The organism is Microbacterium lacus, assembly GCF_044794305.1.
Lineage (GTDB): Bacteria > Actinomycetota > Actinomycetes > Actinomycetales > Microbacteriaceae > Microbacterium > Microbacterium lacus_B.
Genome location: NZ_CP084996.1, coordinates 2,125,306 through 2,182,976, shown reverse-complemented (window position 1 = coordinate 2,182,976; position 57,671 = coordinate 2,125,306). Strand labels below are relative to the sequence as shown.

At 65.7% G+C, this 57,671-nt stretch carries 50 protein-coding genes, 1 tRNA gene and 1 pseudogene (2 of these 52 only partly in view); 26 read left to right on the top strand and 26 right to left on the bottom strand.

The features are described from left to right. From kduD to LG299_RS10350, 7 genes and pseudogenes are all read right to left on the bottom strand, one after another. Positions 1 to 736, bottom strand: partial view of a 2-dehydro-3-deoxy-D-gluconate 5-dehydrogenase KduD gene (gene kduD / locus LG299_RS10380; protein WP_404429905.1) — the 5' portion only. The gene continues 29 nt to the left of window position 1, outside the view; 736 of the gene's 765 nt are visible here — the first part of the coding sequence; the start codon lies at positions 734 to 736; its stop codon lies off the left edge, out of view. Further along, on the bottom strand, positions 733 to 1,899 hold the full coding sequence (locus LG299_RS10375) for a glycoside hydrolase family 88 protein (protein ID WP_404429903.1): 1,167 nt from the start codon (positions 1,897 to 1,899) through the stop codon (positions 733 to 735). Before LG299_RS10375 ends, kduD begins: the two co-directional genes overlap by 4 nt. A 92-nt stretch (positions 1,900 to 1,991) precedes the next feature. Continuing rightward, positions 1,992 to 2,918, bottom strand: coding sequence for a carbohydrate ABC transporter permease (locus LG299_RS10370; protein WP_404429901.1), 927 nt, complete (start codon positions 2,916 to 2,918; stop codon positions 1,992 to 1,994). After that, the gene (locus LG299_RS10365) at positions 2,915 to 3,850 is read right to left on the bottom strand and encodes a carbohydrate ABC transporter permease (RefSeq protein WP_404429899.1); all 936 of its coding nucleotides are present in this window, start codon (positions 3,848 to 3,850) and stop codon (positions 2,915 to 2,917) included. The genes LG299_RS10370 and LG299_RS10365 overlap by 4 nt, the downstream gene beginning before the upstream one ends. A gap of 56 nt (positions 3,851 to 3,906) precedes the next feature. Then, positions 3,907 to 5,211, bottom strand: coding sequence for an ABC transporter substrate-binding protein (locus LG299_RS10360; protein ID WP_404429897.1), 1,305 nt, complete (start codon positions 5,209 to 5,211; stop codon positions 3,907 to 3,909). A gap of 97 nt (positions 5,212 to 5,308) precedes the next feature. Beyond that, complete coding sequence (locus LG299_RS10355; protein WP_404434858.1) at positions 5,309 to 6,148, bottom strand: LacI family DNA-binding transcriptional regulator; 840 nt, start codon at positions 6,146 to 6,148, stop codon at positions 5,309 to 5,311. A gap of 141 nt (positions 6,149 to 6,289) precedes the next feature. Next, a pseudogene (locus LG299_RS10350) lies at positions 6,290 to 6,406 on the bottom strand (DeoR family transcriptional regulator); the annotation flags it as partial. 820 nt (positions 6,407 to 7,226) lie between these two features. Between LG299_RS10350 and LG299_RS10345 the strand changes: the two are divergent. The 8 genes from LG299_RS10345 to LG299_RS10310 all read left to right on the top strand — a co-directional run bounded on the left by LG299_RS10345 (position 7,227) and on the right by LG299_RS10310 (position 19,437). Next, positions 7,227 to 9,866: a family 78 glycoside hydrolase catalytic domain gene (locus LG299_RS10345; RefSeq protein WP_404429895.1), complete on the top strand. Its 2,640-nt coding sequence runs from the start codon at positions 7,227 to 7,229 to the stop codon at positions 9,864 to 9,866. Between the two features lie 50 nt (positions 9,867 to 9,916). Next, a complete protein-coding gene (uxaC, locus tag LG299_RS10340; protein ID WP_404429893.1) occupies positions 9,917 to 11,314 on the top strand; it encodes a glucuronate isomerase in 1,398 nt (465 codons plus the stop codon). Continuing rightward, positions 11,311 to 12,648, top strand: a complete 1,338-nt coding sequence (locus tag LG299_RS10335) for a mannitol dehydrogenase family protein (RefSeq protein ID WP_404429891.1) — start codon at positions 11,311 to 11,313, stop codon at positions 12,646 to 12,648. The genes uxaC and LG299_RS10335 overlap by 4 nt, the downstream gene beginning before the upstream one ends. A 143-nt stretch (positions 12,649 to 12,791) precedes the next feature. Further along, complete coding sequence (locus LG299_RS10330; RefSeq protein ID WP_404429889.1) at positions 12,792 to 14,351, top strand: ABC transporter substrate-binding protein; 1,560 nt, start codon at positions 12,792 to 12,794, stop codon at positions 14,349 to 14,351. Between the two features lie 53 nt (positions 14,352 to 14,404). Beyond that, on the top strand, positions 14,405 to 15,346 hold the full coding sequence (locus LG299_RS10325) for an ABC transporter permease (RefSeq protein WP_404429887.1): 942 nt from the start codon (positions 14,405 to 14,407) through the stop codon (positions 15,344 to 15,346). A 29-nt stretch (positions 15,347 to 15,375) separates the two neighbouring features. Then, positions 15,376 to 17,160 carry an ATP-binding cassette domain-containing protein gene (locus LG299_RS10320; protein ID WP_404429885.1) on the top strand — a complete coding sequence of 595 codons (1,785 nt, stop codon included), beginning with the start codon at positions 15,376 to 15,378 and terminating at the stop codon, positions 17,158 to 17,160. Further along, entirely contained in the window at positions 17,157 to 17,978 is an 822-nt protein-coding gene (locus LG299_RS10315) for an ATP-binding cassette domain-containing protein (RefSeq protein ID WP_404429883.1), read from the top strand. The genes LG299_RS10320 and LG299_RS10315 overlap by 4 nt, the downstream gene beginning before the upstream one ends. Positions 17,979 to 17,985: 7 nt before the next feature. Beyond that, complete coding sequence (locus LG299_RS10310) at positions 17,986 to 19,437, top strand: glycoside hydrolase family 43 protein (RefSeq protein WP_404429881.1); 1,452 nt, start codon at positions 17,986 to 17,988, stop codon at positions 19,435 to 19,437. Here the strand turns inward: LG299_RS10310 and LG299_RS10305 are convergent. Beyond that, positions 19,410 to 19,949, bottom strand: a complete 540-nt coding sequence (locus tag LG299_RS10305; protein ID WP_404429879.1) for a TetR/AcrR family transcriptional regulator — start codon at positions 19,947 to 19,949, stop codon at positions 19,410 to 19,412. The genes LG299_RS10310 and LG299_RS10305 overlap by 28 nt on opposite strands. A 191-nt stretch (positions 19,950 to 20,140) precedes the next feature. Here LG299_RS10305 and LG299_RS10300 point away from each other — a divergent pair, with 191 nt between their 5' ends. The 7 genes from LG299_RS10300 to LG299_RS10270 all read left to right on the top strand — a co-directional run bounded on the left by LG299_RS10300 (position 20,141) and on the right by LG299_RS10270 (position 28,309). Next, positions 20,141 to 21,373 (top strand): glycoside hydrolase family 1 protein, encoded by a 1,233-nt coding sequence (locus tag LG299_RS10300; RefSeq protein ID WP_404429877.1) that lies wholly within the window; start codon positions 20,141 to 20,143, stop codon positions 21,371 to 21,373. A gap of 26 nt (positions 21,374 to 21,399) precedes the next feature. Beyond that, positions 21,400 to 22,761, top strand: a complete 1,362-nt coding sequence (locus LG299_RS10295) for an MFS transporter (protein ID WP_404429875.1) — start codon at positions 21,400 to 21,402, stop codon at positions 22,759 to 22,761. A gap of 23 nt (positions 22,762 to 22,784) precedes the next feature. Then, positions 22,785 to 23,603: an SDR family NAD(P)-dependent oxidoreductase gene (locus tag LG299_RS10290; protein WP_404429873.1), complete on the top strand. Its 819-nt coding sequence runs from the start codon at positions 22,785 to 22,787 to the stop codon at positions 23,601 to 23,603. Positions 23,604 to 23,681: 78 nt separating this feature from the next. Continuing rightward, a complete protein-coding gene (gene uidA / locus LG299_RS10285) occupies positions 23,682 to 25,475 on the top strand; it encodes a beta-glucuronidase (protein WP_404429871.1) in 1,794 nt (597 codons plus the stop codon). 18 nt (positions 25,476 to 25,493) lie between these two features. Next, on the top strand, positions 25,494 to 26,732 hold the full coding sequence (gene manD / locus LG299_RS10280; RefSeq protein ID WP_404429869.1) for a D-mannonate dehydratase ManD: 1,239 nt from the start codon (positions 25,494 to 25,496) through the stop codon (positions 26,730 to 26,732). A gap of 7 nt (positions 26,733 to 26,739) precedes the next feature. Next, positions 26,740 to 27,252, top strand: a complete 513-nt coding sequence (locus LG299_RS10275; RefSeq protein WP_404429867.1) for a gluconokinase — start codon at positions 26,740 to 26,742, stop codon at positions 27,250 to 27,252. Continuing rightward, complete coding sequence (locus LG299_RS10270) at positions 27,242 to 28,309, top strand: LacI family DNA-binding transcriptional regulator (RefSeq protein ID WP_404429865.1); 1,068 nt, start codon at positions 27,242 to 27,244, stop codon at positions 28,307 to 28,309. Before LG299_RS10275 ends, LG299_RS10270 begins: the two co-directional genes overlap by 11 nt. Before the next feature lie 67 nt (positions 28,310 to 28,376). Here the strand turns inward: LG299_RS10270 and LG299_RS10265 are convergent, their stop codons facing one another. Further along, positions 28,377 to 29,879, bottom strand: coding sequence for an MFS transporter (locus tag LG299_RS10265; RefSeq protein WP_404429863.1), 1,503 nt, complete (start codon positions 29,877 to 29,879; stop codon positions 28,377 to 28,379). A 137-nt stretch (positions 29,880 to 30,016) separates the two neighbouring features. Here LG299_RS10265 and LG299_RS10260 point away from each other — a divergent pair, with 137 nt between their 5' ends. Next, on the top strand, positions 30,017 to 31,009 hold the full coding sequence (locus LG299_RS10260; protein ID WP_404429861.1) for a Gfo/Idh/MocA family protein: 993 nt from the start codon (positions 30,017 to 30,019) through the stop codon (positions 31,007 to 31,009). A gap of 11 nt (positions 31,010 to 31,020) precedes the next feature. After that, on the top strand, positions 31,021 to 31,818 hold the full coding sequence (locus tag LG299_RS10255; RefSeq protein ID WP_404429859.1) for an SDR family NAD(P)-dependent oxidoreductase: 798 nt from the start codon (positions 31,021 to 31,023) through the stop codon (positions 31,816 to 31,818). Between the two features lie 26 nt (positions 31,819 to 31,844). Here the strand turns inward: LG299_RS10255 and LG299_RS10250 are convergent. Together LG299_RS10250 and LG299_RS10245 are read right to left on the bottom strand one after the other, a co-directional pair. Continuing rightward, positions 31,845 to 31,918, bottom strand: a tRNA-Gly gene (locus LG299_RS10250). A 51-nt stretch (positions 31,919 to 31,969) separates the two neighbouring features. After that, positions 31,970 to 33,199 carry a glycosyltransferase gene (locus LG299_RS10245; protein WP_404429857.1) on the bottom strand — a complete coding sequence of 410 codons (1,230 nt, stop codon included), beginning with the start codon at positions 33,197 to 33,199 and terminating at the stop codon, positions 31,970 to 31,972. A gap of 69 nt (positions 33,200 to 33,268) precedes the next feature. Here LG299_RS10245 and dcd point away from each other — a divergent pair, with 69 nt between their 5' ends. From dcd to LG299_RS10230, 3 genes are all read left to right on the top strand, one after another. After that, the gene (gene dcd / locus LG299_RS10240) at positions 33,269 to 33,874 is read left to right on the top strand and encodes a dCTP deaminase (protein ID WP_404429855.1); all 606 of its coding nucleotides are present in this window, start codon (positions 33,269 to 33,271) and stop codon (positions 33,872 to 33,874) included. A gap of 10 nt (positions 33,875 to 33,884) precedes the next feature. After that, the gene (locus tag LG299_RS10235; RefSeq protein ID WP_404429853.1) at positions 33,885 to 34,844 is read left to right on the top strand and encodes an alpha/beta hydrolase; all 960 of its coding nucleotides are present in this window, start codon (positions 33,885 to 33,887) and stop codon (positions 34,842 to 34,844) included. A gap of 124 nt (positions 34,845 to 34,968) precedes the next feature. Continuing rightward, the gene (locus LG299_RS10230) at positions 34,969 to 37,203 is read left to right on the top strand and encodes a cell wall-binding repeat-containing protein (RefSeq protein ID WP_404429851.1); all 2,235 of its coding nucleotides are present in this window, start codon (positions 34,969 to 34,971) and stop codon (positions 37,201 to 37,203) included. Positions 37,204 to 37,235: 32 nt separating this feature from the next. On the opposite strand, the gene LG299_RS10225 is transcribed toward LG299_RS10230, so the two are convergent. From LG299_RS10225 to LG299_RS10175, 11 genes are all read right to left on the bottom strand, one after another. Beyond that, complete coding sequence (locus tag LG299_RS10225) at positions 37,236 to 38,183, bottom strand: NAD(P)/FAD-dependent oxidoreductase (protein WP_404429849.1); 948 nt, start codon at positions 38,181 to 38,183, stop codon at positions 37,236 to 37,238. Beyond that, positions 38,180 to 39,562 carry an FAD-dependent oxidoreductase gene (locus LG299_RS10220; protein WP_404429847.1) on the bottom strand — a complete coding sequence of 461 codons (1,383 nt, stop codon included), beginning with the start codon at positions 39,560 to 39,562 and terminating at the stop codon, positions 38,180 to 38,182. The genes LG299_RS10225 and LG299_RS10220 overlap by 4 nt, the downstream gene beginning before the upstream one ends. 36 nt (positions 39,563 to 39,598) lie before the next feature. Continuing rightward, positions 39,599 to 40,393, bottom strand: a complete 795-nt coding sequence (cobA, locus tag LG299_RS10215) for a uroporphyrinogen-III C-methyltransferase (RefSeq protein WP_404429845.1) — start codon at positions 40,391 to 40,393, stop codon at positions 39,599 to 39,601. Beyond that, a complete protein-coding gene (locus LG299_RS10210; protein WP_404429843.1) occupies positions 40,390 to 41,295 on the bottom strand; it encodes an ABC transporter permease in 906 nt (301 codons plus the stop codon). The genes cobA and LG299_RS10210 overlap by 4 nt, the downstream gene beginning before the upstream one ends. Continuing rightward, positions 41,285 to 42,004, bottom strand: a complete 720-nt coding sequence (locus LG299_RS10205) for an ABC transporter ATP-binding protein (protein WP_404434857.1) — start codon at positions 42,002 to 42,004, stop codon at positions 41,285 to 41,287. Before LG299_RS10205 ends, LG299_RS10210 begins: the two co-directional genes overlap by 11 nt. Positions 42,005 to 42,129: 125 nt before the next feature. Then, positions 42,130 to 43,191, bottom strand: coding sequence for an ABC transporter substrate-binding protein (locus tag LG299_RS10200; protein WP_404429841.1), 1,062 nt, complete (start codon positions 43,189 to 43,191; stop codon positions 42,130 to 42,132). Between the two features lie 58 nt (positions 43,192 to 43,249). After that, positions 43,250 to 44,578: a sulfate adenylyltransferase subunit 1 gene (locus tag LG299_RS10195; RefSeq protein ID WP_404429839.1), complete on the bottom strand. Its 1,329-nt coding sequence runs from the start codon at positions 44,576 to 44,578 to the stop codon at positions 43,250 to 43,252. Continuing rightward, on the bottom strand, positions 44,578 to 45,495 hold the full coding sequence (cysD, locus tag LG299_RS10190; protein ID WP_404429837.1) for a sulfate adenylyltransferase subunit CysD: 918 nt from the start codon (positions 45,493 to 45,495) through the stop codon (positions 44,578 to 44,580). Before cysD ends, LG299_RS10195 begins: the two co-directional genes overlap by 1 nt. Next, positions 45,492 to 46,235 carry a phosphoadenylyl-sulfate reductase gene (locus LG299_RS10185; protein ID WP_404429835.1) on the bottom strand — a complete coding sequence of 248 codons (744 nt, stop codon included), beginning with the start codon at positions 46,233 to 46,235 and terminating at the stop codon, positions 45,492 to 45,494. The genes cysD and LG299_RS10185 overlap by 4 nt, the downstream gene beginning before the upstream one ends. Before the next feature lie 52 nt (positions 46,236 to 46,287). After that, a complete protein-coding gene (locus LG299_RS10180) occupies positions 46,288 to 47,988 on the bottom strand; it encodes a nitrite/sulfite reductase (RefSeq protein WP_404434855.1) in 1,701 nt (566 codons plus the stop codon). 177 nt (positions 47,989 to 48,165) lie between these two features. After that, on the bottom strand, positions 48,166 to 48,819 hold the full coding sequence (locus tag LG299_RS10175; RefSeq protein ID WP_404429833.1) for a MerR family transcriptional regulator: 654 nt from the start codon (positions 48,817 to 48,819) through the stop codon (positions 48,166 to 48,168). 67 nt (positions 48,820 to 48,886) lie between these two features. Here LG299_RS10175 and LG299_RS10170 point away from each other — a divergent pair, with 67 nt between their 5' ends. Then, positions 48,887 to 49,393: a DUF4188 domain-containing protein gene (locus LG299_RS10170; RefSeq protein WP_404429831.1), complete on the top strand. Its 507-nt coding sequence runs from the start codon at positions 48,887 to 48,889 to the stop codon at positions 49,391 to 49,393. Here LG299_RS10170 and LG299_RS10165 read toward each other — a convergent pair. Further along, positions 49,382 to 50,083: a sirohydrochlorin chelatase gene (locus LG299_RS10165; protein ID WP_404429829.1), complete on the bottom strand. Its 702-nt coding sequence runs from the start codon at positions 50,081 to 50,083 to the stop codon at positions 49,382 to 49,384. The genes LG299_RS10170 and LG299_RS10165 overlap by 12 nt on opposite strands. A gap of 209 nt (positions 50,084 to 50,292) precedes the next feature. Beyond that, complete coding sequence (locus tag LG299_RS10160; protein ID WP_404429827.1) at positions 50,293 to 51,006, bottom strand: MarR family winged helix-turn-helix transcriptional regulator; 714 nt, start codon at positions 51,004 to 51,006, stop codon at positions 50,293 to 50,295. A 141-nt stretch (positions 51,007 to 51,147) separates the two neighbouring features. Here LG299_RS10160 and LG299_RS10155 point away from each other — a divergent pair, with 141 nt between their 5' ends. Beyond that, the gene (locus LG299_RS10155; protein WP_404429825.1) at positions 51,148 to 51,717 is read left to right on the top strand and encodes a MarR family winged helix-turn-helix transcriptional regulator; all 570 of its coding nucleotides are present in this window, start codon (positions 51,148 to 51,150) and stop codon (positions 51,715 to 51,717) included. 7 nt (positions 51,718 to 51,724) lie between these two features. Here the strand turns inward: LG299_RS10155 and LG299_RS10150 are convergent, their stop codons facing one another. Then, complete coding sequence (locus LG299_RS10150; protein WP_404434854.1) at positions 51,725 to 53,179, bottom strand: MFS transporter; 1,455 nt, start codon at positions 53,177 to 53,179, stop codon at positions 51,725 to 51,727. Between the two features lie 148 nt (positions 53,180 to 53,327). Between LG299_RS10150 and LG299_RS10145 the strand changes: the two genes are divergently transcribed. Together LG299_RS10145 and LG299_RS10140 are read left to right on the top strand one after the other, a co-directional pair. Beyond that, positions 53,328 to 53,819 carry a cation:proton antiporter regulatory subunit gene (locus tag LG299_RS10145; protein WP_404429823.1) on the top strand — a complete coding sequence of 164 codons (492 nt, stop codon included), beginning with the start codon at positions 53,328 to 53,330 and terminating at the stop codon, positions 53,817 to 53,819. Position 53,820: 1 nt separating this feature from the next. Continuing rightward, entirely contained in the window at positions 53,821 to 55,020 is a 1,200-nt protein-coding gene (locus LG299_RS10140) for a cation:proton antiporter (RefSeq protein ID WP_404429821.1), read from the top strand. 3 nt (positions 55,021 to 55,023) lie between these two features. On the opposite strand, the gene LG299_RS10135 is transcribed toward LG299_RS10140, so the two are convergent. Beyond that, positions 55,024 to 55,590 (bottom strand): GNAT family N-acetyltransferase, encoded by a 567-nt coding sequence (locus LG299_RS10135; RefSeq protein WP_404429819.1) that lies wholly within the window; start codon positions 55,588 to 55,590, stop codon positions 55,024 to 55,026. 107 nt (positions 55,591 to 55,697) lie between these two features. Between LG299_RS10135 and LG299_RS10130 the strand changes: the two genes are divergently transcribed. Next, a complete protein-coding gene (locus LG299_RS10130) occupies positions 55,698 to 57,278 on the top strand; it encodes an MFS transporter (protein ID WP_404429817.1) in 1,581 nt (526 codons plus the stop codon). A gap of 130 nt (positions 57,279 to 57,408) precedes the next feature. Further along, positions 57,409 to 57,671, top strand: the 5' end (the start) of a protein-coding gene (gene dnaK, locus LG299_RS10125) for a molecular chaperone DnaK (protein ID WP_404429815.1). Its footprint extends 1,600 nt past the window's final position; the window shows 263 of its 1,863 coding nt (coding positions 1–263); it begins with the start codon at positions 57,409 to 57,411; its stop codon lies beyond the right edge, outside the window.

Below are 57,671 nucleotides of genomic sequence, written 5' to 3'. Positions count from 1 at the left end.
CCAGCAGGTGCCCGTGGACGTAGCTCGCAGCGGGCGACGCGAGGAAGACGACGGCGCCGGCGAGGTCGCCGGGGGAGCCCCACCGCCCGGCGGGGATTCGCTGGAGTATCGCCTCTGAGCGGTCGGGATCTTCGCGGAGTGGCGCGGTGTTGTCGGTCGCGAAATATCCCGGGACGATGGCGTTGACGTTGATGCCGTCGACTGCCCACTCGTTGGCCATGGCGCGTGTCAACCCCGCGATGGCGCTCTTGGACGCCGCATAGGAGGGTACGGTGACGCCCCCCTGGTAGCTGAGCAATGAGGCGATGTTGATAATGCGCCCGCCGTCGGTGGTTGTCATCCGTCGAGCGGCGGCCTGGGCAAGGAAGAATGCGGCCTTCTGGTTGATCTGGATGACGTCATCCCAGTCCTGCTCGGAAAACGTCAACGCGGGTGCGCGGCGGATGATGCCGGCGTTATTGACAAGGATGTCGAGGCGGCCGTGTGCTTTGACGGCGTGAGCCACGATGGATTCCAGGTCGGCGACGGTCGCCGTCGAGAGATCCGCCGAGATCGTGTGCGCCCGGCGCCCGAGCCGGTGAATCTGTTCGGCGGTCTCGGCGGAGGAGGTGCTGGCAACGAGGACGACGTCGGCGCCGGCTTCGGCCAAGGCGATCGCCATTGCCTGTCCGAGGCCGCGGCTGGCGCCGGTCACGAGAGCGGCGCGGCCATCGAGCCGGAACTGATCGAGGATCATGAGGCGACAGCGTCCTGGGGAGAGCGACGCCAGTACGACTTCCACTCGGGGTCGGCACGCCGGGCAAGTGCTTCGAGGTAGTAGTAGTCGCCCCAGAGGTTGCCCTCGTCCATTCCGATCTTGGCGTGCCAATGGTAGACACCCTGAAGCAGGAGGCAATCGGCAGGGTCGCCCGGTTCGGGGGTGTAGTCGGCGGCGAGGGCGTCGAGGATCTCCACGGCCGCCGTGCGGTAGCGCTCCTCGCCGGTCGCGCGAGCGAGTTCGTCGAACCCGCACACCGCGATCGCCGCCGCGGAGCTGTCCCTCAGGTGCCCGTCACCATCACCGAACCCGAGGTCCCAATACGGCACGTGATCGGACGGCAGGTGACTGAGAAAGTAGTCGGCGCATCGGCGTGCGGCGTCCAGGAACAGCGTGTCTCCGCTGGAGAGATAACTGAGTGTGAAGCCGTAGATTCCCCACGCCTGGCCGCGGGCCCAGCAGGAGTCGTCCGCGAACCCTTGATCGGTCCGCCCGTACAGCGGTTCCCCCGTGACGACATCCCAGTAGAAGGTGTGGAAGGTGGAGTCGTCGGCGCGCACGATGTGGGCGGCGAGCTGCGTTGCGTGCCGTAGCGCGGCGTCCGCGAAACGCGCGTCGCCGGTCGTGTCGGTTGCCCAGTACAGCAGCGGAAGGTTCATGAGCGAGTCGATGATGGTGCGACCCTGTTGCTCGGGATCGGAGAGGTCGCCCCACGCCTGGATGATTCCGGCGGGTTCCAGCACTCGGGCCATCAGGTGCTCGGCGGCGATCAGGGCCGCGCGGCGCGCGGCCTGGTCACGGTCCATCCGCCACGCTGTTGTGCACGACAGGGTGTAGAGGAATCCCATGTCGTGGTGATCCATGTCGATGTCGCGATCGGCGCGGTCCACGAACGATGCCACGTGCGAGGAAGCCGCCGAGTGGAACCGCTCGTCACCGCTGATGTCGTACGCGAGCCAGAGCATTCCCGGCCAGAACCCAGTGGTCCAGCTCGTGTTGCCGCCGAGTGGCTCGCCGTGCTCTGCCGACTTCAACGGATAGACGCCGTCGACGGTGTTGTGGTGTGGGTACGCGTGCCCGAACGACTCGATGTTCGCGGCGATTGTGACCAGTGCGTGGTCTGTGTGGGTGAAAGTGTTCATGCCGAAGAGAGCCTTCCTTCGAGGGGAGCGGCGAGAGGGTGGGTGGGTCGGACGGTGTCGTTCGGGTCAGCTCGTGCTGACGACGGATGGCGCTACTTCACGCTTCCCGCCGACAGACCGGACCGCCAGAAGCGCTGCAATGAAACGAACGCGATGACGAGCGGTATGACCGATATGAACGAGCCAGCGATCACGAGAGTGGCGAACTCCGGGTTCTGCTGCACCTGGCTCTGCCACAGCGCGATTCCCACGCTTGAGGGGAAGAGGTCCCGGTTCTGCAGCATGATCAGCGGGAGCATGAAGTTGTTCCAGATGGCCACGAACTGGAACAACGCGATCGTGACGAACCCCGGTGCGATCATCGGCAGCCCCACCTTCAGGAAGGTGCGCACGGTACCGGCGCCGTCGACGCGCGCCGCCTCAAGTGTTTCGTTCGGGATGTAGCCGGCGCTGAAGACACGAGCAAGGTAGACGCTGAACGGATTGCAGAGTGTCGGGATCAGCACTGCCCAGTAGGTGTTGGTCACGCCCATCCCTGCGGCGAGCAAGTACAGCGGGATCACGGTGGCCGTGTTGGGGATGAGGACGCCCACGAGCACGCTCGCGTAGAGCGGGCGCTTGCCCCGGAAGTCGAACTTGTCGAACGCGTAGCCAGCCATGACCGCGACGAAACCGCCGACGACCGCACCGATTCCGGCGTACAGGATGCTGTTGATCAGCCAGCGCACGAAGATACCGCCGTCCTGGGTGAACAGCTGCTCCATGTTGGCCAGGAGCGAGCCGCCGAGGCTGAAGACGTTGCCGGAGTAGAGGCCCTCGGCATCTTTGGTTGCGGCGAAAACCAGCCACAGCAGCGGCAGGATCATGTAGGCCGAACCGACCACCAGCAGACCGTTGACACTGATGGTCGCGAGCATGCCTCGTCGAGGTGCGCGCTGCGGGCGACCGCGATCGCGCCGCGCGCTGCGCGAGCCCGGGAGTGCGGCAGAGGAGCGGGGGGTTTCTAGCAGAGCGCTCATCGGGTGGGCTCCTTCGAGGTGAAGCGGGTGACGACCCACGACAGCAGGCCTGCGAGAGCGGCAAGCACGATGGATGCCGCGGCCGCTTCCGGCAGGTTGTTGCGGTTGAACGCCGCGTCATAGGCCCACATATTGGGAACCCACGTACTGGTGACCGCGGTCGTCACTGATGAGAGAATCTTCGGCTCGGTGAACAGCTGCAGTGAGCCGATCACCGTGAACAGCAATGCGACACCGAGAGCGGGCCAAATGAGCGGTGTCTTAATCGACAGCGCCGTGCGGATCTCGCCTGCGCCGTCGACCCGTGCGGCTTCGAGCACCTCGCGTGGCACGGTCTGCAGCGCCGTGAACAGGATGATCACGTTGTACCCCGCCCATTCCCACACTGCAATGTTCACCATGGACGGCAGCACCATCTGTACCGAAAGGAAGTCGATCTCGATGTTGCCGGCCGCGAGCGCACGCACGATGGGGCTGACCCCTGGGGTGTACAGGTACGCCCAAATCAGTGCGGCGATCACGCCCGGAACGGCGTGCGGCAAGAACAGGAGCAGCTGGAAGGTACGTCGCGCGAAGGTTACTGCCGCATCCAGTAGCAGGGCGAGCGCCAGTGCGACGATCAGCAGCGTCGGCACATACAACAGGCAGTAGATCGCCAGCCGTCCAAAGCCAGCCAGGAAGGTCTCGTTCGACAGAACAGCCAGGTAGTTGCCCACTCCCACGAACTCCGTCGTGGAGCCGCCGAAACCGAGGCCGCTGCGCCGTTCGGCGAACAGGCTGAGACCGATCGCGTAGACCACCGGAGCGATCATCGTGAGCAGGAACAGGGCGAAGAAGGGGATCAGGAAGACGCTCGCTGCACGTCCGCCGGTGCCGGGTAGCGATCGGCGACGACCGGTGCGCCGTGATGTGGCTGTCGTGGTGATGGCCATGAGTTTCTCGCTTCTTCAGGAGAGGGGCCGGGCGTAGGGTGCGCCCGGCCCATCGGTCATTCTGCGATGTCGAGTCCGAGGGCGGTGAGCCCTTCGACGGTTGCGACCTGGGTCTTGGTCAACGCGTCACCGAGTGTCGGCTCGGAGGTGACGGCATCCTTCAGCGCAGTGCTGGTGATGTCGTAGCTGGGGCCCCATGCCCACGAGCCGAGGTTTTCGGATGCGTCATCGAACACCGAGTAGATGTCGTTGGCGTAGTAGTCCACCGGTGCGACGGCGGCTGCTGTCTCGTTCAGACCGGGGTATGCGAGGTAAGCTGTGCCGACGGCGCCGCGCGCGGCGACGGAGTCGGTGGTCGTCGTGAGCCACTCCAGGAACACGGCCGCGGCAGCGGAGTTCTTCGTGTTCTGGGTAATCGCGAAGCTCGTACCGCCGCTGAGGGCGCCCGACGGCTCACCGTCCCATGACGGCGGAGCCGCCGCGATCCACTTGCCCGCCTGGCCCGCACCCTCGGTGCGTGTCTTCAGGCCCGATGCGCTCCAGGACCCGCCGACCCAACCGGCGATGACCCCGGAGTTGAGATCGGCCGTCCACTCATCACTGAAGCCGAGAATGGGCTTCACCAAGTCTTGGTCGATCAGGCTCTGCCAGTAGTCGGCTACTTCGGTCGACTCGTCGCCGTTGATGTCGACCTTCCACTGGTCGTCTTCGACGCTGAACCACTCTGCGCCTGCTTGCCACGACAGCGGCGCGAGCTGTGGCTCGTTGGTGAAGAAGCCGGTGATGTAAGAACTCGGGTTTGCGGCCTTGACCGCGCGTGCTGCTTCTTCGAACTCGTCCCAGGTGGTTGGGACCTGCGCGCCAGCGGCATCCAGGAGGTCCTGCCGGTACCACATGACCAGTGGCGGGGCGTCGTAGGGAAGGGCGTAGGGGGCATCGCCGAATGTCACGAGCTCGCGCACCTGTGGGTCGTAGTCGTCGAACAGTTCCGCTCCGATCAGGTCGTTGATCGGGGTCAGCTGGTCGTTCGCGACGAAACCTGGCAGGCGGTCGTATTCGATGCCGGCGACATCCGGGCCGGTGCCTGCCTCGATCGCCGCGGCCAGCTTGGTGTATCCACCATTGGCGCCGTTCGGGATCTCCTCGAAGTTGACGGTGATGTCGTCCTGGCTTGCGTTGAACGCAGCAGCGACATCCGCCATCCCGCTCAGCGACGACCAAAAAGTGAGGGTGCCAGTGGGTGCCGTCGAGGGCGTCACCAGCGTGGATTCTTCCGGCGTGCTTCCGGCGGCGCAGCCGGCCAGAAGCGCGCCGACTGTCGTCAGGGCCGCGGCGGTGACGATGATTCGTCGTGAGGACATGTTCAGCTTCTCCTTCGAAACGTTCGGGTGAACCGATCATGCTCCCTTAGCCGAATCAAGAACAGCAGATTGGGGCCATATGAACATTTTCAAACATTCACGATGCGCGAACGGTCGAGTCGCGCACAACGAGCGCGGGCAGCAAGATCATTCGCACGATTGTGTGGGGTGCATCCGCGGCCTGCGCGAGCCGATCGAAGCACAATCTCAGGGCGGCGTGACCGAGCTCCCGCTTCGGCGGCGCGATCGCTGTCAAAGGCACCGCGGCGAACGCAGAGACTTCATCGTCGTAGGCGATCACAGCGAAATCCTCGGGGATCCGCAGGCCGCGTTCGATTGCTCTATCTGTGAGAGCCATTGAGTCCGTATCGCCGAGGATGATCGCCGCAGTTATGCCTTGATCGATGCACTCATCAAGCAGCGCGTCGATGTCGCCGAGGGTGACGTTGTCACCGGCGCCAGGCATGGCCAAGTTCCGGAAGAGCCCATGCCCGGCCGCGCCGAGACGCCCAACCGCTCGCTCGAATCCTTCCTGCAGACTGCCGACCGTTGCGGCGGGGCGAGCAGCTAGAGCGATGCGGTGGTGGCCTTGCTCGCTCAGGTGGCGGACGGCGATCTCGGCACCGTGCACGTGGTCTGAGCGCACCCACTCAAGGCGCCCGGCCCGGCTCTCCTCTACTCCACGCTCTACCAGAACCACGGGAACGCGAGAAGACTCGAGGAAGTCGCGCAACTCCGAGACGTCGGTGGACATGTCGTGTGGGGTGATCATCAGCGCATCCACGCCCGCGCCTACGAGGCGGCGCGCCTGGCGCAACTCTTCGTCGGCCGAGTAGTTCGTCGCGCCGACGACGAGTCGGCAGTTGAGCTCGCGGGCCGCCTGGCTGGCGCCGCGGATCACCTCAGGGAAGTAGTAGTTGGTCGTGGGGACGATCATCCCGATCGTCGCGATCGGGCGAGCGGGTACTCGACGGTCGCCCCGTGCGTCATCTTGGCGAGTCTGCTCCTGTGCGACGGCAAGCGAAATCGCCCCCCCATGCACGCGGACAAGAAGTCCTCGACGTTCAAGGTCGACAATGTCGCGACGCGCTGTCATCCCGGTGACGCCCATCCGATTCGCGAAGGCCTCCGTGCTTAGGGAGCCGCGGAGCTCCAGCTCGCGCAAGATCGCGTCCTGTCGTGCCGCTGCCACCATGTCAGACCACTCATTCGAATATGTTCATCTAAACAAAGCTTGACTCTAGCGTGCATCGCCACGTTCGAGTACCGAGTCGGCACGATCACGTATGACGCCCCGTCGAGATCGCTGCACCCGTCGGAAAGCGTGCTCGCGAACCGCGTCGATTCCGGGGCGCAACAATTGCCGCGCGACCACAGCGCGGTCTGATCGCGTGATCAGCGAGCGCTGCCGTCGGCTACCTGCGCACTCGCGGCGAAGCCTGGCCCCGTCGCTAGCCTTGCCGGCGAGACATTCCCCTCGCTCGGATCGACGATGCCATCGGACGCGCCGCTACCGGCGCTACCTTCGGATCGGGATCGAGCCCTGAGTGGGCACCGACTCACGGCATCGGAACGCCCACCCATGCCTTCTAGTGCACACATCCGGGTGGCGCCATATCGCGCCACATCGCGCCATGTGGAGGGACTGACGGGAATCGAACCCGCGCTATCTGCTTGGGAAGCTGGGGGCTTGGGTCTTCGAAGGGCTGAGGAACCGCGGAAATGCGCGGGTTATTGGGGTGCGAGCGGGCTAGGTTTACACGTTGGTGTACACATAGCGATTCAGCTTCCTCAGGTGTACGCGGTGGCAACGCCAGAGAGACGAACGCTGGAGGCCGGCAGAGCCGTTCGAGCCTTCGCGGCTCCACGTGATGCGCTGATATCTGTGGGCGAGGCCGCACCTGCGGAACCAAGGTCCATGTGCATTGCGACTTCGGTCCTGACCCTGTAGATTTAGGCAATCGGTTGCCAAATGTGAGAACCACGTCGCCGATGACCGCTGAGAAAGTACAACGATGACTTCACCATTCGACCTGTCGATCGACAGTGGCGGCGACCAGTTCCCTGTCTCTGGCGTAGCGCCGAGGCTCTCCTGGAAGAACCCCTCGGCGCCTTCTGCGGATGGTTACGAGCTGGAAGCACGCATCGGCGACGATGCGACGGCGACCGCCTTCACCTCGGGTGACGGGCACCTCTGGATCGCCTGGCCCTGGAGGCAACTCCGCAGCGGGGAACGCGTCACGTGGCGTGTGCGCGAGCGCGAACAGGAATGGTCGCCGTGGCATGAGTTCGAAGCTGGCTTGCTCGACGAGGATTGGACCGCGCGCTGGGTCAGCCCTGTCGAAGCACCCCTGGAGCCCGGGAAACCGCGCGGCGCCCACACGCTCTCCGTCGAGTTCGCCACGGAGGTGCCCGTCTCTTCCGCACGTCTGTACTCCACGGCGGTCGGCCTTTACGAAGCCTTCGTCAACGGTGACCGTGCCGGCGGCGCTCAGCTCTCGCCTGGGAACACGTCCTACGACCGCACGATCTATGCGCAGGCCTCTGACGTCACTGCGAGCGTGAAGGTAGGCGCCAACACACTGGAGATCGTGCTTTCGGACGGCTGGTATCGCGGCTACGTCGGCGCATTTCGCGTGCCTGCCGTGTGGGGCGACCAGCTCGGCGCACGCGCGGAGTTGCACCTCTCGTTTGCGGACGGAAGTCAGCGCGTCGTCGTGACGAACGAGACCTGGACGAGCGCTCCTTCGATCATCACCCGCGCCGATCTCATGGACGGTCAGACGACCGACTTCACTGCACCTGTCACCCCACGGAGCCCCGTGCTCGTCGACGCGGTGTCACCGCCCGCCATCCAGTGGTCGCCTGCCCCGCCGGTGCGTGTAGTCGAGACCCGTAGCCCGGTGAGCACGCATCTCGTGACTGACGGTGTGTGGGTTGTGGACTTCGGCCGGAACGCCTCGGGTTGGGTCAGGCTGAGCGATCTTGGCCCTGCGGGCACGCGAACGATCCTCGAGTACGGCGAGTTTCAGGATGCCGCTGGAGATCTGTCGACGTCACACCTCGATTCGGTCCGGCCCGGTGAGCCTACTCAAACGTTCGTACAGAGGGATGAGGTCGTCTCGGCCGGTGACGACGCGGTCTTCGAGCCCCGTCATACGGTGCACGGCTTTCAGTACGTACGTGTGACACGTGAGGGCGCTCCCTTCGACACCGATCGCCTCGAGATGCAGATCGTCCACACGGATTTCGATGCAACGGGCTCGTTCGAGTGCAGTGACGCCGATCTCAACGCTCTGCACGGGCTCGCCGAGTGGAGCTTTCGCGGGAACGCGGTTGACATCCCGACCGATTGCCCCACACGGGAACGATTGGGCTGGACCGGCGATTACCAGGTGTTCGCACCGACGGCCACGCGCCTTTTCGATGTCAGCGGATTCACGAGAAAGTGGCTGCAGTCGGTTCGCGACGATCAACTCGACGACGGTCGCATCGCCAACTTCTCGCCCGATGGCCGGCGGGTCAAGCACAACACCCAGAGCCAGTTCGCGATGATGACCGGCTCCGCAGGCTGGGGCGACGCTATTGTCGCGGTGCCGTGGGAGATGTACACGTCGTACGGCGACCCAACGTTCCTGTCCGAGAACTGGGACGCGATGGTGCGCTGGGTCGAGTGGGCACTCTCGACCGCGAAGAGCGCACGGCATCCTTCTCGCGTCGAACGATCAGCCGATCCGCTCGAACACGAGCAGTTCATCTGGGACGGCTCCTTCCACTGGGGCGAGTGGATCGAGCCGAAGCGCAAACGCACCGACGGCAGTCTGATCGACCCTGTGCAGGACAACCCGATGGCCTGGTTCTCGGCCGACAAGGGAGAGGTCGGCACGGCCTTCCTGTTCCGGTCGACATCGACACTCGCCGCCGCGGCCATTGTGCTCGGGCGTTTCGAAGACGCATCAGCGCTACGAAAGCTAGCCGCACGAATCCGAGATGCCTGGCGCACCGAGTTCCTGGACGAGAACGGACGCACCGTCACCGACACTCAGGCCGCTTACGTGCGCGCGCTGAGTTTCGGGCTCATTCCCGAGGAGCTTCGCGAGGCCGCGGCAGCTCGGCTCGTTGAGCTCATCCACGAGGCAGATGGACACCTGGCCACGGGCTTCCTTTCAACGGGCGATCTCCTGCCGGTGCTCGCCGACCACGGACATGCCGATGTCGCCTACGACGTGCTCTTGCAGCGCAGCTCGCCATCGTGGCTCAACATGATCGACAAGGGCGCGACGACGATCTGGGAAGACTGGGACGGCATCGACGACCGCGGAGCCGCGCACGAGTCGCTGAACCACTACAGCAAGGGAGCGGTCGTACGCTTCCTGCACACCCACGTGCTCGGACTCCGACAGGCCGAGGGCTCTATTGCGTGGCAGTCCGTCGTCATCCAGCCTGTACCTGGTCCGAGCGTGTCGTGGGCTCGCGGTTCTCACGATTCTCCGCAGGGACTGATCCAGGTGGACTGGCGGGTCGACGGTGGCGAGTTCTCGATCGACGTCGATCTTCCCGCGGGTACCCGCGGCATCCTCATGCTTCCCGATAGCACCTCCGTACCGATCGCACCCGGGCGCACCTCGTCCCGCGTCTCGCTGGTCGCGCCATGACGAGCCCTGCCCTCTTGAGCCCTTCTTCCACCCCGTCCCGAATGGATGCCATGACCACGCCGCACCGGCGAGATCCCGATCGACTCCTTCCTGCTGACCCGCGAACGCGCGCGGTGGCGCGAGCACTCTACGAACGTGTAGCGGGCGCGCCCATCGTCTCGCCGCACGGCCATGTGCCGATCGAGTGGCTTGCCGAGGATCGGCCGTTCGCGGATGCCGCAGGCCTCCTCGTCTCGAACGATCACTACGTCACTCGGCTTCTTCACGCGTCCGGTGTCGACCTCGCCGACCTCGGCGTCGGCGGCGCGTCGGCTGACCCGCGCGAGGCTTGGCGCATCTTCGCGTCGAACTGGCACATCTTCGCGGGGACCGCCTCGGGATATTGGATCGAGGACGAACTCGCAGGCGTGCTGGGAGTGTCCGACCCGCCCTCTGCGGCACACGCCGACTCTCTCTTCGACCAGATCGGCGAGAAGCTCGCGACACCGGAGTTCCGTCCGCGCGCGCTCTTCGAGAGGTTCGGCATCGAGGTGCTCGCGACCACCGATGATCCACTCGAGGACCTGGCCAAGCATGACGTCGTCGCCGGCTCAGGCCTGCGGGGGCGCGTGCTGCCGACCTTCCGCCCCGACCGATACCTGGATCCGGCGGCGCCGATGTTCGCGTCTGATGTCCGACGCTTACTCGATCTAACGGGCGAGCCCGCGACGTTCTCGGGCTACCTGTCCGCGCTCGAGAGTCGTCGAGAGCACTTCATCCGGCACGGTGCAGTCTCGGCCGATCACGGCGTCGAAGACCCGGCGACCTTCGATATCGATGATGCGGAGGCGGAGTTGCTCTTCCAGGCAAGCTTGGCGGGGACAGCGGATGCTTCGCAGCAACGCGTCTTCCGTGGTCACATGCTCCTCCAGATGGCGAGGATGAGCGTCGAGGATGGCCTTGTCATGACGGTGCACGCGGGAGTCGTGCGCAATCACAGCTCGCACACGCATCGGCAGTTCGGTGCAGACACCGGCCACGACATTCCACGCCGAACAGATTTCGTCGGCGGTTTGCGTCCCCTCCTGGAGCGCTTCGGTTTGGAGAAGCAATTCCATCTGGTGCTTTTCGCCGTCGATGAGACGGTGTACTCCCGCGAGATCGCACCGCTCGCCGGCTTCTACCCGAGCGTCTTCATCGGCGCTCCGTGGTGGTTCCTCGATGCTCCGGATGCGATGGCGCGGTTCCGGTCGGCCGTGACCGAAACCGCGGGGTTCTCGCGCGGTTCGGGCTTCATCGACGACACACGCGCTTTCCTCTCCATCCCCGCGCGCCACGACACATCGCGTCGCGCGGATGCGTCGTTCCTCGCACGGTTGGTGGTGGAGGGCCGGTTGACCGAGAACGTCGCCGGCGCGATCATCGACGACATCGTGGGTCCGCAGCCGAAGCGGGTGTTCAAGCTGTGACCGAGTCCATTGGCGGACACCTTCGTCGCACAGAACTCGCGCCTCCGGTCCGAATCGTGCACCTCGGTCTCGGCGCCTTCAGCAGGTCCCACTCCGCGTGGTACACCGAGCATGCCTCTGACGCTCACGAGTGGGGGATCGCGGCTTACACCGGATCCAGCGTGGAACTCGCCCAGGCGCTCGAAGCGCAGGACGGCCTGTACACGCTCGTCACCCGCTCGGTGAGCGGCGACGAAGCAGAAGTGATCGGCAGCATCGTCCGCGCCGAACCCGGCGGCAATCTTCCGGCGCTGCTAACCGACCTCGCAGCTCCCGGGACGGCGATCGTCACGCTCACGATCACCGAGGCCGGCTACCGAGCGGATCGACACGGCGAGCTGGACCTGAGCGATCCACTTGTGGCTGCCGACAGAGAGACCCTGTCAGCGGTTTCCCTGAACTCCGCACTCGGCGCCACAACCATGCGAACGGCGCTCGGACGCCTGGTCCTCGGACTCGAAGCACGCCGCCGTGCCGGCGGTGGACCGATCGCGATCGTCTCATGCGACAACCTGCCCGACAACGGAGGGCTGCTCCGTGCATGCGTGCTCGGGTTTGCCGCAGCGAACTTCGAGACCCATGAGTGGTGCGAGGCAAACGTCTCGTTCGTGTCGAGTTCCGTCGACCGGATCACTCCAGCCATCAGTTCGGACGAACTCGCGGCATTCCGCGACCGATTCCACGACCGCGCTCCAGTGGTCACCGAGCCGTTCGCGGACTGGGTGCTCTCGGGTGCCTTCCCCGCAGGAAGGCCCCGGTGGGAGACTGCGGGTGCGCGGTTCACTGATGAGCTCGAACCGTGGGAGGCACGCAAGCTATGGATGCTGAACGGCGCCCACACGATTCTGGCGAGTCTTGGCCCGTTCTATGGACACGCCGACGTTGCGCAAGCGATCGCCGACCCGGTCTGCCGCGAGGCAGTCGAGGCGTTTTGGGATGAGGCTGGACGGCACCTGCCGGAAGACCTCGATCTCCCCCAGTACCGAACAAGCCTCTTGGAGAGATTCAGCAATCCGCGAATCGTCCACTTGCTTTCTCAGATCTCGCTCGACGCGACAACGAAGGTCAGATTGAGAATCGCGCCGGTCGCCACACTCGAACGATCCGCTTACAGATCAGCCGAAGCATCCGCATTGGCCATCGCCGCCTGGCTCGCCACCGAACCGCCCGAACAGGGCTCAGTTGCGCTACGGGATCGTGTGCACCGGGTGTCTGCCGCTCTGGCGTCTGACGACCCATTCCTCGAGCTCGTCGAGGGTGCGCTGAACGGACTGCTCGCCGTCGCCTCTGTGTAACATTCGCATCACTTTCTGGCAACCGGTTGTCAAATCAGAAGATTACTGATTTACTAAGCAATAGCCCGGCCAAACGCTTCTGTATCGACGCATCTGTCAAGCGGTTGCGGAACGCACGGTTTCATCCAAAGGAGTTTGAACACATGTCGTCTTCCCGTACCGGCCGCAAGGTGAGCAGACTGGCGCTTCCCGCGATGGCTCTCGCTGCAGTGCTGGCTCTCGCCGGCTGCTCGACCTCGTCGGAGCCCGCCACAACCGAATCCGCCGCTCCTGTTGAGGAGCGCGACCTCGCCGTTGCCGCCGTATCCGCACCCAACTCGCTCGACCCCGCCCAGCTCGTCGATGGCCAGCAGATGTTCGTCTGGTCGTCTATCCTCGACACTCTCCTGCGCAAGGACCCCCAGACCGGCGAGGTTCTTCCCGGTGCCGCCGAGGCGTGGGAGTACAACGAGGACGGCACCGAACTCACGCTGACGCTTCGTGAAGGAATGACGTTCTCAACGGGCGATCCCGTCAACGCCGAAGCAGTCGCTGCGACATTGCTGCGTTCGAAGGAGACCCCGGGCAACGTCCAAAGCCGTCTTGCATCTGTCGAGGACGTCGTTGCGACGGACGACCTCACTGTCACCGTCACGTTCACGTCGTTCGACCCCCAGTTCGTCGACAACCTCTCGGCCGGACCCGGAGCCATCGGCGACCCGGCAACGATCGGCGAAGCGCGCACCACCACCGATCCTGTCGGATCAGGTCCGTTCACACTTGACGTTGCGAAGACAGTCCCCGGCAGCAGCTACGTGCTCGTCAAGCGCGACGATTACTGGGACGCCGAGAACGTTCCCTTTAAGACGCTCACCGTGAAGGTCATCCAGGACCCCACCGCGAGCTTCAACGCGCTGCAGTCCGGCGAGCTCAACGCCGCCACCGTCCAGACCCAGATGGCAGGTCAGCTAAATACCGACGACTGGAACCTCACTGTCAACGAGGCCACCGCTGTCGCGTACCTCAACATCCTCGACCGCGGTGGGGAGAAGTGGCCGGCGCTCGGCGACAAGCGTGTGCGCCAGGCGCTCAACATGGCCATCGACCGCGAGGGCATCCTCAAGGGTCTGTTCTCCGGTGTGGGAAGCGTGACCGAGCAGATCGTCAGCCCCTTCGGCGCGATCTTCGATGAGTCGCTCAACGGCACCTACGAGTATGACCCCGAGGCGGCGAAGGAGCTTATCGAAGAAGCCGGCTACGCAGGCGAGACCTTCCAGATCCCGAGCACCTTCCTCACGACGACGATCGAGCCGATTCTGACTCAGTCGTTCGCCGACATCGGGCTGACCCTGGAGTGGGTCACGGTTCCGCCGCAGCAGGCACAGGGCGCGGCGCGGTCGGGTGACTTCGGTCTCTACTACCAGATCGTCGGCTTCAACTCGGACACGGCCGACCTGGCAACGGTGTTCGCAGCGGAGGGCACGGCGAACCCGCGCGGATTCACTGACCCGACGCTCGACAAGCTCTTCGAGGAGGTCAACACGACCGTCAACTTCGACGAGGCGCTGCCCGCCTATCAGGAGCTGAACGAGTACGTCGTCGACGAAGCCTTCATTGTGCCCGTGATCTACGTGGGCTCGACCTGGGCGACCGGCGACGGAATCACCTACGTGGGCAAGGCGAACACCCTTTCCACGGTCCGTCTGTTCACCGTCACTGAGTAATCGATGCGGGGGTGCGCCCATCGGGCGCACCCCCGCAGTCTCCGGAGCCGCTCATGATCGCATACATCGCGCGTCGCTTGGCCGCAGGCATCGTCCTCGCGCTGCTTGTGACCTTCATCACCTTCCTGCTGCTGAGCACGTCGTTCGAGGACGTCGCTCTCACGATTCTCGGACCCGCTGCAACGCCGGAAGTGACCGCGGACCTCATCGCCGAACGCGGGTGGGACCGTCCGGTGATCGTTCAGTACTTCGACTGGCTCTTCAACGCTTTACAGGGTGACTTCGGCGTCTCGGTCTACACCTCACTGCCTGTCGCCCCCACTGTGCTCCAGCGGCTTGTCGTGACGCTCTCGATCATCATCCCCGCCCTCATCCTGACCGTGATCATCTCCACGGTTCTGGGTGTCTGGTCAGCCTCACGCGGTGGAGTCGTCGACCGAATCTCACAGGGGATCTCGCTGATCGGCTACATCGTTCCCGGACTGCTGCTGGCGATCGGTCTTGTCGTGATCTTCGCCGTGCAACTCAAGTGGCTGCCGGCAACCGGCTTCACTCCGTTCACGGAGGACCCCGCCGCCTGGGCGAGGAGCATCACCATCCCTGTCATCGTGTTGACGATCGGCGGCGTCGCGAACATGACAGCGCAGGTTCGCGGCCGCATGATCGACGAACTCCGTCAGGACTACGTTCGTACGCTGCGCACGCGTGGCATTTCGAGCAACGCGATCGTGACCCGGCACGCGCTGCGTAACGCTGCTAGCCCGGCATTGACCGTGATGTCGCTCGAGTTCATCCAGATGTTCGGTGGAGCGCTCATCATCGAGAACGTCTTCGCGCTCCCCGGATATGGAAGCTTCGCGTTCAACGCTTCACTGCAGGGCGACATCCCCGTCATTCTCGGCATCGCGGCTTTCGGCGTCATTCTCGTCACTGTCGTGAACCTCCTCACCGACCTGGCCAACGGTTGGCTGAACCCGAAAGCGAGAGTCCATTGAGCGACGAACGAGGACCCATCATGGAGGCGATGACGACTCCGAGCACCGAGCTCATCGTCGCCCTTGAAGAAACCGCAGCCGCGTCCCGCATCCCCACCTGGAAGCGACTCCTCCGCGACCCACAGTTCGTCGTGACGGCGGGCTTGCTCGCCCTGATCTTCACTCTCGGCATCCTCACCCCACTCCTCACCCAGCACGGGCCGAACGAGGCCGACCTTGCGATGATCAACGCGCCCGTGGGTACCCCTGGGTACCCGTTGGGTGGCGATGAAACCGGTCGTGACATCTGGACGCGCTTGCTCCACTCCATCAACACGGCAGCCATCTCCGCCATCATCGGCGCGGGTGTCGCGCTGGTGGTCGGTGTCACCGCGGGCCTGATCGGCGGGTACTTCGGCACTGTGACGCGGGCCAGCACAGAGTGGCTGTTCAACCTGATCATGACGTTCCCCGGCATCCTGCTGCTGATCATCCTGATGCCCGTCACCGGCGGTGACTATCGAGCAACAATGCTCATCTTCGGTGTGCTGCTCTCGCCGGGCATCTACCGCATCGTTCGCAACCTTGTCGTAGCTGTGAAGAACGAGCTGTACGTGGATGCTGCGCGCGTCGCCGGTCTCGGAAACCTCCGCATCCTCAGCCGGCACGTACTCTTCGTCGTTCGCGGACCCATCATCATCGCTGCGGCGTTCATGGCAGGCTCTGCCATCGCGGTGCAGTCAGGCCTTGCCTTCCTCGGTGTCGGTTCGATCCAGATCCCGAGCTTCGGCGCAATGATCGCATCGGGCTTCCGCAACCTCTACATCGCCCCCGCCCAGTTCCTGTGGCCGAGCCTCATGCTCGGAGTGATCACGGCGTCGCTCGTTCTCATGGGGAACGCGCTGCGCGACACGCTGGAAGGATCCAAGCCCAAGCCGATGAAGATCGGAGCGGGCCAGCGGGTCGGTGCCGACGTCGACCGCAGTGGGCGTGCCGAGGGCGGAATTCTCGACATCGTGGACCTGGGCATCGCGTACCGGGGGCCGAGCGGAAACGCCCGCGAAGTCGTCAAGGGCGTTTCCTTCTCGATTGCTCGCGGACAGGTCGTGGGTCTCGTGGGGGAGTCGGGTTCCGGTAAGACTCAGACGGCGTTCGCTACGCTCGGCGTGCTCCCGGCCGAGGCGCTCATCACGCGCGGATCGATCCTCTTCGACGGCGAAGAACTCGTCGGTCGCACGGACGCGCAGATGCGACCCCTCCGCGGCAAAGCGATCGCCTACATCCCGCAGGAGCCGATGTCGAACCTCGACCCCTCCTACCGGGTCGGCGCTCAGCTCGTCGAAGGAGTCCGTTCCGCGCTTCGCATCTCGAAGAAGGAAGCCACGCAGCGCGTGCTGGCGCTGTTGGAGCGGTGCGGCATCGTTGATCCGCAGCGAACCTTCGACTCCTACCCGCACCAGATCTCGGGCGGAATGGCGCAACGTGTTCTGATCGCCGGAGCGGTGGCCAGTCGACCGCGTCTTCTTATCGCCGACGAGCCCACGACCGCGCTCGACGTCACCGTCCAGGCCGAGATCCTCGATCTGCTCCGCGATCTGCAGTCAGAACTCGATATGGCCATCCTCCTGGTCACGCACAACTTCGGGGTCGTCGCTGACATCTGCGACAGCATTGTCGTCATGGAACACGGCACGGTTGTGGAGTCAGGCAGAACCGCTGACGTCTTCCGGAACCCGCAGAACGACTACACGAAGAAGCTCCTCGCCGCGATTCTCGACGAGTCGGTGGTTCGCGACGATCCTCCCGTCGTGAAGAAGGAAGGAAAGACGCTGTGACCCTGCTCGAGATATCCGACCTGCGCGTGAGCTTTCCCGGACGTGGATGGCGCGCAAAGCCCACCGAAGTCCTGCACGGAGTCTCGCTCGATGTGGGGGAGGGCGAAACGCTCGGCCTCGTCGGCGAGTCCGGATCGGGTAAAACTACGATCGGGCGTGCGGTACTCGGCCTCGTGAAGCCATCAGGCGGCGACATCCTGTTTCAGGGCGAGAACATCACGCACGTCGGCGTACGCGAGCGTCGACGACTGTCAAAAGACATCCAGGTGGTATTCCAGGACCCGTACACGTCGCTGAACCCGTCTCTCACGATCGGTGACATCCTGGCGGAACCGCTCGTCGTGCAAGGCGCCACTTCCCGAGACGCCCGCGCACGCGTCCAGACGCTGCTTGACCAAGTCGGTCTCCCGTCCGACGCTGCCGAGCGCCTTCCGCGGGAGTTCTCGGGCGGCCAGCGACAACGCGTCGCCATCGCTCGAGCACTTGCACCGGGACCGAAGCTGATCGTCTGCGATGAGCCCGTCAGCGCACTCGATCTCTCCACCCAGGAGCGCGTCTTGAAACTGTTCGTCGAGATTCAACGAGCGACCGGTGTCGCCTACCTCTTCATCTCACACGATCTGTCGGTTGTGCGGCACATCAGCCATCGCGTCGCCGTGCTCTATCGGGGCGATCTCGTAGAGACCGGGTCGGCAGCGAAGGTCACCGCAGATCCTGATCACGCGTACACAAAGCGACTCCTTCTCGCGGCACCGGTGGCAGATCCGGCGCGTCAACTCGAGCGCCGGGAAGCACGAAAGAATCTGAAAGTCGCGTGACGTCCGTATGAGCGCCATCATTCCCGGGTTTCATCCCGATCCATCCATCTGCAGGGTGGGCGATCAGTTCTACCTCGCAAACTCGAGCTTCGAGTACTTTCCCGGTGTTCCGATCTATACCTCCAACGACCTCACGACATGGGAACAGGTGGGCAATGCGCTCGATCGGCCGGCGCAACTTCACGTCCGCCCCGGCATCGAGGGAGCAAGTGGGGGAATTTACGCTCCGACGTTGCGACATCACGACGGTCGATTCTGGCTGACCACGACCAATATCCACGATGTGGGTCGGGGCCATCTGATCGTGCATGCCGACGATCCCGCTGGGCCCTGGAGCGACCCCGTCTATACGGCCGGGCTGATCGGAATCGACCCGGACATCGCCTGGGACGCCGACGGTACGTGCCTTCTGACGTGGAGCGACGTCGTCCGCGGAGGGATATCCCAAGCGACAATCGACCCGCTCACCGGTGACGTGCTCAGCGAGCCACGGTCACTCTGGCACGGAACCGGCGGGGCACACGCCGAGGGGCCCCATCTCATCCGCCGGAACGACTGGTGGTACCTGCTGGTGGCCGAAGGAGGTACGGGACCTGGCCACATGGTGACCGTAGCTCGATCGCCTCACCCGTCCGGTCCCTTCGAGTCGAACCCGGCCAATCCGATCCTGACCCACCGCAGTACCTCCGCAGTCGTGCAGAGCACCGGTCATTCAGACCTTGTCGAACTTCAGGACGGATCGTGGGCACTCGTCTTTCTAGGCACGCGTCCACGCGGGTCCTTCCCCCGGTGGCACACGAACGGCCGCGAGACGTTCCTCGCCGGGGTGCAGTGGGTGGATGACTGGCCTGTCATCGACGAAACCACCTTTACCCACGATGCCCTCCTCGTTCCGTTCGTCGACGATTTCCGCGCCGAGCGGCTCGACGCTCGGTGGATCTCCCCGGGAATCGAACCGAGCACGTTCGCGGCATCCGGAGCAGACGGCTTGCACCTGACCGCGCCAGGCGGGTCCGAAGGCGCGGGACTCCTCGCCGTTCGGGCCGATGCGAACACCTGGAGCGCACGCGCCGAAGGACACGGGGACTTCGCGCTCGAAGTGCGGATGGATGCCAGACACCGCGGTGTGCTCGAAAGGCGCGGAGATGAGGTTGCGGCTCGTGTCGTGATCGGCCCCGTTGATCAGATCGTGGCGACCCGCCGCGCTACGACCGCGACGTCGCTGGAGATACGCGCCGTCGAGCCCGACGTTCCCCGCGGAGCGGCCAAAGGTCCCGACGTTATCGTGCTCGGCATCCTCGATGAGGACAGGTTCGTCGAGATCGCACGTTTCGACGGCCGGTACCTTTCAACCGAAGTCGCCGGAGGCTTCACTGGACGTGTCATCGGGGTGTCCGCGCTCAAGGGACAGGCAGTGATCTCTGCCTTCTCCTACACGCCAACAGCCGCGGCTGACTGACCTGAGCCCGGAAGTTCTGGGACGAGAGTGGCGAGAAACTGCTGCACCATCACGTCGACATCGACGGCTTCGCGCTCGAAGAGCCACTGAGTGTGCAGGCCGTCCATCGTTGCGATGACGAGCGATGCCAGGGTTTCGGCGGGAAGGTCAGACGATAGTCGCCCCTCCTCGCCGAGCCGCGAGAAGATTCTCGTCAAGAAGCGACGGATGTTGCGATATCGCTCCGCGAAGTACGCGTGTGCAGGATGCCCCGCCGCAGTAGCTTCACCAGACAGCACCGCACTGAGCTCGACCAACCCTGGCTGTCGGTCACGGTCGATTAGCGTCGCCGCCATCCCCCGCAGCATGTCGAGCGGATCCGCATCGGCGGCGAGTGCGGAGTGCGTTGCGAGGTACTGCGCGCTGTGCTGGTCCTGCAGATCGAGCACCGCAGTGAGCAGTGACTCCTTGCGGGGGAAGTGATGCAAGAGGCCGGTGTGGCTGATGCCGGCCCGGCGCGCGATCTCCGCCATCGATGCGCCGTGAAAGCCGGATTCACCGAACGCGGACAGGCATGCTTCGACGATTCCCCGCCGAACCTCCGCTGACTTCGCATATTGCGCCATGCATCCTCAAATCAAATTAGTGAGCTCTTGCTAATTCTATGCTAGCCTTTTGGCAATCGGTTGCTGCGATCGCAACTCGTAAAGCAAAAGGATGTGCAATGACGAACTTTCCTGATGGCTTCCTCTGGGGCGCGGCTACCGCAGGACACCAGATCGAAGGCAACAACGTCAACAGCGATTGGTGGGCCCGTGAGCAGCAGATGCCGGGCATGGAACCCTCGGGCGATGCGTGCGATAGCTACCACCGCTACCGCGAAGACATCGACCTGCTCGCCGACGCTGGCCTCACGTCCTACCGCTTCAGCCTCGAGTGGTCGCGCATCGAGCCGCTCCCGGGTCGCTTCTCGCGGGCGGAGCTTGCGCACTACCGTCGCGTCATCGAGTACTGCTTCGCCAAGAACGTGACTCCCGTCGTCACGCTGCAGCACTTCACGACTCCGCAATGGTTCGCAAGTGCCGGTGGCTGGACGGCGCCCGACGCTCTGGAGCGCTTCGTCCGCTTCGCGGAGGAGGCCACCACGATTCTGGATGGCGTCGAGTGGGTCGTCACCATGAACGAACCCAACATGCAGGCGGCGATCATGACGGCCATGAAGCGCATGGCGCAGTCCAGCGACGGACAGTGGCAGAGCCCGACCATCGAACCCACCGACGGCGAAGAGACAGGTGAGAAGAAGAACACGCACAGCGACTTCCTCACCTACGCCGATCCCGAGATCGGGCGACGGTTCGTCGAGATTCACCACGCCGCCCGCGAAGTCCTCCGGGCGCGCACCACAGCCAAGGTCGGCTGGACGATCGCCGCGGGCGCGCTGACAGCGGCGCCGGGCGGCGAGGAGAAACTCAAAGAGATCCGCTACGGCAAAGAAGACATCTATTGGGAGGGCTCGCGAGGCGACGACTTCGTCGGCGTGCAGGCATACTCCAGCCAGCAGGTCGATGCCAACGGACTCGTGCCGCATCCGGCGAGCCCCGACAACACCCTGGTTGGCACGGCCTATCGGCCCGACTCTCTCGCCACGGCTGTCCGCCACGCATGGGAGGTCTCGGAGGGAACGACCATTGTCGTCACCGAGAACGGCATCGCCACCGCCGACGACACACAGCGCATCCGGTACACCGATGAAGCGCTGCAGGGCCTCCTCGGCACCATCGCGGACGGTATCGACGTTCGCGGCTACCTTCATTGGAGCCTGCTCGACAACTACGAGTGGGGCCATTGGGGGCCGACTTTCGGCCTCATCGCCGTCGACCGTGAGACCTTCATTCGCACCCCGAAGCCGAGCCTGGGTTGGCTGGGCGGGGTCGCGCAGCGCAACGGGCTGTCCTGACAGTTCAGGGCGACGAGAACAAGCGGATGCTCAAGGACCCGGAGGACCGTCATGAGTCGGCGTTTGAACTAGCCGAAGAGAGGGTGCCGACCGGCAATGTCGCCCTCCCTCAGTCGCCGGTCGGACCGCCCGTCCCTTCCTATGTCGACGCGGATGACTTCCCCGTCGTCCCGCGTTGGCAGGTCGTCCTCCTTGTCGCTGCGACGTTCGGTGGCGGCATGGCGATGATCGTCCCAATGGCCTACTCGCTGGCCGTGCGGCTCGATCAACTCGCTCCCGGGCGAACCGACGTGCTCGGCTACATACTCGGCATCGGCTCCGCAGCGACGCTCATTGTTGCGCCGCTCACCGGAATTTTGAGCGATCGCACACGTACGAGATGGGGTCGCCGTCGCCCCTTCACGGTGCTGGGCATGGCGATCGGAGTCGCCTCCGTGCCGGTCATGGCGCTATCCCCGAATCTGATCTGGCTCGGAGTCGGCTGGGTGCTCTGCACGGTCGGCTGGGGAACGGCAGCCGGATCGGTGGGCAACTGGCAGGCCGACCGCCTTCCCGCGAGCCAGCGGGGGAGCGTTTCGGGCATCACCGGACTCACGATGCAGATCGCCCCCGTCATCGGCATCATCGCGGTAGGACCTCTGCGTGACAGCATCCTCCTCGTCTTCGCCCTGCCTGCCGTCGTTGCCGTGGTGCTCATCGGCCTGTTTGTCGCCTTCGCCCCCGAACCCGACACGCGAGGCTTCGTCGCGACGACCAAGCTCACGGTGACCGGGCTCCTGAGGAGCTACCTCTTCCGGCCCCGCGATGTTCCCGACTTCGCGTGGAACTGGCTAGGACGGTTCGTCTTCTTCCTCGGGCTCACGCTGACCACGAGCTTCACCGTCTTCTTCATCGCTCAGCGACTGGAGATGCCCGTCGCAGATGTCGCCGGCGTGCAGGCGCTGACGTCGGCCCTCAGCATCGGCACTGCGATGCTCGGCGCGATCGGCGGCGGGTGGCTGAGCGACCGGCTGGGGCGTCGAAAGCCGCTCATCCTTGCTGGGTCAATTCTGTTTGCCGCCGGCGGTGCGGTCTCGGCATTCGCCTACGACCTCGTGGCCATCGTGATCGGCGTGCTGATCTCCTCGCTCGGCATTGCCCTCTTCTCGGCCGTGGCGCAAGCGCTGGTGTTGGACGTCCTCCCCGAGCGCGAAACGCAGGCCGGCCGCTACATGGCCATCACGATGTTCGCTCAGAAGATCCCCGGTGTCCTCGCGCCGATCGCGGCACCCCTGCTGCTCATGATCGGCGACGGCGACCAGAACTTCACTGTGCTCTACCTTGCGTCCGCAGTTCTCGCGGTTGCGGGCGGATCCATCATCGCCGCCAAAGTACGCGGTATCCGTTGACACCCCACCGATTGGACCACGCAATGCCTTTTCCCTTCGCCGACGTTTCGTCGAGCTCGCTTCCTGACCTCCTCTCACTTCGCGGTCGCCGTGCCGTTGTTACCGGGGCCGCCCAGGGACTGGGCAGAGCCATCGCCGTCCGCCTTGCGGAGGCCGGCGCGTCCGTCGCCATCGCCGACCTCGACGAATCTCGCGCTGCCGCCGTCGCCCGCGAACTCACTGAGCGGTTCGGTGTGCCTGCCGTCGGTGTGGGCATGGATGTCACGGACGCAGCATCCATCACCGCGGCCACCGATATCGCGGTGAGTGCTCTCGGCGGCGTCGACGTCTGGGTCAACAACGCAGGGATCTTCCCGAGCGCGCCGCTCCTTGACATGAGTGACGACGCGTGGGACCAGGTCTTCGCCGTCAACACCGGTGGCGTGCGCAATGGTGCGCGCGAGGCCGTGGGACGGATGCTGGACGGCGGAGTGATCATCAACATCGCTTCCACCGCAGGATTCCGGGGCACTGCCCCGGGGCTGTCTGCCTATGTCTCGTCCAAGCATGCGGTCCGCGGACTCACCAAGCAGTTGGCGCTCGAGCTTGCTCCACGCGGAATTCGGGTGCTCGGCGTTGCCCCCAGTTATGTGCCGACCGAGGGCAACATGGCGATGGCCGCGGCGGCCATGGAGGCCGCTGGCCTGGATCCCTCGAACATGCCCTCGGCAATGACGCAGTCGCTGATCGGGCGAACCGGTGTGCCCGATGACATCGCGCGGGTCGTGCTCTTCTGCGCGAGCGACCTCGCGATCATCATGACCGGCAGCACTCTTCTCGCTGACGCCGGTGAAACCATCTAGTGGCAATCGGTTGCCAAATCTGTCTACATCTGGTTCACTGGAACCTGAACATCGCAGCGACGCGCAGGAAGGCCATCGATGCTGAAGCCCACACCCACCCCCACCCGTGAACTGGTCAACCTTGACGGCGTCTGGCGATTCGGCATCGACGCGCGCCTCGGTGATCAGCCGTGGACGACTCGACTCGACTCGCCCCTGGAAGCAGCGGTGCCGGCAAGCTACAACGACCTGTTCACCGACCCCGAGATTCGCGACCACGTGGGCTGGGTGTACTACCAGCGTGAGGTTCGGGTGCCGCGCGGGTGGGGTGGAGAGCGCATCTACCTGCGCTTCGACGCTGCCACGCATGCCGCACGCGTGTACCTCGACGACGTCTTCGTCGGCGAGCACATCGGGGGTTACACGCCTTTCGACGTCGATATCACCGAGCAGGTCGAGGCCGGTGGCGCGTTCCGTCTCACCGTCGCTGTCAGCGGAGACCTCACCAACGAGACGATCCCTCCCGGAAAGATCGAAGTGGGGATGACGGGCAAGAAGACGCAGACCTACTTCCACGACTTCTACAACTACGCAGGTCTCGCTCGGTCGGTCTGGTTGTACTCCGTGCCTGCCACCCGCATCGACGACGTGACGGTCGTGACGGGCTTCGAAGGTTCCACCGGCTCCGTCGACTACCGTGTCGAGCTCGTCGGTGATGCCACTGTGCGCGTGCGTCTGACGGATGCTTCTGGCGCAGTCGTCGCCGAAGGTACCGGCGCCGCAGGCGTACTCGACATCGCCGACGTGGTGCTGTGGAAGCCCGGAGCGGCCTACCTCTACGACCTCACGATCGAGGCGCTACAGGGTGGAGACGTCATCGATTCGTACTCGCTCCCGGTGGGTGTGCGCACGGTAGAGGTGCGGGGGCACGATTTCCTCATCAACGGAGAGCCCTTCTACTTCACCGGATTCGGCAAGCACGAAGACACGGCGGTGCGCGGCAAGGGCCACGACAACGCGTACATGGTCCACGACTTCCAGCTCATGGAGTGGACGGGCGCGAACTCTTTCCGCACCTCGCACTATCCGTACGCGGAGGACGTGCTCGACTTCGCCGACCGTCACGGAATCGTCGTGATCGACGAGACCGCTGCCGTCGGTCTCAACCTCGGCGTCACGGGTGGACTCAGCGGAAAGCCGCCGTTCCCCACCTTCTCCGAGGAGTACGCGGGTGCGGCGACGCACGCGGCGCACGCGCAACATCTGCGGGAGCTGATCGGTCGCGACAAGAATCACCCGTCCGTGGTCATGTGGTGCATCGCGAATGAGCCGGCATCAAATGAGGACGGCGCGCGTGAATACTTCGAGCCGCTGGTGAAGCTGGCGCGTGAGCTCGACCCGACCCGCCCCCTCACCTACGCCCTCGTGATGTTCGCGACCTTCCAGAACGACCAGATCATCGACCTGTTCGACGTCGTCAGCATGAACCGCTATTACGGCTGGTACATCAACGCCGGCGACCTCGCCACGGCCGAGCTCTACCTCCAGGGCGATATCGCGGGGTGGGTCGAACGCACGGGTAAGCCGATCATGATGACCGAGTACGGGGCCGACACCATGCCCGGGCTGCACTCTGTGTGGGATCAGGTGTGGACCGAGGAGTACCAGACCGACTTCCTCGCGATGTACCACCGCGTCTTCGACCGGTTCCCCAGCTTTGTCGGGGAGCAGATCTGGAACTTCTCCGACTTCGCCACCACCAACGGACTGCACCGCGTCGGCGGAAACAAGAAGGGCATCTTCACCCGCGATCGCAAGCCGAAGTCCGCGGCATTCTCGCTCCGCAATCGCTGGCGCGGCCTCGACGGCCGCAAGCCCGGCACCGACGCCTGAGCACCGAGGAGATCACACATGATCATCGACAAAGCGGAAGTCATCGTCACCAGCCCTGACCGTAACTTCGTCACGCTCAAGATCACGACCGCCGACGGGCTCACAGGCCTGGGTGATGCGACATTGAACGGACGCGAACTCGCGGTGGTGGCCTACCTGCAAGAGCACGTCGTCCCGCTGCTCATCGGAGCAGACGCGTCGAAGATCGAAGACACCTGGCAGTTCCTCTACCGCTCCGCCTACTGGCGTCGCGGTCCGGTCACCATGGCGGCAATCGCATCGGTCGACATGGCGCTGTGGGACATCAAGGGCAAAGCGGCAGGAATGCCGGTCTATCAGCTCCTCGGTGGCGCCAGCCGCAACGGTCTGATGGCCTACGGCCACGCCTCGGGTAAAGAGCTGCCAGAGCTGTTCGACTCGGTCCGTGCACACCAGGAGCAGGGATACAAGGCGATTCGCATCCAGACGGGCGTGCCCACACTGAAGGCGATCTACGGCATTGCGGCGCAGGGAGCCGATGTCGGCGACGCCACCGTCAGGTACGACCACGAACCCGCACGCCGTGGCGCCAAGCCTGTTGAGGAGGACTGGGACACCCGCGCGTACCTCACCCACCTTCCCGGGGTGTTCGAGGCCGTGCGCAACGAGTTCGGCCCCGACATCCCGCTGTTGCATGACGGGCATCACCGAATGACCCCGATCCAGGCTGCGCGGCTCGGAAAAGACCTCGAGCCATACGACCTGTTCTGGCTCGAGGACTGCACGCCGGCTGAGAATCAAGAGGCGCTGCGGCTCGTCCGCCAGCACACGACGACGCCGCTGGCGATCGGGGAGATCTTCAATACGATCTGGGACTTCAAAGACATCATCCGCGACCAGCTCATCGACTACGTGCGCGGCGCCGTCACCCATATGGGGGGCATCACCGCGCTCAAGAAGACCCTCGACTATGCGGCGATGTACCAGATCAAGTCGGGGATGCACGGGCCGACAGACATCTCGCCCGTCGGGATGGCGGCTGCGATGCATCTGGGGCTGGCGATTCACAACTTCGGCATCCAGGAGTACATGCGTCACGGCGCGAAGACCGATCAGGTGTTCGAGCAGTCGTTCACCTGGACAGACGGCTACCTGCATCCCGGAGACAAGCCCGGACTCGGGGTCGAGCTGAATGTCGACGAAGCGGGAAAGTATCCGTACGAGCAGGCCTATCTGCCCTATAACCGCCTGCTCGACGGGACGGTCCACGACTGGTGATCACGTGATGACGGATGCCGCGCCCCGGCCCCTCATCGTCGTGATGGGTGTGTCGGCAGCGGGAAAATCGTCCATCGGGCATGAGATGGCGAGGGCGTTGGAGGTCTCCTTCGTCGACGCCGATGACCTGCATCCGCCGGAGAACGTGGCCAAGATGGCGGCCGGTGTCGCGTTGGACGACCACGACCGAGGGCCGTGGCTCGACGCCGTAGGACGGCAACTGGCGCAATCGACGGGCGTGGTCATCGCCTGCTCGGCGCTCAAGCGCGCCTATCGCGATCGGCTGCGCCTGAGCGCCCCATCCGTCATCTTCGTTCACCTCCACGGCACGCACGACGTCTTGGCAACCCGAGCAGCGAAGCGAAAAGACCACTTCATGCCCCCGACCCTCCTGCTCTCGCAGCTCGATACTCTCGAACGCCTCGGCACTGACGAGGCAGGGATCGAGATCGATGTCGACGCGCCAGTCGACGAGATCACCGGAACTGCACTTGAATGGGTGGACGCGCATGCGCGCTGAGGATTGGACGACGGGAGAGCCGGTGGCGACGGAGGACGTGCCTGCCGAGCTAGCAGCGCGAATCAAGCGCCGCGGCGGCGCAGCGACGATCTACGACATCGCCGAACTCGCGGGCGTCAACCCCTCGACCGTCTCGCGCGCACTGAGCGTGCCAGGACGCGTCAGCCAGAAGACCGAGGCGAAAATTCGCGCCGCCGCGGATCGCTTGGACTTCCAGTTCAATCCGATGGCACGCGCGCTGCCCACCGGCCGTAGCCATACCCTCGGCCTGCTTGTCGCTGACATCACCAACCCGGTCATCTTCGGTATTGTGCGCGGTGCGGAACACGCTGCTGCGGCCGCGGGTTACACCCTCGTCATTGCGGAGTCGCAGGAGTCCGGCGAAGCGGAGGCTCAGGCGATCGCGAGACTTCTGCCCAGCGTGGACGGCCTCATTCTGGCCACCACGCGTCTCGCCGACGACAGGATCTCAGCGCTCGCCGAGCGCAAGCCGATGGTGCTCATCAACCGCCAGATCGAAGACATTTCGAGCGTCCTTCCCGATGTTGATTCTGGTGTGCGCGCTCTGATGGAGCACCTCGCCGAATTGGGGCATCGCTCCATCGTCTATCTCGCCGGGCCCGAGACGTCCTGGATCAGTCGGCGTCGTTGGGAAGCCATGCTCGACGCGTCGGAGCGTCTTGACATCGGTCTTGTCGAAATCGGTCCCAATAGCCCGACTATCGAGGGCGGGCGCGATGCCCTACGAAGGGTGATGGCGGCGCGTGCATCGGCGGTCATCGCCTTCAACGACCTCATGGCGATCGGCCTGATGCAGGCCGCCGCCGCCGCCGGCATCGATGTTCCCCGCAGTCTCAGCGTCGCCGGTTTCGATGACATCTTCGGAAGCGAGTTGATCGTGCCACCGCTCACGACGGTCCAGGCTCAACTCCAGGTCGCCGGCGAACGTGCCGTAGCGAAGGTCCTTGCGCAGTTGGATGGAGATCGAGATGCGGTCGACGACGGCCTGCTCGCCACCACCCTGCTCGTGCGGGGGAGCACCGGCCCCGCCGCGTAACGAGGGGCTTCGGACTCGCAGGTGATGGCGACGACTGAGAAGTCGTCGCCATCACTGCTTCCCTCGCTTATCGCTTGGGTGTCTCGTCGTCGAGTCGCTCGGCTTCGAGCAGCTCGAGTGCGGGGTGAGGGTCGATGCCGGTCGGGCCGCCCACGATCACAGGGGGCACGGGGACGAGGTCGACGTGCGTGTGATTCTCTGACGCGGTTTCGTCGCGAGCTTCGAGTTCGGCCTGAGCCTGCGGCAAGATGAAGCGGTCGAAACGCCCGTAGACCAACATCGTGACGAAAACGCCGACGAACAGGGTGAGAGGGAACCACGAGTAGAGCGCGACGATCGTTGCGTTCGCGGCGGGGGCCTGCGTCTCCACGGTTCCGTCATAGCCCGAGAGCGTCAGGACGAGCCCGACGAATGCGCCAGCGAGACCAGCGCCGATCTTGGTGAAGATGCCCACGATCGCCCCGATGGTGCTTTCCAGGCGGCGGTTGCCCTTCCACTCGTTGTAGGAGCAGAGGTCGAGGATGAGGACGGCAGCGAGGTAGCTGACGGGAAGCAGCGCGAGCCCGGTGAAGAGGCTGCCGACAATCAGGATCGGGATGCTGGCTCCGGCGAATGCGTTGATGACGCATCCGATCATTCCGGAAACGGCTCCGATCATGATGATCTGCGAGATGGCCACGCGCTTCATGAGTACCGGAAGGAAAATGATGCTGGGGAGGATCATGATTCCTGCGCCGAGCACGATGGATTGCATTCCGAGGTCGCCGACGATGTAGCGGAAGTAGTAGGCGCCTGCGCCGGCGCCATTGATGGCGGAGGCGAAAAGCTGGAGGGCAGCGATTGCGAAGATCCATCTATTGCCCTTGAGCGCCTGCAGGATGTCGCGAATCTTGACCGGGGGAGCGCCCGCGTCGGCGGTGAGGTGTGTCTCTTTCACGAACATGAACCGTGACATGCCGATGATCGCGAGCGGAACGGCGAACCATGCGATCGCGGTCGACCATCCTTCAGGGGACTTTCCGGCGGCGTTCAACACCATGGGCAATGTCACAGTGACGGCGATCGCTCCGATCGACGTGACAATGCCGGAGCGAGTGGTGACCTTGGCGTAAACGCGACGGCCGTAGAAGGCGCGCGCGAGATACAGGTTGTCGTTGGCGTCCAGAAGCGTGCGGAAGACGGCTTGAATCGTGATGAAGGTGACGAATACCCAGATGATTCGCCCGGTCTCACCGAGCGATGAAGGTGTCGAGAACAGCATCCAGGTCATTAGCCAGATACCGAGAATGGCGAACTCGTACGGTCGTGCCTTGCCCCAACGGGTCTCGGGGCTCCGGTCGACGATGTAGGCGGCGACGAGGGCGAGCGCAGCGTTGCAGAGATTGCTGACGAGCAAGAGAACACCGACCACGGCAGCCTGGAGCCCGAGGGTGTCAGTGCAGTAGATGGCGACGTAGCCCAGGATGATGAAGTTCGCCGCCGCCGAGAGGCCGGCCCCGGCCCAGGCGACGAGTTTGCCGAACGGCAACCGCGCGGTGGCCACGGTTGCGGTACTCGTTGGCGCGGTCATGGGCAGAACTCCTTTGTCATTGCATGCGACTTCGTTTGTCGCACATCAATTACAGCACGTATGATCAAGAATGACAACCGGTTGCCAATCAATCCTTCGGGCACCAGTGAAGCGCACCATCACCAAAGGGAGCAATGATGCACAGGTGGGGAATCATCGGGACCGGCGACATTTCAGCAAGGCTTGTCCCTGACCTCGAGCACGTCGCTCCCGGTGCTGTGACGGGAGTGTGGGGCCGGTCTCCTGAGCGCGTTCGCGAGTTCGCTGACTCCTTTCGCATCCCATTCGCCACCGACTCGCGGGAAGAGCTTCTTGCGAGGGACGACATCGACATCGTCTACATCGCAACGCCCGCTGTCACTCACGCAGAGATCGCGCTCGAAGCGCTCGCCGCCGGAAAGCACGTGCTGGTCGAGAAGCCGATGGCGACGAGTGCTGCCGACGTGGCTCGCATCTTCGACGCGGCGAAGGCGGCGCAACGGTTTGCGATGGAGGCGATGTGGATGAGGTTCAATCCCCTCCACGTCGAGATTATCGACCGTATCGCCGACGGCCTTCTCGGTGAGGTCAACAGTGTGCGCGCAAGTTTCGGAACGCCGTTTCAGGCGCGCGGTCGGATCCTCGCGCCGGCGCAAGGTGGCAGCTTCCTGCTGGATCGCGGAATCTATCCGGTGACCCTTGCGCAGTGGTTCCTCGGTTCTCCCGATCGGGTTGACGCGGCAGGAACGCTCGTCGATGGGGTCGACATTCGCGGCCACGCCACCCTGGAATCTGCGGATGCGCGGTTTGCCCAGATCGCGTGGTCGGGCGTCGAATTTCTTGACCTGTCCGCGACGGTGAGCGGGGATCGAGGCTGGGTGACCCTCGACCCCATGTTCTGGGCAGGCACCCGCGCGCGCGTCCACGCCGGCTCAGCCGAGCGGATCTTCATCGCGCCGGAGTCCGTCGAGCACCCGAGGTCAGGGAACGGTTACCAGGCGATGCTCACCGCCGTGGAGTCCGCACTCCGTGACGGACTTCTCGAGCACCCCTGGCACGGGCGCGAAGCAACGATCCGCGTCGCGCAGACCATGGACGACGTGCTTACGCGGATCACCGATCGCGCCGCCACGACCGTACCCACCACGTAAGGAACACACCTATGGATATCTCTGGAAACGTCCTCGTCATCACAGGGGCAGGCAACGGCATCGGTCGCCAAGTCACGCTCCAGCTCCTCGCGCAGGGTGCGTCCGTCGCCGGCGTCGACCTCAATGAGGCCGGACTGACCGAGACCGCACGGCTCGCGAATGTCGGCAACCGCTTCTCGGCTCACGTCGTCAACATCACCGATCGGGATGCCGTCGAGGCGCTGCCGTCGACCATAGCGTCGGCCTTCGGGCGCATCGACGCACTGGTCAACATCGCGGGTGTGATTCAGAAGTTCGTGAAGGTCAACGACCTCCCGTTCTCTGAGATCGAGAAGGTCATGAACGTGAACTTCTGGGGCACGATGAACATGGTCAAGGCGTTCCTCCCCGCACTCCTGGCTCGTCCCGCGGCCGCCCTCGTGAACGTGTCGAGCATGGGCGCCTACGCCCCGGTCCCCGGGCAGGCGGTGTACGGCGCATCGAAAGCCGCGGTGAAGATCCTCACGGAGGCTCTCTACGCCGAACTGCTCGACACCAACGTCGCGGTGACCGTCGTCTTCCCTGGCGCCATCGGCACCGACATCGCCACGAATTCCGGCGTCTCGCTCGGAGACGCCTCTGCGGATGCCCCGGCGTACAAGACAACGCTTCCCGAGGAAGCCGCACGCGTGATCGTCGAAGCGATCAAGAAGGGCAAGTTCCGCGCAACGATCGGGCGTGACGCGGCCGCCATGGACCGACTTGCACGACTGAGCCCGAAAACCGCGACCACCGTGATCGCCAAGCAGATGGGTGCGCTTCTTTCCTGACGTCAGGGATTGCGAATCGGTTTTGGTGGAGGGACTGACGGGAATCGAACCCGCGCTATCTGCTTGGGAAGCAGAAGTTCTGCCATTGAACTACAGTCCCGGACCGCCTTTCGGCGTCCAGCAAGCATAACAAGCGGCATCCGACCTTGCGTTACAGGCGGGAGTGAATGATGCGCGCGGAGGCGGCTGCGCCATCCGCATCGGCATAGGCGTGCTGCACCTCGGACGCCGCCGCACGAATGCCGGGGTCGCTGAGCACGCGCGTCACCGCGGCGACGAACTCGGGTGACCCCGCGCGCTTCGGCGCGACCGCGATTGCGTGACCTCGGCGTTCGGCCATGCGCACGTTCCACTTCTGTTCAGGCTGAAGGCCCATTCCGACGAAGGGGATGCCGGTGGCACTCGCGGTTTGCACGGTCCCTTGCCCGCCGTGGATCACGGCCGCATCCACGAGGCCGCCGAGCCGATGAGCGGGAAGTAGGTCGGTGACGTGGATGTTCGGCGGAAGATCATCGTCGCTCCTCAGATAGTGCCGGATGGGCGCGATCACGTTGACGGGCAAGGTGCCGAGCGCGCGGGCCGCGGCGAGAGCCAGCGCGCGGTTCGCCGACGACCCGAGACCGAGATAGATGAGCGGTTCGGGTGCCGCTGCGAGCTCGGTGACGATCTCGGGCAGCTCCACATCAAGGTTCGCGAAGATCGGCCCGACCTGCGTGAAGTCTGACGGCAGGTCGAACCCCTCGAGATCCCAGAGCATGTCGGTCACGAGATTCACGTCGGCAGTGATGAGCGAGACGACCGTGCGCAGCGGGTTCACGCCGTTGGCGCGAGCGACCTTCCCGATCGCGCGAGGGGCGAGAGGAGCGCGGGTGTAGATCCATCGAAAGGCCGAGGTCGCGACCCGATCAGCGGCCCGCGCAACACGACCGCTCCCGCCAACCAGATATAGGTGCCGCGCCTGCGTGACCTGTGGCCGAGACAACGCGAACGGCACTGGGTAGAACAGCGGCACACCTTCGGCGCGAGCTGAGACGTAGGACGTCAGATTCGAACCAGTCACCACTGCGACTGCACTGTGCTCGTGGATGAGCTTTCGCTCGACCTCGACGCGGGCACCGACGAGCTCGACGGTCAAGGGACTGCGAAACGACTTGCCCTGGTCGAACGCGATGAGCTGGGCTCGGTCGCGCTCGCTGAACACGGGTGCACACGACACGTAGTCGAATCCGGCGTCGCGGATCAGTCCGACATAGTCATCCTCGTACCCCATGAACGGCAGAGTGAGACTGGGGTCGAGCTCCCGCAACGCTCGCGCCACCTGGATCATCCGAGTGGTCTCGGCGAGGTTGAAAGTGACCGGACAGAACAGCACCGTAACCATTGAGCCTCCAACCGCCTGGCTCAGAGCCTACGACCGGCGCCGCCCGCGCACCGTAGGTAGGCTGGCGGCATGCTGCTGAGCGACCGCGACATCCGACTCGAAATCGACGCCGGCCGCCTGGGTCTTGACCCGTGGGATCCCGAGATGGTGCAGCCGTCGAGCGTCGACGTGCGCCTCGACCGGTACTTTCGGCTGTTCGACAACCACAAGTATCCGTTCATCGATCCGGCCGAAGATCAGCCCGAACTCACGCACCTGATCGAAACGGCGCCGGATGAGCCGTTCATCCTGCACCCGGGCGAGTTCGTGCTCGGCAGCACGTTCGAGCTCATCTCGCTCCCCGACGACATCGCCGCACGACTCGAGGGCAAGTCGAGCCTCGGCCGCCTCGGCTTGCTGACCCACTCGACGGCGGGGTTCATCGATCCCGGATTCTCAGGCCACGTCACGCTCGAACTCAGCAACGTCGCGACGCTCCCGATCAAGCTGTGGCCGGGCATGAAGATCGGCCAGGTCTGCTACTTCCGCCTGTCGTCGCCGACCGAGAACCCCTACGGCTCCGGCCCGTACGGCAACCGGTATCAGGGCCAGCGGGGGCCGACAGCATCCCGCTCCTTCCAGAACTTCCACCGCACCGACGTGGGCTCGACCGACGCGGGTGCAATCGGCGGGTAAGGAGATCCCGATGAACGCAGACGCACGGCCACCGTTCGATCCCGAACTCGAGCCCGCGCTGGCGATGTTCCGCGGACCGACACCGATCACGCTCACCCGAGACGCGATCCCCACTCTGCGCGAAGCGATGGTCGTTCCCTCACTCGCACAGCAGTTGCCCGACCTCGACCTCGAGTCGCACGACGTCACGATTCCGGGGTACCGCGTTGATGACATCCGGGTCACGGTCATCCGCCGACGCGGGAGCACGGGGAGCGGTCTCGGCATCTACAACGTGCACGGCGGAGGCATGATCTTCGGCACACCGCTCAGCGCGATCGGGCGCGTGGCGGGCTGGATCGAGCAGCACGACGCGGTCGTGGTCAGCGTCGAGTATCGCCTGGCACCCGAGTTTCCCGACCCGTACCCGGTCGAAGATACCTACGCGGGACTGGTGTGGACGGCGAACAACGCCCACCAGCTCGGCATCGACCCCAGCCGACTTCTCATCGTCGGCGGGAGCGCGGGAGGCGGCCTCGCCGCGGGCGCCGTGCTGCTCGCTCGCGATCGCGGAGGACCCGCACTCGCAGGACAACTGCTCATCTCGCCCATGCTCGACGACCGTGACCAGACCCTCTCAACTCGGCAGATCGACGGCGTCGGGGTGTGGGACCGACCCTCGAACGTCGTCGGCTGGACGGCACTGCTCGGCGATCGCAAGAGTACCGACGACGTCTCGATCTACTCGGCACCGGGGCGCGCGACCGACCTCTCGGGTCTGCCGCCGACATACATCGACTGCGGCAGCGCCGAAGTCTTCCGCGACGAAGACATCGCCTTCGCCGAGCGCATCTGGGCAGCCGGTGGCCAGGCCGAACTGCACGTGTGGGCTGGCGGATTCCACGGGTTCGACACCGTTCCGAACCCTCGCGTCTCGAAGGCTGCGCGTGCGGCGCGCGACACCTGGGTCAACCGCGTCCTGAACCGCTGAGAGCGCGAACCTCAGCACGCGCTGTCGCAGGGCATGAAGATCGGCGTCAAGATCAGCCCCGGAATTGATAGCATTCGCACGTGCCGTCGGGCGCGTTCTTCTCCTTCCCCCCAGGAGCTTTTCAATGTCGAAGGTCTTTCGCGCGCTACTGAGCGTTCTCGCCGCCGCCGTCCTCACGTTCTCCTCCGGTGCCACCGCGATCGCCGCCGATGGAACGGGAAGCATTGCGGGAGTGGTCACTGTTCCCCCGGGAGGCAATCTGGCCGTTGTGCTCGTCACTGTGCAGCAGGAGTCCTTCGCCCACGTGAAAGGCGTGAGGCTGAACCCCGACGGGACTTATCGCATTGACGGCATTCCGGCAGGTTCATACGTGGTGGCGTTCTCGTACCAAGGTGTCGAGCCCATCGTCAGCGAGTACGCCGGTGACTCCTACAAGCGCTCGACCGCGACGCGCGTACCTGTTTCGGTGGGGCAGGAGACACAACTTGACGCGCAACTCGATGCCGGAGCAGTGATCACGATCAACGTCACGGATGACAGGGGGCCGGTGCCACAGGCAAGGGTTGACATTGGAGCAACCGGAGACACCCACGACTACCAGCCGGTCTATCAGCTGTTTACGCAGCGTAGCGGCGAGGCGCACGTCACGATGCCGCTTCCGCCGGGCACCTACCGACTCGTCGCACGAACGTCGGGCTCATTCCCTGCGACTCAGGATGTCGTCGTCGGCGAAACGCCCGGCGGGCCGGCCGTGATTTCGGTTACCCCAGGTTCCAACGAATCCGTTGAGATGTCGATCGTGCGCATGAGCACGATCTCGGGAGTCGCCACCGTCGAAGCAGCGGGGGGCGTGAGGCAGCCGTATGTCGGCTATGTGGTGCTCGTTGATCCCGACGACTACTACGGAGGAGGACTGAACTGGACGGACGACGGGACGTTCGAGTTCGAGGGGTTGCGTTCTGGGGGCTATCAGATCCGTTTCGGTGGCGAATCGAACCTCGTGCCCGAAACCTACTGGCCTGGAGTTCGCTCGCAGGATGACGCCGACCTGATCTCGGTCGGAGAGACGGATCATCCCGATCTCGGCGAGATCACACTGGTGCAAGGGGGCATGCTCGGCGGCAACGTGTATGCCCGCAACGCTGCGGGCTCCCTCGTGGCGGCCCCCGCAGAGGTGTCGTTGTGGAAGCGCGATGAGGTCACGGGGTACTACGAGCAATACTTGCAAAACTGGAACGACTCAGCGGGGAAGTTCGGCGGAGCTCTCGTCGAAGCGGGCACCTACGCCGTGCGGGCTCGACCGGCAGTCGAGTCGGGACTCGGTTCTGAATGGCACACTGACGCGCGGTATTTCGCCGACAGCACCGATGTCATCGTCGCTCCCGGCCAGCGCGTGCAGTTCACCGACATGGTGCTCGAGCCTCGCTACTTCGACATCTGGCGCGTCGCAGGAGCTGACCGGTTCTCCACGGCCGTAGAGATCACGCGGACGATCTACGGGGATGCTGTGCCCGCAGCATCCCGCCCCTCTGTGCTTTACCTCACGAACGCATTCAACTATCCGGATGCACTGGCTGCGGGTCCGGCGGCGAGTGCGCAGGGCGGGGCGATCCTTCCGGTGGCCCAGGATCATGCGCCGGAAGTGATCCTCAACGAGATCGCGCGACTTCGGCCGCTCAGTGTGGTGGTGGTGGGCGGCGTCAACGCGATCTCCCCCGCGGTTGTCGCTCAGGTGCGCGCGCGCGTCGGCAGCGATGTGCAGGTGTCGCGTATCGGTGAGGCAACGCGATACGAAACGGCCGAAGCAGTGGTTCGGGATGCCTTCCGTTCCGGTTCACCGTCCGCGTTCATCGCTACGGGCCAGAACTTCCCCGATGCACTCGCGGCGGGTGCGGCGGCTGCCCACCTCGGTGCTCCCGTGATTCTGGTTCCGGGCGGCGAGGAGCTGCCAGCGGCCACGGCAGCGCTACTCGCAGATCTCGGCACCGTCGAGGTATTCATCGCCGGCGGTCCGTTCGCGATCAGCTCTGGCATCGAGGCCGACCTGCAGAAACTGTTGGGAGCAGTAAATGTCACCCGACTCGCGGGCGAGACTCGTTACCAGACAGCATCGGTGATCAACGCCACCGTGTTCAACGGCGCCGAGCGGGCGTTGTTGGCATCGGGCTCCAGCTTCCCGGATGCGCTTTCGGGTGGGCCGCTCGCGAGCGCGCTCGGCGCTCCGCTCTACCTCGCTCCGTCTCACTGCGTCACTGATGACGTCTACTTCCAACTGTGGGATCAGGATGTCCAGGGAGTGGCCCTGCTCGGCGGGACCGCCGTCCTCGCCGATTCGGTCGCTGAGCTTGGCGCCTGCTGAACTCACCGTGATCGGGCGAGCGTTGGCGAGCGTCAGTGCGCGGTGCGCACTCCGACCGAATCGTGCACGAGCACGGCAGCCGCACGCGCACCCTGACCCGCCGCGACGATGAGTTGCTGAGGACCAGGAGCCGCCGCATCCCCCGCCGCATACAGACCCGCGACACTTGTGCGCCCCGAGCGATCGACAAGCAGATGACCCTCGTGATCGCGGTCGACGTCGAGACCGCTGACGAAGTCGAGCATCGGATGCCACAGCGGCCGTACGAACCCACCCTCGACCGGTACGAGCGTTCCGTCCGTCAACCGCACGGCTGAAACCGCCCCTCGTTCACCCTCGAGATCGGCAATCGCTCGCCTTTCGACGTGTATTCCGGATGCTGCAAGCTCCGCCTCTTCGGCAGTGTCGATGACGTCCGCCCCGTGTGTAAAGACGGTGAGGTCATCGGTCCAGCGTGCGATCAGCCGCGCACGAGTCGCGAGATCGGGCGTTTCGCCGATCAACGCGAGCGGGCGATCTTGCAGCTCCCACGCGTCACAGGCGGCGCAACTGAACACCGACATTCCGTAGTACGCGCGCAGGCTCTCAATCGCGGGAAGCTCTTCGCGCAGCCCGGTCGCGACCAGCACCGACCGTGCCGAGACCGTTCCCGGCACGGAAGAACCTCGGCCATGCAGCGCAGCGGAAAACCGTATGCCGTCGCCGGAATCTGCTGTGCTCAACACCGTGACAGCGACCCGATCGAGCACCCGCACAGTCGGATACTGCTCAAGCTCGGCCCGCGCCAGCTTGCGCAGCTCGAGCGGCGAGATGCCGTCGCGCGTCATGAAGCCGTGCGAGCGCAACGTTGCCGCGTTGCGCGGTCGCCCGGCGTCGACGACAACCACCGACGCGCGGGCGCGCCCCAGGTTGAGCGCAGCTGACAGACCCGCCGGCCCGCCGCCGATGATGAGGGCGTCGGCTTCGAGCGCCTCGCTCACGACAGGGCGAGGCTGCCCGCGCGTGAGACGCCGACCTGCTCGTCGCGCGGTACGACCTTGACCCGCTCGCGAGTGTGGACGTGGTTCGCTCCGAGCTCGCGCTCGTGCGCGTCCAGGGCGAGCCAGCCGTCCCACGTCGTGTACGCGACATCGCGCTCGGTCAAGAACTCGAGCACATCGCCGTCGACGGTCGGGGCGGCGAGCACTCCGGCGGAAGCATCCGACACGAGGTGTGCGATCGTCTCCATCGCGTCCGACTTGGTGTGACCGATGAGTCCGACGGGCCCGCGCTTGATCCAGCCAGTGGCATAGAGACCCTGGATCGCAACGGTGTCGTCAGCATCCGCGACGACACGACCCTCGACGTTGTGAATGACTCCACGCGCGTCGTCGAACGGAACGTCCAGCACAGGTGAGCCGTGGTAGCCGACGGCGCGGTAGATCGCCTGCACGGGGATGTCGCGGTACTCGCCGGTGCCGACGACAGTGCTGCCGTCGCCGGTGGGGGCGGTGCGCTCGAAGCGCACGCCCTCGACGCTGTCGGTTCCGAGCACCTCGACCGGCGAGTGGTAGAAGTGCAGGTGCAGCCGGCGGCTCGCGCCGGTCTGTGGGCGCGAGCGCCAGCTCTCGAGGATGCGGAGCATGACCTTCAGCTGGTTGGTCGACGGCGTGATGCCCTCGAGGTGGGCGAAGTCCTCGTCGTGGACGACGATGTCGACGTCCGGCACCTCGCCGAGCTCGCGCAGCTCGATCGGGGTGAACTTGATCTCGGCGGGGCCGCGGCGCCCGAACACGTGCACGTCGGTGACGGCCGATGCCTCGAGCCCCGCGAGCACGTTATCGGCGATCTCGGTCGACCGCAGATCGACGGCGTGCTTGGCGAGCACCCGGGCGACGTCGAGCGCGACGTTGCCGTTGCCGATGACGGCGACCTCACGCGCGGTCAGCGGCCAGTCGCGCGGCACGTCGGGGTGACCGTCGAACCACGAGACGAAGTCGGCGGCGCCGTACGAGCCGGGCAGGTCGATTCCGGGAATGTCGAGCACGGCGTCGCGGATCGCGCCGGTCGCCAAGACCACAGCGTCGTACCGCTCGCGCAGGTCATCGATCGCGAGGTCCCGGCCGACCTCGACGTTGCCGATGAAGCGGATGGAGCCGGCATCCAACATCTCATGCAGCGAGCCCACGATGCCCTTGATACGCGGGTGATCGGGCGCGACGCCGTAGCGAATCAGGCCGTAGGGCGCGGGGAGCGAGTCGAACAGATCGATCGCGACGGTGCCGCCGGCGTCCTTGATGTGGGTGGCGAGGATGTTGCCCGCGTAGATACCGGCGGGGCCCGCGCCGACGATGGCAACGCGAAGGTTCAGAGAAGTCACAGAGGTGTCTTTCGGTGTGAGGGAATGGTGAAAGGTTCAGAGCTGCTCGGCGGCCAGGCGAGCGGTGTGCTCGTCTGACACGTCGAGCGCGCCGACGGCGAGTTCGGCCGGAGCGAAGGGGCTGATGCGCACGACATCGCCCACGACGACGACGGCAGGGGAACGGATGCCTCGCTCCGCCGCCTGCGCTGCGATCGTGGCGAGAGTGCCCACGGTGACCCGCTGGCGCGGGCCGAAGCCGTCTTCGACCACAGCGACCGGGCACTCCGCACCGCGCTCGCCGCGGGCGAGGGTCAGCGCCGAGTGGGCGAGCGTGCCGACGCCCATCAGCAGCACGACCGTGTGGTCGCGCCCGCCGCTGAGCGACTCGATCTGGTCGTGCCCGGTGACGACGGTGAAGGCCGTCGCGAGACCGCGGTGTGTAAGCGGAATGCCGGCGAGAGCCGGAACCGAGATCGCACTCGTGATGCCCGGAACGACGATGACCTCGACGCCCGCCTCTTGGCAGAACGCGAGTTCTTCGCCGCCGCGTCCAAAGACGTACGGGTCGCCGCCCTTGAGTCGCACGACGTTCTTGCCTTCCCGGGCGAGGTGCACGAGCAGGGCGTTGATGCCATCCTGCGGCACAGCGTGGTGCCCCGGCAGCTTGCCGACATCGACGACCTCGGCGCGCAGCTCGACACCGTCGGCGGCGAGCCCGTCGAGCACACCGCGGGCACCGAGCCGGTCGGCCACGATGACGTCCGCAGCCTCGAGCGCGCGGAGGCCGCGCACGGTCAGCAGCCCGGCGTCGCCGGGTCCGGCGCCGACCAGAGAGACACGTCCGGTCATCGGGCACCTCCAGTGACGAGCAGTCCGCGACGACGAAGCATCCGTCGCTCCAGCGGACCGAAGAAGAGCAATTCGATCAGGATGCCGATGAACAGGATCACCAGGATCGTTCCGAGCACTCCCGCCAGATCCGCGAGTTCGCGGCTCTGGTCGAGCATCGAGCCGAGGCCGAAGCCGATCGTTCCACCGGTCGCGATGATTTCGGCCGCCATCAGCGAGCGCCACGAGAACGCCCAGCCCTGCTTGAGTCCGGCGAGGTATCCCGGAAGAGCGGCGGGCAGAATGACCGCGGTGGCCAACTGCCAGCGCGAGGCGCCGAGCACCGTGCCGACGCGGCGCAACTGCGGCGGCACCTGCTGCACGCCGGCGATCAGGCCGTTCACGATCGACGGGATCGCCCCCATCAGAATCACGAAGTAGACCGTTGCGTCCGAGAGGCCGAACCAGAGGATCGCCGCGGGCACCCACGCGACCGACGGCAGCACCTGCAGTCCCGAGATGATCGGTCCGACGGCGCGCCGGATCGGCCGCACTTCGGCCAACAGCAGGCCGATCGGCGTACCCACGGCGATGGCGATGAGGAACCCGACGATCCCGCGCTCGAGACTCGTGGTGACAGCGAGCTGAAGCCGGCCGGCCTCCCACGCATCGCCGAGGGCGCCGGCGACCGCGAGCGGCGAGGGCAGACGATCAGGACGCGGTTCGGCGATCACGACGAAGAGCTGCCACGCGATGAGCAAGATCGCGACGAACGCGACTGGCAGCAGGATGCTGGACAGGATGTCGCGACCGCGGCCACCCGGGCGCTCGGCGTCGGTCTGCAGACGATCGAGCCCCGCTTCGAGGCTGCGGAGGTCTTCGGAGGTCGACGGCCGACCGGCGATATCGGTGTCATGCGGCATTGCGACGGATCTCCTTTCGCAGCTGATCGGTGATCTCGACCGAGAGCGAGGCGACCTCGGGCGACTCGATGCGACGACCCGTGGTCTTGGTGATGCGCCACTCCTGCACGATGCGCCCCGGACGACTGCCCATCAGCACGACGCGCTGCCCGAGACGAGCGGCCTCGCGCACGTTGTGTGTCACGAACACGATCGTCCGGCCGGTTGCTCGCCACACGCGCTCGAGCTCTTCGTGCAGCAGGTCGCGGGTGATGGCATCCAGCGCCGCGAACGGCTCGTCCATCAGCAGCACCGGGCGGTCTTGAGCCAGCGCACGCGCGAGGGCCACGCGCTGGCGCATGCCGCCCGAAAGTTCGTGCGGGCGCTTGTCGGCAGCATCCGCCAGATTCACCGAATCGAGCAGAACGAGCGCCTTCTCACCGCGTTCGCGTCTCGGGACTCCGCGCAGGCGCAGAGCGAGCTCGACATTGCGTCGCGCTGTCAGCCAGGGCATGAGCGCGGACTCCTGGAACATCACGGCCGAGCCCTCGCCGGGCGTCTCAATCTGACCCGACGACGGCCGGTCGAGACCCGCGATGAGGTTCAACAGCGTCGACTTGCCGCAGCCTGATGCGCCGAGTAGGCAGACGAACTCGCCCGGCGCGATGTCGAGACTGACGTCGTCGAGCACCACCGGGCCTGTGCCGAACTGCTTCGACACGTGGTCGATGCGGACGGCGGGGGCGGGAGCCGGCGTCGGGACCGCGACCGGCGTGAAGCCGTCGAAGCTCGGACCGAGCAGGTTCGGCACACGCGCCGGCGCTGCGTCGGTGCGTGCTTCGTGAGACGGGAGGGTCACGGGGAGTCCTCTCCGAGCCCTGCGGCCGAGACGGCAGAGATTCCGGATGCTTCGAGCAGCGTATTCAGAATCCGCAGGTCGAACAGCCCCTCGATCGACCCCTCCTTCTGCGTGCCGGCCTCAAGACCGTTCGCGACCAGGGTCTCGAACGTGTCGGCGTGGGGATCGACCGAGAACGTCACGTACTCAAGTGCGCGGGTGATGACCGCGTCGTCGAGCCGCTTGCCGGTCTCGTCCTCAAGCGCATCGTTGATGACGGTCGGGGTCTCGGCGGGATTCTCTTCGATCCACTGCACCGCCGCGATGTGCCCCGCGAGCAGATCTTCGACGACGTCGGGGTGCTCTTCGAGGAACTCGGCACGCACGAGCAAGACGGTGGTGGGGAACTCGCCGTCCGCCCACAGGTCAGCCTCGTCGACCAGTACGTGCGCGTCCGCGTCGAGCACGAGTCGCGATACCCACGGCTCGGGCAGCCAGGCTCCGTCGACGTTGCCGGCCTGGAAGAGGGTGAGGGTCTGCGCATTGTCGGTCGGCGTGATGTTCACGTCACCGCCACCCGTGGTGTCGGTGACGAACCCTTCATCGGCGAGCCAGCTGCGTAGTGCGACATCCTGCGTGTTGCCGAGCTGAGGAGTCGCGAGCGTCGTTCCGTCGAGGTCGGCGGCCGAGTCGATACCTTCGCGGACGACGAGCGCGGCGCCACCTGTGGCCGCCCCGGCGACGATGTGCGCCGAGACACCGCCCGACTGGATGAACGTGTTGATCGACGGATTCGGGCCGATGTAGGTCGCGTCGATCGCCCCGGCCGTCAGAGCCTCGATCGCGGCGGGGCCGGCGTTGAAGACCTGGGTGGTCACGTCGACGTCGCCGAGCGCGTCCTCGAACAGGCCCTCTTCGAGGCCGATCAGTGCGGGCGCGTGGGTGACGTTGGCGAAGTAGCCGAGACGCAGCTCGGTCACCTCGTCGGGAGTATCCCCTGCCGCGGAAGCGCAACCGGCCATCATGCATGCCACGAGTCCCAGGGTGGTGATCGTTGTCGCAGTGCGGATGTTGTTCACGGTGTCGCCTCCTTCAGCGGGTCGTACTTTTGGTTTGGTGGATGCGCGCGACGAGTCGCTAGGAAAGCACTTTGTCGCGCACGATGCCGGCGGCGAGGGTCGCGCCGTCGGACGGATGGATGACCAGGAACGAGCCGCCGGCACGGTTGCGGCTGTACCGCTCGAGCGGAAGGTCGGTGGCCAAGCGCAGGCGCGCGTGCCCGATCTCGTTCACGGCCAGCTGGTCGGCGGGCTCGTGGGCAAGAGTGTCGAGGTTGTAGCGCGAGTCGATCTGCGCGACGATCGCCTGCACCGTCGAGGTGCCGTGCTTGACGAGCACGCGGGCGCCGGTGGTGAGCGAGCGGGCGTCGAGCTGGAACAGCTCGGCGTCGACTTCACGGGTCGCTGCGGGAAGAGTGCCGACGGCCGCGATCACGGTGCCGCGCGCGGCGTCCACATCATCGGCGAGCTGGACCGACACCGACTGTGGGGCAACGGCCACGTCGACGGGGGAGCCTGCGACGGCGAGGCCAGAGACGGTCGTGCGAATGCCGGAGGGAAAGACCTGCACTTCATCGCCCACGCGAACGGTGCCCGACGACACACGCCCGGCCGAAGCCCGGTAGTCGCGGAGCGACTCAGCGTCCGCGTCGCTCACTTCGGGCGAGAGCCCGCCCTGCGGGCGCAGCACGAGCTGGACCGGGAGGCGGAAGTCTTCGAGCACGGACTCCAGCTCATCCTGTGCGGGAAGCGTCTCGAGCAGCTCGAGGAGCGCCGGACCCTCGTACCAGGGCGTACGCTCCGAACGCTCGACGATGTTGTCGCCCTCGAGCGCCGACACGGGCAGCACGTGCACGTCGGTGAGGCCGAGTTCGGTCGTCACGGCTTCGACCTGGGCGGCGACGCCGGCGAAAGCATCCGCCGAAAAGTCGAGCAGGTCGATCTTGTTGACGGCCACGATGACATGCGGGACGCGCAACAGCGCCAGCACCGCGAGATGGCGGCGCGTCTGCTCGAGCACACCCTTTCGGCCGTCGATCAGCACGATCACGGCGTCGGCGGTCGTGGCACCGGTGACCATATTGCGCGTGTACTGCACGTGCCCGGGGCAGTCGGCGAGGATGAAGCTGCGGCTGCCGGTCGAGAAGTAGCGGTAGGCGACATCGATCGTGATGCCCTGCTCGCGCTCTGCGCGCAGGCCATCGGTCAGCAGCGCGAAGTCGAACGCGCCGTGCGCGAACCCGCGCTCGGCCGAGGTGCGCGCAACCTGCTCGAGCTGGTCGGCGAGGATCGCCTTCGAGTCATGCAGCAGCCGACCGACGAGGGTCGACTTTCCGTCATCGACCGAACCGGCCGTGGCGAACCGGAAGAGCGTAGGCGTCGCGAGCGTGGTTGTGGGTGCAGACATCAGAAGTACCCGTCCTTCTTGCGGTCTTCCATCGCCGCTTCCGAGATGCGGTCGTCGGCGCGCGTCGCGCCGCGCTCGGTCAGCGTTGACACGGCGATCTCAGCGACGATGTCGGTGAGTGTCGCGGCGGGCGATTCGACGGCTCCGGTGCAGCTCATGTCGCCGACCGTGCGGTAGCGCACGACGCGGCGTTCGACAGTTTCGTGGGGGAGCGGCGGCGATACCTCGCCGACGGCCCGCCACATTCCATCGCGGGAATACACCTCGCGCTCGTGCGCGAAGTACAGCGGGGGAAGCAGGATGCCCTCACGCTCGATGTAGCGCCAGACATCGAGTTCGGTCCAGTTCGAGATCGGGAACGCCCGCACGTGCTGGCCCGGAGTGTGGCGACCGTTGTAGAGGCTCCAGAGTTCGGGGCGCTGGTTGCGCGGGTCCCACTGACCGAACTCGTCGCGGAGCGAGATGATGCGCTCTTTGGCACGGGCCTTGTCTTCGTCGCGTCGGGCCCCGCCGAAGACGGCGTCGTGCTTTCCGGCAGCGATTGCGTCGAGCAGTGGCAGCGTCTGCAGCGGGTTGCGGGTGCCGTCGGCGCGCTCGTGCAGGCGACCGTCGTCGATGTAGTCCTGCACGCTCGCCACTTCGAGACGGATGCCGAGGCGCTCGACGGTCTGGTCACGGAACGCGATGACCTCGGGAAAGTTGTGACCCGTGTCGACGTGCAGCACCGGGAACGGAACCTTGCCCGGGTAGAACGCCTTCGCCGCGAGGTGGAGCACGACGACCGAGTCCTTGCCGCCCGAGAACAGGAGGACGGGACGCTCGAACTCGGCGACTACCTCGCGGATGATGTGGATGGCCTCGGCCTCGAGCAGGTCGAGAGTATCAAGGCGGGAGGGGGCGATCACTGGCGCGTTCATTCGTGCAACCCGCATTCTGTCTTGGAGAGTCCGGCCCAGCGTCCCGAGCGCGGGTCGGCGCCGGGCTCTACGCGCGCGGTGCAGGGCTCGCACCCGATTGAGGGGTAGCCGTTGCTGACGAGGAGGTTGACCGGCACCTGGTGGTCACCGGCGTAGTCGAGCAGGTCGTCGAACGTCCAGGCCGCCACGGGGTTGACCTTGACGAGACCGTTGCGCTCGTCCCACGTGATCAGCGGAGTGTTGGCGCGGGTCGGTGCCTCTTCGCGGCGCACGCCGGTGAACCACAGTTCGTACCCGCTCAGCGCGTCCTGGAGCGGAGCGACTTTGCGCCGTGCGCAGCACAGGGCGGGGTCGCGCGAGTACAGGGCCGCGCCGAACTCGGCATCCTGCTCGGCCACCGTCTGCTGTGGAAGCACGTCGATGATTCGGACGTCGAGCACCCGTTGCACCTCGTCGCGGGTGAACCGCGTCTCGGCGAAGTGATATCCGGTGTCGAGAAACAGCACGTCCACGCCCGGTAGCTGCTCTGCCACCAGGTGCGGCAGTGCGGCATCGGCCATCGAGCAGGCGACGGCCGCAGCATCCGCACCGAAGTGGCGCGCGACCCACGCGACGACCTCTGCCGGCGTCGCCTCGTGATCGGTGAGGCTGCCGAGCTCGATGTTGCCGGCCTCGGCGAGTGCGCGCAGCTCGTCGTGCGAGCGCTTGACCGCGATGCGGGGGGCGAGTGAGACGCTCATGGGCCCGAGGTCCTTTCAGCGGCGATAGCTCGCAGCGACGCGGATGCGGCGCTCATACGAGGGCCTCCTCTTCGGCGCGGTGGGCCCACTGGGCGAAGGTCTCGTCGGAGGCCTCGTCGCGATCAGCCAGGAACCGCTTGACGACGCGCTCGGTGTAATCGGCGATGCCGTCGGCCGTGACCTTCAGTCCGCGCACGGTGCGGCCGAGGCCGGCCTCGTCGCGGTCGGCGCTCGCGAGCCCACCGCCCAGGTGCACCTGGTAGCCCGGAACCTGCTCGCCATCGATCATGACGAGCTGGCCCTTGAGGCCGATGTCGGCGGTCTGGATGCGCGCGCACGAGTTGGGGCACCCGTTGACGTGGAGAGAGATCGGATGCGGCAGCTCGAACTGGTCGAGACGCTCCTCGAGATCGAGCACAGCGGCAGTGGCAAAGGCCTTGGTCTCGACGATCGCGAGCTTGCAGAACTCGATTCCGGTGCAGGCGATCGTGCCACGGCGGATCAGGCTCGGACGAGCCTGAAGCCCGAGCTCGTCGAGACCCGCGATGAGGGATTCGACACGGTCATCGGGGATGTCGAGGATGACGACCTTCTGGTGCGGGGTCGTACGCAGCCGGGTCGATCCGTGTGCCTCGATCAGGTCGGCGAGCTTCTCGAGGTTCGGGCCCGAGACCCGGCCGACGATCGGTGTCGCGCCGACATAGAAGCGACCGTCCTTCTGGCGGTGCACACCGACGTGGTCGCCGTGCGCGAGGGGCTTCGGCGCCGGCGGGCCGTCGGGCAGTGCGAAACCGAGGTACTCGTCCTGGAGGATCTGGCGGAACTTCTCCGGTCCCCATTCGGCGAGGAGGAACTTCAGCCGCGCCTTGTTGCGCAGGCGCCGATAGCCGTAATCGCGGAAGATCTGGGCGACACCGTGCCAGGCATCCGCCACCTGCTCAGGAGCCACGAACACCCCGAGCCGCTCCGCGAGACGCGGAGCCGTCGACAGTCCGCCGCCGACCCAGAGGTCGTAGCCGACACCGAGCTCGGGGTGGTTCACCGCGACGAAGGCGACGTCGTTGATCTCGTGCACGACGTCTTGGCTCGGGTGCCCGGTGATCGCCGACTTGAACTTGCGCGGAAGGTTCGCGAGCGACTCGTCGCCGATGAACCGGCTCGTGATCTCGTCGATCTGGGGAGTCGGGTCGATGAGCTCGTCGGCGGCGATGCCGGCGACAGGCGAACCGAGCACCACGCGCGGAACGTCTCCGCACGCTTCGGTCGTGCCCAGGCCGACAGCTTCGAGGCGGCGCCAGATCTCGGGCATCGACTCGACTTCGATCCAGTGCAGCTGGATGTTCTGGCGATCCGTCAGGTCAGCCGTGTCGCGGCCGAACTCCTGTGAGATTCCGGCGATGACCCGCAACTGCTCGGTGGTCAGCTGACCGCCGTCGATGCGGACGCGGAGCATGAAGAACTCATCTTCGAGCTCGTGCGGCTCGAGCTGAGCGGTGCGACCACCATCGATGCCGGGCTTGCGCTGGGTGTACAGCCCCCACACGCGAAAGCGCCCGTGCAGATCGGTCGGGTCGATGCTCGCGAAGCCGCCCTTCGAGTAGATGTTCTCGATGCGCCCGCGGACGGCAAGGCCGTTGTCGACCTGCTTCCACTCTTCGTTGCCGTTGAGGGGGGTCTTGCCGTCGATCTTCCACTGCCCATTGGGCTTGGACGACGGTCGCGGCGCGCGGGCACGGGCGCCCTCGGCGGCGATTTGGGCGACGCGCGCAGATGCCTCGTCGCGGTCGATCTCGTTCGTGGTCACTGGAGCCTCCTGATGTGTCGGGCGTCCCCGACGGTGGGCGCTGTTCTGCCCACGCTCCGACGCTATGCGGGGGTTCCGGCTCGGTGAAATGTGACGTCAAGCACCGTTAACGTGCGTAACACGGCGTCACGAAGTTGACGGGGCGCCCTCGGCGGTGGTGGGGCGCTCGGTTTCGGCAGTCACGAAGCGCTCTGACGAAGCGATCTGTTCGGCGACACGGCGGAGGGCGAGCAGAAGTGGCTCGACGATCACTGAACCCAGCACGACGTAGCGCACGGCTGCTTCAGCTGAACCGGTGGGGATGGCGGCGATCTCAGCATCCGCCATCGCGCGAATGCTCTTGAGGTACACGGGCATCACGCCGTCGGGAACCGCGAAGCCGGCACGGTCAATGGCCTCAAGCGCGTGGGCGACGCCGCCCAGGACTCGGTCGTCGCACAGCCCCGGCTGCCAACCGAGTCGGGTGACGAGGTCGGTTGCCGCGGTCGTGTCGATGGCGTCGGTGAACGTCGGGGTGACAGCCGCATGCGCCGTGCCCAGAAGGTCGCGAGGGTCTGCCGGAGGAGAGTCGAGCGCACTCAGGACCTTGCGCGTTTCGGCGACACTGACTCCCGATTCGATGAGTGCACGGACTACCCGCAGGCGCTGCAGGTGAACGTCGTCATACGTCGCCTGCGTGCGGGAGGTGCGGGCCCCCTCGGGGATGAGACCTTCGCGCAGATAGAACTTGATCGTCGCCACGGATATCCCGCTGCGCTCGGACAGTTCAGACATTCTCATCGGCCACCCCCTTGACATCGATAGCTTAGCTATCCAATATGGATAGTGACACTATCGAAAGGCGATCATGAGCAAAGTCATTCCCGGGCGACACACCCACTCCTATGACGGCGAGCTGGTCGTCTTTCACATCGGCATGCAGATCAACCGCTGGTGGCGGCCCGATCTCTGGCTGCCGGCGTTCACCGCCATGCCCCGGATGCTGAAAGAACTGAGCATTGACCCAGACTCGGGCCTGCTCGGGTTCGAGCTCTTGCTGGGCTCGGGGGGACCCTACGTCGTGCAGTACTGGTCGTCTATCGACAAGCTCTACGCCTACGCGTCGGAGCCGACGGCGGAACATCGACCGGCGTGGACCCGCTTCAACCGAGCCGTTCGCAAGGCGCCGGGCGCTGTCGGAATCTGGCACGAGACGTTCCTGGTCGAGAGGGCCGAGAGTATCTATGTCTCCACGAAGCCGATGGGCTTGCCCAAAGCCACGTCTCACGTTCCGGTCGCGCGCGCGCACGACCGCGCTCGCGCACGGTACGAGGGAGGGCGCACAGCGGCTTCGGGTGTGGCTTCAGACGTGTGACGTGACGGCGGTCCGGTAGCGGTCTACGACCAGGTCGACGAGCGGAGCGGGGGGCTCATCGTCGTCGAGCAGAGGACGCGCGACCGGGCTGCCGGCCGAGACGCGGACCGCGAGGTCGTGGAAGTAACCCGGGGCCAGGAGGTAGTTCGCCACGACGACCTTCTTCTCGCCGTTCTCGGCTGCCGCGGCGACTGCTGCGCCGAGTCGGGGCTCTGCGGCGGCGAGGAATCCGACGCTGACCTCGCGGCCGAGACGCTCGGCCAGTGCCCGTGCGGTTGCGCGGCAGTCTTCGTTTGCTCGGTCATCGCTTGAACCTGCGACGGCGAGGACGATCCCAGCATCCGGGTCATCGATGGCCGCCAGACGCGCGACCAGCACGTCGACGAGTCGCTCGTCGGGTCCGAGTGCCGAGGTGATGGTGACGTCGGTGTGGTCGGCGGTCTGCTCGCGCAGGTCGACGTGGACGTGGTATCCGGCCGAGAGCAGGAGTGGCACGAGCGCGACGGGCTGGTTCTCGGGAAGTGCGTCGAGGGATGCCGCGACATCCGGTGGCTGCACGTCGACGTGACCGAGCCGGACAGTGACGTCGGGCAGACGCTGCGCGACGGCCTCGACGAGTGCGGACACCGCGGCCTGGCCGGCCGGCGAACTCGTACCGTGCGAGATCGCGAGGAGAGCGGGTGTCGTCATGGGGCAATTGTGCCGTGTTTGTCGTCTGGGCCGAGCCGGTCCGGACGCGGGGCGTCAAAGTTCCGGGACGGATCGGGTTGTGGCGGGCCCGGAGTCGGGAGAACGGGCGGTTTGTCCCGGAACTTTGACCGAGAACGCCCGACATCTCCCCGCGTCCCGCGAAAAGGCCGCACCCCACTGAGTGGAATGCGGCCCGGGGACGCTGTCGGCTAGGTCACGTCGGCGGGAGCCGCGGCGGCGAAGCCAGCCGCGAAGCCGCGCTCGAACGCCTGCTCGGCGCGGTGCTGACCGCGGTGGTGAGCACGATGCCGTCCGTGGCCCGGCCCGAAGTCCTTGTGCTGGTTGTACTGGTCGACGGGCTCGGGGCGGAAGTCGCCGCGCTCCGCGTATTCGCGACCGCGGTGGCCACCACCACCGAAGCCAGGACGGAATCCGCGGCCGAGGTCAGGACCGAAGCCGCGGGGTCCGAAACCGTGGCGCCGGCGGCCGAAGCCGCGCTCATTCATCGGTGCGGACTCGTCCCAGCCGAGCTCTCGGGCGATCGCCTCGAGTGAGGCCATCGTCGTGGCGAAGTCTTCGGGTGAGACCGCTCCGGCTACGCGGGAGCGGATGCCCTCGACGACAGCGCCGAGGCGTTCTTTGGTCGCCGTGCCTTCGGGGGTGAGGGCCCACGTGCCTTCGGCATCCCGCGCAATCCATCCCCGCTCAGCGAGCGAGTCCAGTCGCTTGCCCTTGCGGGCGATGCGCTCGGCGAGGCCGGGACGATCGATGTCGCCCGAGAGGACGCTCAAGAGCATCCAATCGCGGCGGGTGATGTCCTCGGCCTCGAAGGCCGTGGCGAACTCACGGGCGACCAGGGCGTCGACGGTGCGAAGCCACCACCCGAACGGGCGAGGGTTCTTTTCTGAGTTGGAGAAGTTCATGTTGTGTCCTTGGTGATTGAAGGGAGAGAACGGCGTTGCGGTTCAGAGACGAGCAGTCGCGCCGAGTGCATGTCATTAGGCATGTATATGTAGTGTGACATACGACTGCGAAGCATGTCAAGTCGCATGTAAATTGGAGGGATGTCGCAACAAGCCCCCGACCCCGCTGACGCGATCGCCGCCGCCCTGGCGCAGTTGCGTGAACGCAGGCGCCAGCGCCCGCCGTGGGCTGGCGATCCGGGCCAGCCAGGCCAGCGCACAGGCCCCATTCATCCCGGGCGCCGCGGACCGCACGGTTTCGGGCGCCCCGATCACGACGCGAACCATGGCCACCCGTTCGGAGCACCGCCGTGGGCAGGCGCGGGCCGAATCGCTGGGCCCGCACGGATGAGGTTGCTCGAAGCGTTGGCGGCAGCATCCGCCCCCCTCTCCGTGGGGCAGATCGCGGAGGCAATCGGGGTCGATCAGCCGCGTGCCTCGCGGCTCGTGCAACAGGTGGTCGATGCGGGTCTCGCCCGGCGCGAGGCCGACCCCGACGATGCCCGGCGAACGCGCGTTGCACTCACTGACGACGGGTCGAAGATCGTCCGCGGGTTCCGTGGCGAGCGCCGCGATGCCATCGACACGGCTCTGGAGTCATTCACCGAGGCCGAACGCGTCGAACTCGCCCGCCTCTTGCAGAAGCTTGCCGACGGCTGGCCGCGCGACTGACCGCGACCTATTCCGCGGTGGCGCGCGGCGGCGCCTTGACGAACAGCAGCATCACGAACCCGATTGCCAAGATCGCCGCGATCCCGAGGATCCCGTAGAGAGTCTGGTTGCCGGCTGCGGCGATGAAGACGCCCCAGAGCAGCGCGGCCATCCAGCCTGCGGCGCGTCCGGTCGTCGCGTAGAGGCCGAAGATCTCGCCCTCTTGGCCGAGTGGAGTGACACGCGCGAGGAAGGATCGGGATGCCGCTTGCGCGGGGCCGACGCAGGCGGCCAGGACGATACCGACCACCCAGAAGAGGGTCTTGCCCGCCCCGGCGGCGAAGAACACGGTCAGACAGCACACCACGATGCCGCCGATGGCGAAGAGGATCAGGCGCTTGGGTCCGAAGCGGTCATCGAGCCGGCCGGCGAGGATCGTAGAGACACCCGCGACCAGGTTGAGCACGATGCCGAAGATCACCAGGTCGGTGAACCCGAACCCGAACACGCGGGCCGCGATGACCGTGCCGAAAGTGAAGACGGCGCTGAGGCCATCGCGATAGACGGCCGAGGCGAGCAAGAACCAGAACGTCGATCGGTGGTCGCGCCAGAGGCGCGCGACCGAACGGACGAGCTCGACGTAGCCCGCGAAGAAGCTCACTCGCTTGGTGTCGAGCGACGGGGGCGGCTCGGGAACATTGCGGAAGATCGGGATGCAGAACAGCAGCGTCCACACGGTGGCCCCGGCGGCGATCATCTGGAAGGTGATCGATTGGGTCCCGTCGAGCACGCCGCTGAGGATCAACCCGACCACGATGACGAGCGCGACGATGCCCCCGAGGTAGCCGAACCCCCAGCCGAGACCCGAGACTCTCCCCACGGTCTTCGGTGTCGAGACCGACACGAGCAGGGCATTGTAGTTCGCGCCGGCGATCTCGCCCACGACGCTGCCGAAGGCGATCATTGCGACGCCGAACCAGAAGTACGACGGCACTCCGGTGACGAACACCATCGCGAACTGGCACGCGATCAGCAGTCCGGTGAAGATGCCGAGCATCAGCTTGCGGCGGCCGGTCGCATCGGCCCGCTGGCCGAGAACCGGCGCCAACAGGGCAATCAGTATGCCGGCGACCATGATGCCCCAGCCGAGGTTCGCGTCGAGCGCGCCGAGCGCCCGGCAGTACTCGGTGGCCGCGTTCGCGGCGGTGTCGCAGTCGATCTCTTCGCCATTGACCACGCCGAGCGCGGCGACCGCCGGGTCGAGGAAGAACGGCGAAACCAAGAAGCTCGGCACCCACACGAAGGTCAGCAGCACCGAGTTGAACGGCTGCGTCGCCCAGTCCCACATCGCCCACGAGATCACGCGTTTGCGGGGGATCGGCTCGTCCACGTGCGTTGCGCCGAAGACTTCTGCAACTCTGCCCACCGCGCCGGTGTTGGCGGGCATCGGCGGGACTGGCGTGCCGGGCTTATCGGGTTCCATGCTGGTCACGGTAGGGCCCTTCGGTAAACGACAGGTGCGTCCTCCTCGGCACGATTGCAGAGCGGATGCTGCGGCACGCCGTTGCGCCGCGAGCCCAGGGTACGCGCTGCGGGCGACGAGCCGAGTGAGCCGGTGCCATGATGTACGCATGTCCGTGCATGTTGAGCGCGCCGAGTTGCCCGGTATCGGCATCCGCCATGACCTTGAGACCGAAGCCGGTCGCCGGCTTTCCATCGTCACCCTGCGCGAAGGCGGGCGGGAGTTGGCGATCTCCGACGAAGACGACCCTGACCGCGCAGCCTCGGCCATCGCCCTCACCGATGAAGAAGCGACGGCGCTCTCGGAGGTGCTGGGCGGCTCGGTGATCCTCACCCAGCTTGCTGGCCTCCGCAAACAGGTGGACGGACTCTCGACCTCGCAGATCACACTGCGCGCCGATTCGCCGTTCGCCGACCGGCGGCTGGGTGACACCAAGGCACGCACGCGCACCCGCTGCTCGATCGTCGCGATCGTGCGCGCGGGGGGAGTGGTTCTTCCCGCTCCCGCGCCAGAAGACTCTCTGCACGTGGGTGACACCCTCGTCGCGGTCGGCACACCGGAAGGGCTCGAGCTCCTCGCCCGCATCATCGACGGGGCCTGAAGTGGACCACAGCGCGCTCGTTCTCATCGAGATCGGCGCGCTTCTGCTCGGCATCGGTCTGCTCGGCCGGCTCGCGGGCAAGCTCGGAATCTCTCCGATCCCCCTGATTCTGCTGGGCGGGCTGGCCTTCGGCGAGGGCGGTCTGCTGCCCTTTCAGACGGGCGAAGAGTTCATCGAGATCGGCGCCGAGATCGGCGTGATCCTGCTCATGCTCATGCTGGGTCTCGAATACACGGCCAAGGAACTCGTCGAAAACCTGCGCGGTTCTCGCATGGCGGGGTTCGTCGACATGCTGCTCAACGCGACGCCCGGTGCCGTGATCGCGCTGCTGCTCGGCTGGGGGCCGATTGCGGCCGTGGCGATGGCGGGCATCACCTGGATCTCCTCATCGGGCGTTATCGCCAAGATGCTCCAGGACCTCGGCCGCCTCAGCAACCGCGAGACACCGGTCGTGCTGTCGATCCTGGTGATCGAAGACCTCGCGATGGCCTTCTACCTGCCGATCCTCACCGCCCTGCTGATCGGACTCGACCTCGGCGCGGGCATCATCACGGTTGTCATCGCGCTCGCTGCAGTGCTGCTCATTCTTTACATCGCGCTCAAGCACGGGCACCTCGTGTCGCGGTTGGTCTCGTCGCGCGATGCCGAAGTGCTGCTGCTGTCGGTGCTCGGTCTGACCCTGATCGTCGCGGGGCTCGCCGCGCAGGCCAGCGTGTCGGCGGCAGTCGGCGCCTTCCTCATGGGCATTGCGATCTCGGGCCCGGTCGCACGCAACGCCGCACAACTCTTGACCCCGCTGCGCGACCTGTTCGCATCGGTGTTCTTCCTCTTCTTCGGACTCTCGACGGACCCCGCCGATCTCGTCCCGATGCTGATCCCGGCGATCATCCTCGCGATCGTCACCATGGGAACGAAGGTGCTCACCGGCTACATCGCTGCCCGGCGAGCAGGCATCGCCGAAGCCGGTCGCTGGCGCGCGGGCTTCGCCCTCATGCCGCGCGGAGAGTTCTCGATCGTCATCGCCGGCCTCGCCATCAGCGCCGGCGTCAATCCCTCACTCGCCGCGCTCGCGACGGCCTACGTGCTGATCACGATCGTGTTCGGCCCGATCCTCGCGCGCATTCCCGACGCCCCCGGCTTCGCCCGCTGGGCGAAGAAGCGGCAGCAGACGCGGCGCGGGCGCGAGCGCGCCGTCGCCTGAGACTTACGCGCGAGCCGCCCACTCTCGCTCGAGGATCGCGTAGTGACCGGTGTCGGTCCACTCGTCCTTGAGCCACATGTGCTCGACGAAGTGGCCCTCGTGACGCATCCCGAGTCTGATGCACATGGCGACGGATGCGTCGTTCCGAGGATCCAGTTCGGCTTGCACGCGGTGCAGTCCGATCTCGCCGAAGCAGAGGTCGAGCAGCAGCCGTGCGGCCTCGGTCGCATACCCGCGGCCGCGAGCAGTGGGGGCGAGCAACCAGCCGATCTCGGCCGTGCGGTCGGGATCCGCACTGCGCAGCTCGAGGTACATCGTGCCGATCAGCGCGCCCGAGGCATCCCGAAGCGCCGGCTGCACGTAGTCGCCGGGCTCGGCGAGACGGGTGTGCGCGGCATCCCGTTCCAAGACCTCCGCGACCTTCTCGCGCGAGCGCGCCTCATAGAGCATGTATCGGCATACCTCGGGGTCCCCCTGAATCGCGTGCAGCGCGTCGAGGTCGTCGGGCCGCAGCAGGTCGAGCGCGACGCGCCCGCCGACAATCGGGCGGAAGTCCCAGGGCAGTGTCATGCGGCCATCCTCGCAGTCTCGGTCACGCGCCCGCACTTCTCGTCCGCCGAGGATGATTTGCCCGATGGCTCCTTCTGCGGCCGGTCAGCGCTGTGCTTAGGTGAACCATGAACGCCTCGCCGGACAACTCTCCGCCGTTCAACGGCAAGCTCGCCATCCTGCTCGCAATGGCCATGTTCGTCCTCGTCTTCGACACGTCCCTGATGAACGTGTCCATCTCGGCCGTGGTCGCCGACCTCGACACGACCGCCAGCGGCGTGCAGGGCGCGATCGCGCTCGAGGCGCTCGTCTCGGCGGCGTTCATCCTGATTGGCGGCAAGATGGGCGACCTGATCGGCCGCAAGCTCGCCTACGTACTGGGACTGATCGGGTATGCCGTCGGTGCGATCGCGATGACAGTCGCCCAGGATCTGAACACCATCATCATCTTCTGGGCAGTCATCGGAGGGCTCGGTGCTTCTTTGCTGTTGCCGTCGATGCAGTCGCTCATCCACGGCAACTTCCAGGGCGACCACCAGAAGCGCGTCTATGCGCTCGTGGGCGCGTCTGCGGCGATCGCGGCCGCCGTCGGCCCGCTTCTCGGCGGCTTCATCACGACCTTCCTTTCGTGGCGCGTGGGATTCCTCCTCGAAGCCGTGATCATCGCGGTGGTCCTGGCCGGCATCAAGCTGGTCAAGGACGTCCGGTTCACGGGGGACCGCGCGATCGACCTGGTCGGATCCGCGCTCTCGGTCATCGGCATGGGCGGCGTCGTCCTGGGCATCCTGGTGTGGCAGGAGGGCGGCGGATACGTCGCGCTCATCATCGGACTGGGCGTGGCCGCGCTCGGCGGCCTCGTGTTCTGGCTCACTTCGCGCAAGAAACAGGGCAAGGCGACGTTGATCGACCCCGCGCTGTTCGGGCTGAAGCCGTTCCGCGCGGGCGTGAGCGGGCAGCTTCTACAGCAGATCACCCTGGGCGGGACGATGATCGTGCTACCGCTCTACCTGCAGATGGTGCTCGAATACAACGCGCTAGAGGCGGGCCTGTCGATCGCACCGCTGTCGCTCAGCATGTTCGCGGTCGCCTTGATCGCCGGTCGCAAAGCCAAGGGTCGCCCGGCGAACCTCGTGCTGTGGGGTTTCGTTCTCACCGTCATCGGGATCTTGATCATCGTGCCGCTGGTGCCCCGGGCCGACTCGGGCTGGTACCTCACGATCCCGCTGCTGATCAGCGGGTCCGGGCTCGGCCTGCTCGTCTCGCAGTTGAACAACTACACGCTGTCGCCGATCACGGATGAGCGGGTGAGCGAGGCCGCGGGCGTCAACTCTGCCGCCGGATCGTTCGGTCTGTCGTTCGGGTTGGCCTTTGCAGGGGCGATCATGCTCGCCACGCTCGCGGTCGGCTTCACCGCTCTCGCAGATTCGTCCAGCGTGCTCAGTACGGAGCAGAAGCAGCAGGTCTCGACGGTGCTCGAGGAGGATGCAGAGCTCATGTCGAACACCGGGCTCGCGGAGCTGCTCGCGGACGAATCCCCCGAAGTCTCGGCCGAGGTGCTCCGGATCAATACTGAGGCGCGCCACCTCGCGCTGCAGGTCGCCCTGCTGATCCCGATTCTGGCCAGCCTCGCCGGCATCCTCAACGGCTTCCGCATGCGGCGTCTGCCCGATCCGGTGTCGGCCGGTTCGGGCGAGACCGTGCTGGGCTGACCCTCGGCGACGAGCAACCTGCGAAGTTGAGTCGACTCGTATCAAGTTCATTTGACATGCTCAGGATGCTTCGCTAGCCTTGAGTCAACACGGCTCAACCAGGGCCGATCACAAACTTCAGGAGACACACATGCCCCGTGCAGTGGGAATCGACCTCGGTACGACGAACTCCGTCGTGAGCGTCCTCGAAGGCGGCGAGCCGAAGGTCATCGCGAACGCAGAAGGCTTCCGCACGACCCCCTCGGTCGTGGCCTACACGAAGGATGGCGAGGTGCTCGTCGGCGAAACCGCGAAGCGCCAGGCCGTCACCAACGTCGACCGCACCATCTCTTCCGTCAAGCGCCACATGGGCACGGACTGGAAGTTCGCCATCGACGACAAGAAGTACACCGC

Coding starts and splice junctions, on each gene's coding strand:
- LG299_RS10275 (WP_404429867.1), top strand. CDS start 26,740: ATGACGGATGCCGCGCCCCGGCCCCTCATCGTCGTGATGGGTGTGTCG.
- cobA (WP_404429845.1), bottom strand. CDS start 40,393: ATGACCGGACGTGTCTCTCTGGTCGGCGCCGGACCCGGCGACGCCGGG.
- LG299_RS10270 (WP_404429865.1), top strand. CDS start 27,242: ATGCGCGCTGAGGATTGGACGACGGGAGAGCCGGTGGCGACGGAGGAC.
- LG299_RS10165 (WP_404429829.1), bottom strand. CDS start 50,083: ATGACGACACCCGCTCTCCTCGCGATCTCGCACGGTACGAGTTCGCCG.
- LG299_RS10170 (WP_404429831.1), top strand. CDS start 48,887: ATGAGCAAAGTCATTCCCGGGCGACACACCCACTCCTATGACGGCGAG.
- LG299_RS10260 (WP_404429861.1), top strand. CDS start 30,017: ATGCACAGGTGGGGAATCATCGGGACCGGCGACATTTCAGCAAGGCTT.
- LG299_RS10135 (WP_404429819.1), bottom strand. CDS start 55,590: ATGACACTGCCCTGGGACTTCCGCCCGATTGTCGGCGGGCGCGTCGCG.
- LG299_RS10295 (WP_404429875.1), top strand. CDS start 21,400: ATGCTCAAGGACCCGGAGGACCGTCATGAGTCGGCGTTTGAACTAGCC.
- LG299_RS10185 (WP_404429835.1), bottom strand. CDS start 46,235: ATGAGCGTCTCACTCGCCCCCCGCATCGCGGTCAAGCGCTCGCACGAC.
- LG299_RS10155 (WP_404429825.1), top strand. CDS start 51,148: ATGTCGCAACAAGCCCCCGACCCCGCTGACGCGATCGCCGCCGCCCTG.
- LG299_RS10365 (WP_404429899.1), bottom strand. CDS start 3,850: ATGGCCATCACCACGACAGCCACATCACGGCGCACCGGTCGTCGCCGA.
- LG299_RS10255 (WP_404429859.1), top strand. CDS start 31,021: ATGGATATCTCTGGAAACGTCCTCGTCATCACAGGGGCAGGCAACGGC.
- uidA (WP_404429871.1), top strand. CDS start 23,682: ATGCTGAAGCCCACACCCACCCCCACCCGTGAACTGGTCAACCTTGAC.
- LG299_RS10235 (WP_404429853.1), top strand. CDS start 33,885: ATGAACGCAGACGCACGGCCACCGTTCGATCCCGAACTCGAGCCCGCG.
- cysD (WP_404429837.1), bottom strand. CDS start 45,495: ATGAACGCGCCAGTGATCGCCCCCTCCCGCCTTGATACTCTCGACCTG.
- LG299_RS10145 (WP_404429823.1), top strand. CDS start 53,328: ATGTCCGTGCATGTTGAGCGCGCCGAGTTGCCCGGTATCGGCATCCGC.
- LG299_RS10320 (WP_404429885.1), top strand. CDS start 15,376: ATGACGACTCCGAGCACCGAGCTCATCGTCGCCCTTGAAGAAACCGCA.
- LG299_RS10330 (WP_404429889.1), top strand. CDS start 12,792: ATGTCGTCTTCCCGTACCGGCCGCAAGGTGAGCAGACTGGCGCTTCCC.
- LG299_RS10300 (WP_404429877.1), top strand. CDS start 20,141: ATGACGAACTTTCCTGATGGCTTCCTCTGGGGCGCGGCTACCGCAGGA.
- LG299_RS10325 (WP_404429887.1), top strand. CDS start 14,405: ATGATCGCATACATCGCGCGTCGCTTGGCCGCAGGCATCGTCCTCGCG.
- LG299_RS10195 (WP_404429839.1), bottom strand. CDS start 44,578: ATGTCTGCACCCACAACCACGCTCGCGACGCCTACGCTCTTCCGGTTC.
- dcd (WP_404429855.1), top strand. CDS start 33,269: ATGCTGCTGAGCGACCGCGACATCCGACTCGAAATCGACGCCGGCCGC.
- LG299_RS10210 (WP_404429843.1), bottom strand. CDS start 41,295: ATGCCGCATGACACCGATATCGCCGGTCGGCCGTCGACCTCCGAAGAC.
- LG299_RS10360 (WP_404429897.1), bottom strand. CDS start 5,211: ATGTCCTCACGACGAATCATCGTCACCGCCGCGGCCCTGACGACAGTC.
- uxaC (WP_404429893.1), top strand. CDS start 9,917: ATGACCACGCCGCACCGGCGAGATCCCGATCGACTCCTTCCTGCTGAC.
- manD (WP_404429869.1), top strand. CDS start 25,494: ATGATCATCGACAAAGCGGAAGTCATCGTCACCAGCCCTGACCGTAAC.
- LG299_RS10370 (WP_404429901.1), bottom strand. CDS start 2,918: ATGAGCGCTCTGCTAGAAACCCCCCGCTCCTCTGCCGCACTCCCGGGC.
- LG299_RS10290 (WP_404429873.1), top strand. CDS start 22,785: ATGCCTTTTCCCTTCGCCGACGTTTCGTCGAGCTCGCTTCCTGACCTC.
- LG299_RS10160 (WP_404429827.1), bottom strand. CDS start 51,006: ATGAACTTCTCCAACTCAGAAAAGAACCCTCGCCCGTTCGGGTGGTGG.
- LG299_RS10230 (WP_404429851.1), top strand. CDS start 34,969: ATGTCGAAGGTCTTTCGCGCGCTACTGAGCGTTCTCGCCGCCGCCGTC.
- LG299_RS10355 (WP_404434858.1), bottom strand. CDS start 6,148: ATGATCGTCCCCACGACCAACTACTACTTCCCTGAGGTGATCCGCGGC.
- LG299_RS10150 (WP_404434854.1), bottom strand. CDS start 53,179: ATGGAACCCGATAAGCCCGGCACGCCAGTCCCGCCGATGCCCGCCAAC.
- LG299_RS10310 (WP_404429881.1), top strand. CDS start 17,986: ATGAGCGCCATCATTCCCGGGTTTCATCCCGATCCATCCATCTGCAGG.
- LG299_RS10265 (WP_404429863.1), bottom strand. CDS start 29,879: ATGACCGCGCCAACGAGTACCGCAACCGTGGCCACCGCGCGGTTGCCG.
- LG299_RS10305 (WP_404429879.1), bottom strand. CDS start 19,949: ATGGCGGAGATCGCGCGCCGGGCCGGCATCAGCCACACCGGCCTCTTG.
- LG299_RS10375 (WP_404429903.1), bottom strand. CDS start 1,899: ATGAACACTTTCACCCACACAGACCACGCACTGGTCACAATCGCCGCG.
- LG299_RS10245 (WP_404429857.1), bottom strand. CDS start 33,199: ATGGTTACGGTGCTGTTCTGTCCGGTCACTTTCAACCTCGCCGAGACC.
- LG299_RS10175 (WP_404429833.1), bottom strand. CDS start 48,819: ATGAGAATGTCTGAACTGTCCGAGCGCAGCGGGATATCCGTGGCGACG.
- LG299_RS10130 (WP_404429817.1), top strand. CDS start 55,698: ATGAACGCCTCGCCGGACAACTCTCCGCCGTTCAACGGCAAGCTCGCC.
- LG299_RS10345 (WP_404429895.1), top strand. CDS start 7,227: ATGACTTCACCATTCGACCTGTCGATCGACAGTGGCGGCGACCAGTTC.